Here is a 54,885-nt window from a genome sequence, read left to right as displayed (position 1 = left end):
TGTTTCACCCCCTATTGAGCAGGTTTAAGATAAGGGGACCGGCTATGCGCTGCCCGTTTTGCGGAAATATCGACACCCAAGTTAAAGACAGCCGCCCGGCCGAGGATCACGTTTCGATCCGCCGCCGTCGTTTCTGTCCCGCCTGCGGGGGCCGGTTTACCACCTACGAACGGGTGCAATTGCGCGATCTGGTTGTCGTCAAAACCTCGGGCAAGCGCGAGGATTTCGACCGTGACAAGCTGGAACGCTCCATCCGGATCTCGATGCAGAAACGCCCGATTGATCCCGAACGGATCGATCAGATGATCAGCGGCATCGTGCGCCGTTTGGAAAGCATGGGCGAAACCGATGTCGGATCGAAACAGATCGGCGAGATCGTGATGGAGGCACTGGCCCGCATCGACACCGTCGCCTACGTCCGCTTTGCCAGCGTCTACAAGAACTTTCAGGCAGCAGATGATTTCGATAAATTCGTGCAGGAACTGCGGCCCGATACCCCTGCGGACGAATAAGTATGTCTGACGACGCGCGCTTTATGGCGCTGGCCTTGTCGCTGGGCCGGCGCGGGCAGGGGGCTGTCTGGCCCAATCCCGCCGTGGGCTGCGTCATCGTGCAAAAAGGCCGCATTGTCGGGCGTGGCTGGACCCAGCCGGGCGGCAGGCCCCATGCGGAACCCCAAGCGCTGCGTCAGGCAGGGCCGGCGGCACAGGGGGCGACGGTCTATGTCACCCTCGAACCCTGCGCCCATACCGGCAAGACGCCGCCCTGTGCTGATGCGCTTGTCGCCGCCAAGCCTGCGCGCGTGGTGATCGCCTGCACCGACAGCGATCCACGCGTCAGCGGCAAGGGCATTGCGATCCTCCGTGCGGCGGGCATTATCGTTGACGTGGGCGTGCTCGAAGATGAAGCCCGCGCGGATCACTTGGGCTTTTTCCTGCGTGTCGACGAAGGCCGCCCGATGGTGACGCTCAAGCTCGCGAATAGCTTTGACGGTCGGATTGCGACCGCGTCGGGCGAAAGCCAATGGATCACAGCCGCGCCCGCCCGCCGCGTGGTCCATGCCATGCGCAGTCGCCATGACGCGGTCATGGTGGGCGGTGGCACGGCGCGGCAGGATGACCCCAGCCTGACCGTGCGCGACCTTGGCACCACGCGCCAGCCGACACGGATCGTTGTGTCGAACGGACTGGACATCCCCCTGAATGGCGCGCTCGCCAGAACCGCCAATGACATCCCCCTGATCCTTTGCCACGGCCCCAAGGCCCCGGCAGAGCTGATCGAGACGTGGGAAAGCCTTGGCGCGACGCTGATCTCTTGCACACCAAAGATGGGCCAGATCGACGCCGATGACATGCTCCAGCAGCTTGGCCGCCACGGTCTGACACGCATCTTCTGCGAGGGCGGCGGCGGACTGGCTGCGACGCTGCTAAAGGCGGATCTCGTGGATCAACTCGTCGGGTTTACGGCGGGTCTGGCCCTTGGCGCGGACGGCTTGCCCGCCATCGCGCCGCTGCAGCTTCAACGTCTGGCACAGGCCCCGCGCTTCACCCTGGCCGAAACTTCGCGCATCGGCCCCGACCTCCTCCACATCTGGGCCCGCGGCAACACGCCCGCCTAACCCCTTCCAAATGGCTTAAAATCCCGGGGGCGCGGGGGCTGGCCCCCGCATCTGACCGGCACATGGGCTGGCCCCGCTCTACTATCGCCGCCGCCACAAATGCGCCTGTGTGGCAAACACGCCCTGCAGCTTCGCCAGCACCCGGTTCGCCACCCCGCGCCGCGGCAGATCACCCGAGGCCAACCGCTCTACCACAACCTCGACCGGGCAGGCGGTACCGCTGCGCGGATCAAAGTAGCGCGGATAATCGATCAGGGCGGCATGCGCCAAACCTTCGATGCTCACCTCTGCCCTTCGCCGCGCCGGGATATCCCCGCGGTCTTCGGTCAGCCCCCAGCCCGCGTAGAAGGGGGCACCTAAGGTGGCGACCTTGACGCCGCGCAGCAGGGCCTCGAACCCCAGCAGCGATGTCATGGTCCAAACCTCATCCACATGCGCCAGCAGGGCGATGGGGTCGGCATCGGTCAGCACACGGTCCGCCAGCCCGCCTGCGTCAATCGCGCCGCGGCGCAGCCCGGCCTCTACATCGGGATGGGGCTTGTACAGGATCACGGCGTCGGGATGTGCGGTGCGCGCGGCTTGTAGCAGCGCCAGATTGGTGGATACCGCATCGGTGCCCGCACGGATGGAGGCGTCGTCCTCCACCTGACCCGGTACCAGAATGCGCCGTCCGGCGGGCAGGGCGTCCAGATCGCCACCGCCGCCAAGGTTATACTTGCTCAGCCCCGCGTCGCGCAGCACCGCAATCAACCGTGCCGCGCGGCGCGACTGGTCGGGGCGCATTTTGGCGCGCGACGTGATCAGCTGTTCCAACCGGCTGGGGCTGCGCGGGTCATAGTAGATACCCAGATCATCGCAGACCAGCGACAGGGGCGGCACCAGATCGGCCCCCAATCCGCGCGAGCGCAGGAAACCGTCTTCCACCCGCATGGCACCGGCATGGGCCTGCGTTGCTTTCGAGGCCCAGACCATCCAGGGCTTGCCTGTGGCGCGGGCGGCCTTTGGATCATTCTGGTAGGTCACCGGCGACCAGCGGCCAAAGAAACGCTGTAAGGGCTGACGTTTCCACAGGCGCATGTCAGAGGCGACCCAGCCCCGGTGGTCTTCGCGCCAGGCCCGGGTCTGCGCGGCCATCGCCTCTATCACCGTTTCCAGATCACACAGGCAGTCACGGTGCGGATCGTACCATTTGGGATAAAGGATCATCGCTCCTGCAAAAAGTTGCGCACGGGTCAGCACACGTTGGCGCCGCTGCACGGGGAATTCGTCTTCGGTCAGGCCCCATCCCGCATAGAAGGGCTGCCCGAAGACCCGGGGCTTGTGGCCTGCAAAGATCGCCTCGAACCCCATCTGTGACGACACGGTATAGACACGTACGGCACCTTCAAACAGGGTCCAGGGGCTGATGGGTGCGGTCAGCAGGGTGATGCGGTCGTTGGCGTCCTCAAGCCCGAAATGACCGCTGCGATAGCCCTTTGCGGTTTCCGGATGGGTCTTGATGATGATCCGCGCGCCGGGGTTCTCTTGCTGGGCAAAGACCAGCATCTCAAGGAACCGCGACCGGTCCGCGCCCGAGGCCGCGACCGACGCATCACCCAAGGTCTGGTCGATCACCAGCACATAGCCGGGATCCGGTGCGGGGTGCGCGGTGTCGAACCCGCTGTATTTGGTCAGATGCGCCTCGGTGATGCGCTGGATGGCACCGCGCGCACGGTCCAGCAAAGCCGTGTCATCCAGCGGGTGGCTGGTCAGGATGTCCTCAAGCTCGGAGGGCTGTGCCGGGTCGAAATGCAGCCCCTTGTGATCGACCAGCAGCCCCAGCGGCGGCTCGCCTGCGCGACCGGGAAACAGCGACCGCAGCATCGCGTCTTCGACGCGGACAACGGGCAGCCCTTTTTGGGATGCGACGGCCAGCCCACGATGCGCGGTGCCAGCATTGCCCCAGACAGCGATGGCATCCCCGTCGCGCGGCATGCCCAGATGCAGGCTATAGCCCGACAGCTGCAAGATGCGCCGCACCCGCCGGTTGGTGATGAAGCCGCCGTTAAACACAAAAAGCCGCCGGTCCCGTGGGGAACCGGCGGCGGGTGTGTCGTATATTTCAGGCCCTAAAGCCATCGGCCCAGATCAGTTGCTCGACGCGAGCGACGACAGGTTGTTGACCGAGCTGGCCGACCCCGTGATCGAGGAGATGACCTTGCTCCATTGGGTGAAGGGGGCTTCGGTGACGTAGAGCGTATCGCCATCACGGATCACGAAATCGCGGGCCATGAACATGCCGTTGGGCTTGGTCAGGTCAAGCACATAGACCATGCGCTGTGCGCCTTGCAGGTCATTGCGGCCCAGAACCTGTGCCACGACCGCTTCGGGTTCGTTGCGGAAGACGAAAACACCTGTCGGGTCAGCGGTGCCCGCGTTCAGCCCGCCCACCTGTGCGATGCCTTCAAGCGCCGACAGGTTCTTGGTCTCGAACGGGACTTTCTGCTGCGCGCCGGTGGCACCAAGGGCCACGAAGGACCGTGTGTCTTCCTCGATCAGGATGCGATCCCCGCCGCGCAGGGCGATGTCGAGCTCTGGGTGGCTGTAAAGATCTTCAAGCCAGATTTTGCCCCGCTGATTGCCACGCAGCACGGTGACCTGCGCGATCTGGGGGGTGATGGTCACACCACCGGCCCGCGCCAGCATGGTGGCAAGCGTGCGTGTCGGGCGTTCAATCGCATAGACACCCTGCGCACCGACAGAGCCGACAAGCGACACGGTCGCCCCGTCACCGGCCAGACGGCGCACCTGAACCTGCGGGTCCGGCGTTTGTTCGGACAGTTTGTTGGTGATGATGCGGCGGATCGCTTCGGGGGAATTGCCAGCGGCCTTGATCCGGCCCGCGTAGGGCACAAAGATGAACCCCGAACCGTCGACCTGCACTTCTTCCAGCACCGTGGCGTTGGCCCCTTGGGCGGCCAGCAAGCCATCATCGACGTTTTCCCAGATCGTCAGCCCCAGCGTATCACCGGGGTTGATCGTATCCGACCCAAGCTGACCGGCGTTGATGAACCCCGGGCTAAAGCCAAGCGCGGGGGCGACGGCGGTGGCGCGGGTCACACGGTCGTTGACGGCGACAACAAATGCGTCGCCTTCCTTCTGGACCGATCCGGCAAAGATCTGACGTTTGTTTGGGCCAACCTGCGGAAGGCCACATGAAGATACCACGGCCATAGCCGCAAGTAATGCGATGGGACGCGCCCACCGGAAGGGTACGGATTTCACTGCCCGGTCTCCTCGACCTGTTCTTGTTCTGCCTCGAATTCGCCGATTTTTTCGGCGTAATTATCATCGGCTTAGCGCAGATTGGATCGAAAAGCTACTGTCTGGGCGAAAAACGCTCAGGTGACGGCCCGCAACTGTTGCCTTGGTGCCGCGGTTCCCAGCTCTAGCGCGTCGTAGGGGTCTTCGGGGGCAAGCATCATATCGACCACTTGCCGCATCAACTGCGTGCGCGCGCGTGCCGCATAAAATCCGCCCGGTACCTGCGAAGTTTCCAGCAAATACCGGCGATAATCCTTGTAGGCCTTGTTATCGGGGCGCGAGGCGGCGGCAAAGAATTGCGCCAGCGGCTGGTCCGAGACGAATTCGGGTTTCGCATAGACGGCGCTGCCAAACACCTTGAGCGGAATTCCGCGCCACAGCACCTGCTGACCGGCGGTGGAGTTCACGGTAACGGCCGTGCGGGCATCGTTGAGCAGCTGCGCCAGCTTGCCGCCGCGCACGAAATGCACCCGGTCCGCGACACCCAGCTCTCGCGCCACCTGTTTGACCACGCGGCGCAGAGGTGCGCGGCCGTCTTCCAACGGATGGGCCTTCACAACAAGATGATGGTGGCGCGGCGCGCCCTTGGCGAAGCCTTCCAGCACCACGGTCAGGAAATCGGTCATCGTCTCGAAGGGGGAGTGTTCCTGGAACGAGCTGTCGTGCTCTAGTTGCAGCAGCGCCAGATGGTAGGGGAAGCCGCCGAGCCGGATACGCAGCGTTGCGATCAGCCGGTCCAGCGCCAGCGCGGGCATCAGCAGCAGCCGCTTGAGGTACAGCTTGAACTCCTTGGTCACCGGCAAGCTCCGATGCGGGCGGAAGTTGCGGTAGTCGCCGTTCCGGAAGAGCACAAACCAGTGATAGAGCGCGCCATAAAACACATGCTGGCGCATATCACCCCAATGACCGGGGGGGAGGGGGGCCTCCATATCCGAATTGGCCAGTGCGGCCTGCATCTGTTCGATGGACATGTCCATCAGCCGTGAATTGCCGTTGGACCCGCCGCGTTCATAGGTGACCCAATAGGGGCGCATGTAGCCTTCTTCAAAGACATGCACGGTCAGGCCGCGGGCCTTGGCCTCGGCCACGGCTTGGGCGTGGATCGGGCGGGTGTCGCCATAAAGCACGATATCTGTGACATCCTTGTCGGCGAGCAGCGCAACAAAGGTGTCTTTCCACGTGTCAGCTGTTCCGCGAAACGGGATATAGCTGCGCGGGTGGAACCAGAAGGCCCGATCGCCTGCGTTGAACCCCACACGCCAAACCTGCGCCCCCGCCAGACGAAGCATCTTGCCCAGACGGTTGAAGAAGGGGCCATGCGGCCCTTGCAGGAAAAGGAAGACCCGTTCACGGGGTGCTGCGGCGTTCATCGGTTACTTTCGGTTTATCTTGGTCATCGGGCAGACAAACACCGGATACCGGCGAAAATGTGGCGTGTCTGTGGACTTGTCATGCTGCGGGCAGAGGTCTACTTCGGTAGCGACCAGTATAGAAGAGGCAGGCGCATGTTTACAGGCATTATCACGGACATCGGAAAGATCACCAAGCTTGAACAGCAAGGCGACCTGCGCGCGCGGATCGAAACGGGCTATGATACCAGCGGCATCGACATGGGGGCCTCTATCGCCAGTGATGGCGTGTGCCTGACCGTGGTGGATCTGGGGGCCGATTGGTACGAGGTGCAGATCAGCGCCGAGACCGTGGACAAGACCAACCTTGGCGCATGGCAGGTCGGACGCCGTCTGAACCTTGAACGCGCGCTAAAGGTCGGGGACGAATTGGGCGGGCACATCGTGTCGGGCCATGTCGATGGCGTGGCCGAGGTGGTGGCGCTGCGCGACGAGGGCGACAGCACCCGCGTGACCCTGCGCGCGCCCGAGGATCTGGCGCGTTTCATTGCCCCCAAAGGCTCTGTCGCGCTGAACGGCACCTCGCTGACCGTGAACGAGGTCGACGGCTGCGATTTCGGCATCAACTTTATCCCCCACACCAAAGAGGTGACCACATGGGGTGATGTCGCTGTCGGGGACCGGATCAACCTGGAGATCGACACATTGGCCCGCTATGTTGCGCGGCTGGCAGAAATGTCGTGATCGCGGGGATCGGACATAATCAGGGCCCCAGCCTTGAGCGCGGCCAGAAGTGGCGCGCTTTCCAGTGGCAAAAAGCGCGCGAGGCGGCGATGCCTTCAGCGATCCCGCTGATGGTTGTCAAGATGCGCGTGGCGCGCGCCCGCGAGCTGGGGTTGGACTACAAGGCCTATGCCGCGATCCGTCAGGCCACCGGGCGCGATATTTTGGCGCTGCTGTTCTCGTCCAATGCGCTGCGGGTGGTGCGTGCGGGGGCACCGCATATCCCCCTGCGCGAGGCCGAGGTGCTGGACAAGGTGCAGCGCGCCCAAAAGCTGGCGCTGGTACATCGCCCGCTGCGGCCCGACAGTGTGGCACAGGCGAATTCCGTGCTGGATCACGTGGCCGAGGCCCCCAAGTTCACCGACAGCTGGAGCGCGATGCGCGATCATCTGGGGCAGGTGGTTCAAGGGCGCAAACTGGTCGGCGATCAGGTGCTGATCATCGGCGACACCGGATTGGAACGGGACTGGGCCACTGCGAGCAAGGCGGCGGGCTATGTGGAGGCCGCGCGCTATTTCGGGGCTTAACGCGGACCGCCGCGCGCGGTGACGGTGCGGAATTGAGTTTATTTGGCAAAATGAAGCAGGGAGGGGGGCGGCCCTGCTCTGGCAAAGGCGCGTGGGGTGGGGTATGTGCCAGAGCAGCAAAGAGTGAGGTGACCCCATGCAATTTGAAACGCCCGGACCGGTCGAGGCTGAATTGGCGGATGCCATCGCGCCCATCGAAGAGATCATCGAAGAGGCCCGGCAGGGTCGCATGTTCGTGCTGGTCGACCACGAAGACCGCGAGAACGAAGGCGATCTGGTAATCCCTGCGCAATTTGCGGATGCGGATGCGATCAATTTTATGGCCACCCACGGGCGCGGGCTGATCTGTCTGCCGATGACCGAGGAACGGGTCAACACGCTGGGTCTGCCGATGATGGCGGTGAATAACTCTGCCCGCCATGAAACAGCCTTTACCGTATCGATCGAAGCACGCGAGGGGGTGACCACCGGTATTTCCGCCGCCGACCGTGCGCTGACCGTCAAGGTCGCCATCGACGAGGATAAAGGTGCGGTGGATATCGCCACGCCGGGGCATGTGTTTCCGCTGCGCGCACGCGATGGCGGTGTCCTGGTCCGCGCGGGCCACACCGAGGCTGCCGTCGATATCTCGCGCCTTGCAGGGCTGCATCCGTCGGGTGTGATCTGCGAGATCATGAAGGAAGACGGGACCATGGCCCGTCTGCCGGATCTGGTTGCCTTCTGTCAGCAGCACGACATGAAGATCGGCACGATCAGCGATCTGATCGCCTATCGCCACAAGCATGACAATCTGCTGGTGGAGCGCGACAGCCGCACTGTGACCTCTGCCTATGGGGGTGACTGGAAGATGCAGATTTTCACCGACGAGATCAGCGGCACCGATCATGTGGTCCTGTCCAAGGGCGATATCACGACGGATGCGCCGGTTCTGGTTCGCACCCATGCGATCAACGCGCTTGAGGATATCCTCGGCCTCGGGCCAAGCCCCGCCGACGAATTGCCACGCGCGATGCAGATCATCGCGGACGAAGGCCGTGGCGCGGTGCTGTTGTTCCGCGATCCCGACCCGCGGTTGCGTTTCGAGGACGAAGAGGATGATCGCCCCCGTACCGTCAAACGCACCGGCCTTGGGTCGCAGATCATGGCGAGCCTTGGGTTGCACCAGCTGATCTTGCTGACGGATAACCCCGATACGCGCTATCTGGGGCTGGACGCCTATGACCTTAGCATCGTGGGCACGCGCCCCATCACGCAGGAGTAAATGCAATGGCTGCTGGAAATCATACGACGCTGACCACGCCGCGCTTTGACACGCCGGTTAAGGTTCTGATCGTCATTTCGCCCTATTACTCGGACATCGCCGAGGGCTTGCTGAAAGGCACCAAGGCAGAGCTCGAGGCCGCCGGGGCTGAATGGGACGTGGTGGAAATGCCCGGAGCGCTGGAAATCCCGACCGCCATCGGTATCTCTGACCGCAAGAACAATTTTGACGGCTACGTGGCGCTTGGCTGTGTCATCCGCGGCGAGACGACGCATTACGAGACCGTGTGCAACGACAGCAGCCGCGCCTTGCAGCTGATGGGGTTGCAGGGCATCTGTATCGGCAACGGCATCCTGACCGTCGAGAACCACGAACAGGCCGCCGTGCGCGCCGATCCGGAGGGGCAAAACAAGGGCGGCGGTGCGGCAGCTGCGGCCTTGCATCTGATCGCGCTGAGCCGTAAGTGGGGCGACATTCGCAAAGACATCGGTTTCAAGCCGCGCTCGGATGAATATCTGATGGCGGGCGACAATGACGGACCCAAGACAGCATGACATCCTCCGCCGGCCTTTCGGGCAATCAAAAACGCAAGATGAAATCAGCTTCGCGGCTTTATGCCGTGCAGGCCCTGTTCCAGATGGAGCATTCCTCGCAAAGCTTTGACACCGTGCGCAAGGAGTTCCTTGAGCACCGCTTTGGCGCCAGTTACGACGGTCAGGAAATGATCGATGGTGACATCCGGCATTTTGCAGACCTGCTTGAGACGGCGGTGAACTATCAGGCGGCGATTGACCAGATGACCGACCGTGCGCTGGTGGCTAAATGGGCCATCGCGCGGATCGACCCTACTTTGCGTGCCTTGTTCCGCGCTGCCGGTGCCGAGCTGCGCGCGCAGGAAACGCCGCCGCGGGTTGTGATCAACGAATATGTCGACGTGGCCCGTGCATTCTTTGAGGGGGGCGACGAGCCGAAGTTCGTGAATGCCGTTCTGGATCATATGGCCCGCGAAGCCCGTCCGGAAGAGTTCTGAGCCGGACAGGCTCAGATCATCGTCTTTGGTCGACAGCGACGGACCAGCGAACAACGTGATATTTTCGGGCTGATATTTTCGGGAAAGTGTGACGGGACCACCGCTGCCGTTCTGTTCTATATTCCCGAGGACCTGTATGTACAGGTGGGCGCCAGATAAACGAACCAGGGCTCGAACAGAGCCAGCTCCCTCGGATTTGCTTAAGGCCACTGGAATGTAACTTTTACAAACAGGGCAGAACCCGTCACCCCCGTTAAGTAGGCGCGACCATCGCCTGCGACAAGGGGTATTCTAGCTTGGCTCGGTGTTTTCGACAAAGCGGTAGCGGGTCAGCTCTTCGGGCAGCAGCAGATAGATTTCATCGGGCGGCGTGACCAGCGCGTGCTGCATGACCAGCGGGTCGATGCCCATCTGATCCAGATAGGTCATGACCTCGCCTTGGCCGCGCTGGATGTCCTCCACCGCGACAAAGGCGGGGAGCAGGGTGCTTTCACCGAAAAAATGCTGGTGCACCCCGACAGAGGCATCCTCAGGCACGTCGCGGCTGGTGCCTGCGGCCAATAGATAGGGGCAGGCGGAATAGCAGATATCGCCACTGCGCAAGGCGGTCGTGAGCTCAGCATCCCGCAGATACCGCCCCAGACGCAGCGCGTCGCTGACCGACCCACCAGGCGAATTCAGGATCACGCCCTCGGGTTGGGGATCAAGTGCGGAGATCTGTTTCTCGATGCGTTCGGCATCACCCGCCATAATGCCCCCTTCCAGCAGCACGCGCGCGCCGCCTTCGATCACGGTCAGGGTCAGCCGTTCGGGCAGGGGCGTGTCCGGCATGGGACGGCCGCCGGGGCGGGCGCGGTCGGGTTGAAACCGGCGGGTCTGGTCGCCGGGTCGCGTGGGTTCGGTCAGCCCCGGGGCACGCGGGCCAAAGCCGGGCAGGCGCAGCCCCTCGTCCAGATCACCCCAAAAAAGCAGCCCCGCCAATCCCAGCTGAAAGATCAGAACGCCGCCCAGAACCCGTGCCACGGGAGGGCGTTTGGAGGGATCACGTCGCAGTTTCATGTGGTTTTCGAAGGCGTGCTAAGGGCAGGATTCTCGGTCACGATATCATGGGGCGCGCTTTCATCGCGGTCTTCACGCGCGTCCTCATCAACAGATGTGCCCTTCATCGCCGCATCCATGTCACGCATTGCCAGCACCGCGGCCCGCAGTTCGGCAAGGGTGAGTGTTTCCTCGATCGCGCTGCCCTCGCGACCTTCGCGGATCGCCCCTTGGGTGATGGCGAGAATGAAGACCAGCACGGCGGGCAACAGATCAATGGCAATCGCGCCGGCCCAGGAGGGCACGAAGTTGCGCGCGTATTTGATCACCGCGTCGGCGCTGGAAATCGGGGTGTAGGTCGTCTCTGTTGGCGGGGCCATGGCCAGCACGTCTTGGGCCGCACGCTCCAGTGTGGCGGCACGTTGGGCCAGAACCTCAAGCACGGCACTGATGGTCGAGGCCTGATTGCCCCGCACCTCGACACTGCTGCCATCCAGTTCTGGCAGCACGACCGAGGCCGACAGATCCTGCGCGGCGCGTTCGACCAGCGGGGCGACTGACAGTTGCCGCAAGCGCGTGATCAACCCGGCAAGCCGCACGGCCTGTTCGGAAAATTCGACCGATCGCGCTTCCACCGGACCTGGTTCGACCGTCAGCGCGCGCATCCGGCTAAGGATCTGGTTGCCCTCGACAAAGGCGTCATTGACCAGCGGGGTCTGGGTGGCGATCTGCGCCTCCAGCCCCGACAGCTCTGCCGATTTCTGACGCAGCACGCGGAACACGGCACCACGCCCCGCCAAGCCCGACAGCCCGCCCGTGGCCTCCTGTTCGCTCAGATCCTCGAAGCTTTGACGAACACGGGCAACGTCCCGCTCCAGCCCTTGGGCGGAAAGGGTGATCTCATGCGCGCGCTCCAGTGAGCCTTGGTAATCCTGCACGGTCTCGGCCAGATGCTGTTCCACCGCAGCGGATCCGGCAAGGGCGGCGGCGTTCAGCCAGCTCGACATGGCGATGATCGCGACGCTTCCCAGCGACATGGCCCCCAACAGCCCGACCCGCGCACGGGCGCTGCGCACCGCCGGAAACAGGCGCAGCATATAGGACCAGAACACAAAGATGCCCACGGAAACAGCAGCGGAATAGGCGATCGCGGCAAAGGCCGACATCGCCCCGTTGTCATCCAGCAAGGACGACACCCCAAGATAGGTGTAGATGCCCGACGCCACCGCCAGCACCCCAAGCGCTGTGCCCGAAAACGTATCGAGCCAGCCCAGATGCCCTTCGAGTTCGCGCGCATAGCGGATGCCGCGCTGTTGATGTGTCGAGTTTTCGCCGTCGCGCGCCATATGCCCACCCTGTTTTCTTTTGAACTAGATAGGTTGCGCGCTGCGGATTACCAAGCGCTTGCCTGATGTTCATGAATTGTTCATATTGCTCCCATGACCCAGACCGACCTGATGACCGCCCCGACCTTGCAACCCGGACAGTTGATTGCCCGTGGTGTGACCCGCCAGCTTGCCGCACTCGGTTTCGCGAGCGTGGAAGAGTTGGTGCCCACGCGCGGCCTGCGGGTGGATGTGATGGCGCTTGGCCCCAAGGGGGAGATCTGGATCGTCGAATGCAAATCCAGCCGCGCCGATTTCATGTCCGACAGCAAGTGGGACGGGTACCTCGAATGGGCCGACAGGTTCTTTTGGGCGGTGGATGCGGATTTCGACGTCGACCTGCTGCCCGAGGACACCGGCCTGTTTATCGGCGACAGCTACGGGGCAGAGCTCGTGCGCATGGGACCGGAAACCCGACTGGCTGCCGCGCGCCGCAAAAAGATGACCCATCTCTTTGCCACCCATGCCGCGCGCAGGCTGCATATGTTGCGCGACCCGCATGCCATGCCGCAGTGGGGCTAGGGTACATCAATATTCCAAATGGAAAATATCCCGGGGGTGCCGCGCAAAGGCGCGGCGGGGGCTGGCCCCCATCCCGACCGGGCAACGTGCTTTATCGCTTGTTCTTGCCAGCTTTGCCCGCACGATGGGCTGCGGCCATAATCTCTTCCGCGATTTCAACGGCTTCATCCGTGGTGAAATCCATCGGGATCTCGATCCCGCCTTCCGCTTCGATGAACAGCCGGACCATGCCCTTATCGGTTGGCCCGATTTGCAGGTTGGCTTCAATGTCGCGTTCTGTGTCGATGCCCATGAGGTTTCTCCGAAACTGTGTCAGGTCCCGTACCCTGCGGCGCTGGAAATGGCAAGTTTTGCCATTCTCACCTGCGACAGGACAAATCGAAGTTTGCGACGGATATGTGCTTGCATTCCTTTTTCATGAACGCTAGATCGACCGCAGTGCCGCCTTAGCTCAGTTGGTTAGAGCGCCTGATTGTGGATCAGGAGGTCCCTGGTTCGAGACCAGGAGGTGGTACCACTCCCCCCTCAATAAAATTAGACTACATGTCTGTTCGGCGTGATGTTTTCGTGCGCCTTGCCTCGGCACTGTGGTGCATAGGCTGCGCGCGTTACTCGATCGTGACGCTCTGACGCAACTCGCCTGTCATCCGGTCAAAGATCAGAATCACATCTTCCTGTGTCACCACAGCATACCAGTCGGGGCCTTGGGTGAAGGTCACCGCTTTTTCGCCGTCGGGCAGGGTGATAGAGGCCGGTAAATCGGGGCTCTTGTTCGAGAAGCGGATGACAAGTAGCCCGATCACGACTAGAAGGCCGAAAATCATTGTGGCGGTCAGCACCGTCACCAGCCGCCGCAGGAATTTGATGTTCGGGGGCTCGGAAGGATCAGTCATGTCGCACCGTCAAATTACGTTTACCATCGCGGACAGCCCGCCATCTCGCCTTGATAAGGCGCTTGCGCGCGATGTGCCAGAGGATGCGAACCTGTCGCGCACACGGCTGGGGCGTTTGCTGGAACAAGGGGCCGTGCGGGTTGACGGAACAGTGGTAACCGACCCGCGCAGCCGTGCCGAAGCGGGGCAGCAGATCACCGTCGATGTGGAAGAGGCCGAAGACAGTCATATCCTCGCCGAGAAAATCCCGTTGGAGGTCGTCTTTGAAGACGCGGATCTGATCGTGATCAACAAGCCCGCAGGCATGGTGGTTCACCCCGCGCCGGGCAGCCCGTCGGGGACGTTGGTCAATGCGCTGCTGGCCCATTGCGGCGATGACCTGTCGGGGGTGGGCGGCATGAAACGCCCAGGGATCGTGCACCGGATCGACAAGGATACCTCGGGTCTGCTGGTTGTCGCCAAGTCTGACGCAGCCCACCACGGGCTTGCCAAACAGTTCGAGAAACACACCGTTGAACGCTATTATCAGGCCTTGGTCTACGGCGTTCCGGATGCCAACGATCCGCGCTTACGGGGGGTGAAGGGGGCCAGCTTCGAGCCGGGCAATATCCTCAAGCTCACCACGCAGCTGGCGCGTCACCGTACCGACCGCCAGCGTCAGGCCGTGTTCTTTCAGGGCGGCCGCCACGCCGTGACCCGTGCGCGCACCGTTGCGCGGCTTGGCAATCCAGAGGTTCTGGCGCTGATGGAATGCTGGCTTGAAACCGGCCGTACCCATCAGATCAGGGTGCATATGGCCCATGCCGGTCACGCATTGGTGGGCGACCCGACCTACGGTGGCAAACGTAAACTAGCAAAAGGCGCGGTCTCGGACGCCGCCGCCGAAGCGGTGCGCAGCTTTCCGCGCCAGGCCCTGCATGCGGCGGTACTGGGGTTCGATCATCCGGTCACGGGCGACTACGTTCGCTTCGAAGCGCCGCTGCCCGGTGACATGACCAACCTGCTCGAGGCCGTAGGCTACGACCTGGCCTAATGCACAGTTGTGTGATCGACCTGTAGTAAAACGGTTTTTTAAGGATTATTGGGCCCAATTCACCGTCCCATGCGTTAGGCTGGACACTTGAAACGGAGCGGGGCCCTCTCCATATCTATGTTAATCCAAATAACATGGGCCCCGGAAATTGGGGAAAGGGACAAAGATGGCTAATTACGCAAATCTGCCAGCGCCAACACCGGAAGGCGGATTGAACCGCTATATGCAGGAAATCCGCAAGTTTCCCCTGTTGGAGCCGGAAGAAGAATACATGCTCGCCAAACGGTGGGTCGAAGAGCAAGACACCGAAGCCGCGCATCGCATGGTTACCTCGCACCTGCGTTTGGCGGCCAAGATCGCCATGGGCTACCGCGGTTATGGTCTGCCGCAGGCAGAGGTGATTTCAGAAGCCAACGTCGGCCTGATGCAGGCGGTCAAACGCTTCGACCCCGAAAAAGGCTTCCGTCTGGCGACCTACGCCATGTGGTGGATCCGCGCCTCGATCCAGGAATACATCCTGCGGTCCTGGTCGCTGGTGAAACTGGGCACGACCTCGGGCCAGAAGAAATTGTTCTTCAATCTGCGCAAGGCCAAGAACCGAATCGGCGCGCTGGAAGAAGGCGATCTGCACCCCGATAACGTCAAACGTATCGCGACGGACCTTGGCGTGACCGAAACCGAAGTCATCTCTATGAACCGCCGTATGTCGGGCGGTGATGCGTCCTTGAACGCCACTGTCGGCTCCGAAGGCGAGGGGACGATGCAGTGGCAGGACTGGCTGGAAGACGAAGACGCCGACCAGGCCACCGACTACGAGGAACGGGACGAGTTGGAAACCCGCCGCGAGATGCTGGCCGAGGCGCTGGATGTGCTGAACGACCGCGAGAAAGACATCCTGACTCAACGTCGCCTGTCGGATCAAACGGTCACGCTCGAAGATCTGAGCAGCCAGTATGACGTCAGCCGCGAGCGTATCCGCCAGATCGAGGTGCGCGCCTTTGAAAAACTGCAAAAACGCATGCGTGATCTGGCCCGTGAAAAAGGTCTGATGGGCACCGCCTGATCGCCAGCCACGGTTTTGAATATTGATCCCCGCAAAGCGCGTGGCTTTGCGGGGATTTTTTATGCGCCCCTTGATGATCCGCCGCGGCTCCCCCTACAGTCGAGCGACACCAAACATCAGGGGATCACGATGAAAACGCTACGCTGGGGCATCCTCGGGGCTGCCCAATTCGCACAAGAACAGATGGCCCCGGCCATCCACGCGGCGAAAGGGGCCGAACTGGTTGCCCTCGCCACATCTCACCCTGACAAAGCCGCGCCCTTTCAGGCCTTTGCCCCGCAGCTTGCAACGCACAGCAGCTACGAGGCGCTGCTCGCCGATCCGGATATCGACGCGGTCTATATCCCGCTGCCCAACCATTTGCATGTGGAATGGACGCTCAAGGCGCTGAAGGCGGGCAAACATGTCTTATGTGAAAAGCCGATGGCGATGCAGGCGCAAGACTATGAGCGGTTGATCTCCGCACGCGATACCACGGGCCTGCTCGCGGCCGAAGCGTTCATGATCGTCCATCACCCCCAATGGATACGCGCCCGAGAGATCGTGCAATCGGGCAGCCTGGGGCGTCTGCGCCACGTGGCGGTCAACTTTTCGTTCTTTAACGACGATACCGGCAACATCCGCAACGACCCCAAGGCCGGCGGGGGCGTGCTGCCGGACATCGGTACCTATGCCTTCGGCTGCACCCGTTTCGTCACGGGGCAAGAGCCGACCGCGATCTCCCATGCCAAGATCGACTACGAAAACGATGTCGATGTCTTCGCGCAGGTCGCGGCCCGCTTCGACGGGTTTGACCTATCCGCAACCGTGTCCATGCGTATGTTCCCGTTTCAGCAGGTCGTTATTCACGGCGAAAAAGGTATCCTGCGTCTGACCTGCCCGTTCAACCCGACGGTCTATTCCCAAGCCGAGCTGTATCTTGAGACCACACAGAACAGCACCACCGTCGAACGCTTTCCCGGCGTGAACCACTATGTGCAGCAGGTCGAAAACTTTGGCGCGTCAGTGACCGAGGGCAAGGCCTATCCCTGTCCGCTTGAATTCAGCCGCGGCACGCAACGCATGACGGATATGGCCTTTGCCGCCGGGGGTTGAGCCTTGGCACTTGCGACCTACCTATAAGGGGTAACACTCAAGGGGGATGATCATGGCCGGAGGATGGGCGAAAGACGGCGCTGTCAGTGAACAGATCGAAGCGTCGATCAACGATGAACTGGCCCGCCTCAAGGCGCGCAAGGCCCCTCAGGGCGAAAGCCGCACCCATTGCGCCGAATGCGAAGAACCGATCCCCGAGGCGCGCCGGCAAGCCTTGCCGGGCGTAAAGCTCTGCATTGATTGCGTGCGCGAACGGGACGGTCTGGCGCAGGCCCGCGGTGGCATCAACCGGCGCGGCAGCAAAGATAGCCAGCTGAAATAGCCAAAAGCAAAACGGGGCGCTGCATCTGCACCGCCCCGACCAATTTCCAAATGGTGTTAAATCCTCGCCGAAGGCATTAAACTCTTACGCCTTCACGCCGGATCAATCCTCCATCGCTTCCAGCTCATCAATGAAGCCCGAAATCATCGACAGGCCCTTATCCCAGAACGCGGGGTCAGAGGCATCAAGGCCGAAGGGGGCCAGAAGCTCCTTGTGGTGCTTCGATCCGCCCGCTTTCAGCATATCGAAATACTTGTCCTCAAAACCCGGCTCGCCTTCCTCGTAGACCGCATACAGCGCGTTTACCAAGCCGTCGCCGAAGGCGTAGGCATAGACATAAAAGGGCGAATGGACGAAGTGGGGGATATAGGCCCAGAAGGTCTCGTAGCCGTCCATGAATTCAAACGCTGGCCCAAGGCTCTCGCCCTGCACCGACATCCACAGCGCGTTAATATCGTCTGGTGTCAGCTCTCCACCACGGCGGGCGTCGTGCAGTTTGCATTCGAAATCATAAAAGGCGATCTGGCGCACGACCGTGTTGATCATATCCTCGACCTTGCCGGCCAACAGCACTTTGCGCTCGGCATTAGTTTTGGCCCCGTCCAGCATCTTCCGGAAGGTCAGCATCTCGCCAAAGACAGAGGCGGTTTCGGCCAAGGTCAGCGGTGTGGAGGATAGCATCTCGCCCTGACCCGCGGCCAGCACCTGATGAACGCCGTGGCCCAGCTCATGTGCCAGTGTCATCACGTCGCGCGGTTTGCCCAAGTAGTTAAGCATCACATAAGGGTGCACGTCGGTCACGGTGGGGTGGGCAAAGGCACCGGGGGCTTTACCCGGTTTGACGCCTGCATCGATCCAACCTTCGGTAAAGAAGGGGGCCGCGATTTCGCCCATACGGGGATCGAAGGCGTTATAGGCGTCCATGACGGTCTTCTCGGCCTGTTCCCAGCTGACGGTTTTGGGATCTTCCATCGGTAGGGGGGCGTTGCGGTCCCAGACCTGCATGGTGTCGAGGCCCAGCCATTTGCGTTTCAGCTCGTAGTAGCGGTGGCTGAGCTTGGGGTAGGCGTTGACCACGGCATCGCGCAATGCTTCGACCACCTCGGGCTCAACGTGGTTTGACAGGTGGCGGCCGGTTTGCGGTGTGGGCATCCCGCGCCAGCGGTCGATGACCTCTTTTTCCTTGGCTTGCGTGTTATGCACGCGGGCAAAGGTCCGGATATTGGCCTGAAACACATCTGCCAATTCGCGCGCCGCGGCTTCGCGCAGATCACGCGACGGGTCGGTCAGCAGGTTCAGCACGCCTTCGATGTTCAGCGGCTCGTCGTTTACCTCGAATTCCAGGCCGGCGATGGTCTCGTCAAACAGACGTTCCCATGCGTCGCCGACGACGCCCAGATCATGCAGGAACTTTTCCATCTCGTCGGAAAGCTGGTAATCTTTCATCGCGCGGATACGGTCGAACACCGGCTTATACCGCGCCAGATCCGCTTTTTGGCTCAGCAGGTTGGCAAGGTGATCATCCTCCAGCCGGTTCAGCTCCAGCGTGAAGAACACCAGCGGCGTGGTAAAGTTGGTGATCTTCTCCTGCGCGTCCGACATGAATTTTGCACGGCCGGAATCGGTGGTCAGCTGGTAATAGCGCAGCCCCGCGTAAGACATGATGCGCCCGGCGATCTGGTTGATCTTCTCATTGCGCAGCACACAGTCCAGCAATTCGTTCGCATCCAGTTCGGCCAGTTTGCCTTCGTAATCTTCGGCAAAGCTGCGGCAGGCCTCTTCAAGCCAGTCCAGATCGCGCTTGAGCTCGGGGGCGTCTTCACCGGTGTACAGATCGTCAAGATTCCACTCAGGCAGCTTGCCGAAGGCAGAGGCCCCGGAACCGGCGTTGGCATCAAGGACGGGGACGGGCAGTTGAAACATGAAAAACCTCTTTTTGACGTTAAATCTACCTAAGCACGGGTCCGCGGCAAAGCAAGGCGATGGCAGCGCGGATTAGCCGTAAATCCGCAGCATTTCTTCAAGATCGGCCAATGTGTTGGCGTCTTGCAGGGGCTTGTCCTGCCGCCAGCGCAGCATCCGCGGAAAGCGCAAGGCGACGCCTGATTTATGCCGCGTGCTGCGCTGGATGCCTTCGAAGGCGATCTCGAACACATGATGCGGGGTGACCTTGCGCACGGGACCAAACCGTTCGAGCGTATTCTTACGCACCCAAGCCGTGATCTTGCGAAACTCGGCATCCGTCAGGCCGCTATAGGCTTTGGTAAAGGGCACCAGATCATTGCCGTTCCAGACCGCAAAGGTGAAGTCTGTGAACAGGTTGGCGCGTCGTCCTGATCCGGATTGGGCATAGATCATCACCGCATCGATGGTCAGCGGGTCCAGCTTCCATTTCCACCAATCGCCCTTCTTACGCCCCGCCAGATAGGGGCTGTCGGCACGTTTCAGCATGACCCCTTCGGCTTGCGCGTCGCGTGCCGTGGCGCGTTGGTCGGCCAGCGCATCCCATGTGGGGAAGGTCAGTTGCGGCGACAGGCGGATCGGCGCATCGTCGGGCAGGGCGGCGCAGGCCTGTTCCAGCAGCGCACGGCGCTCGGCGAAGGGGCGGGAGCGAATATCTTCGCCCTGCCATTCCAGCAGGTCGTAGGCGTGCAGCACCACCGGGGCTTCGGCCAGCAGTTTCTTCGGCACGGTCTTGCGGCCAATGCGGGCTTGCAGCGCATTGAAGGAGGATGGCGCAGGCTGTCCGTCAGGCCAGACCAGCAGCTCGCCGTCCAGAACTGTGCCGTCGGGCATGAAGTCCACTGCACGGGCGAGCTCGGGGAAGCGGTCGGTCATCAACTCTTCACCGCGCGACCAGACGAAATAGGCACCGTCCCGCAGGATCAACTGGCCGCGGATGCCGTCCCATTTCCATTCGGCACGCCAGTCTTGCGGATCCCCCAGCTCTTGCGGCCCGGCTTCCAGCCCATAGGCCAGATAGAAGGGATAGGGGCGCGATGCGTCGGCAGAGGCATCCTCTGCCTCTACCAGCCCATGCCATGTGGTATCGTCGGGGTGCCAGTTGCCCATGAGGCGATGCGCAAGCTCGGGTTCGGGTTTGCCCGTGGCACGAGACAGGGCGCGGGTCATCAGCTTTTGGCTGACGCCCACCCGAAACCCGCCGGTGATCAGCTTGTTGAAGATAAATCGTTCGGTCCCGCCAAGCGTCGCCCACGCGTCAAGGACAAAGGCTTTTCGGGCCTCTTCATCCTGCGTGTAAATCTCGCGCAGTGCCGCGATCCACGCGGCAAGCGGTTGATCATCCTGCGTCGGGTTGGGGGGCAGAACCAGCGTGATCGTCTCGGCCAGATCGCCAACGATGCTGTAGCTTTCCTCGAACAGCCACAGGGGGATGCCCGCGCGCTCGGCGGCCCATTCGCGCAGCTTGGTGGTGGTGACGGCGCGTTTGGGGCGGCGGCCGGAAAAGAGGGCGATGGTCCATAGCCGGTCGTCATCCGGTGCCGCGCTGAAATAATCGGCCAGTGCGGCGACTTTCACTGTCGTCTTGGTGCTTTGGTCGATGGCGTTGAACAGCGCGGCAAACCGTTTCATTCGCTTGCGTCCTTATCCAGGGACTCACCTTCGAACTGGGTCGGCACAACCTGCGCTTGCCAGCCGCTATCGGCCAGAAACCGGCTGAAGACATCGGTGTAACCATGTGTCACATATATGTTTTCGGCTTCGGTTGCTCTGATCGCGGACAGCAGCCCATCCCAGTCCGCATGGTCCGAGATGATAAAGCCGCGATCACCCGCACGGCGTCGACGTACACCTCGCACGGCCATCCATCCGCTGGCAAAGGCGGTTTCCTGCGGGCCGAACTTCTTGGACCACGCACTGCCCAAGGCTCCGGGTGGGGCCAGCACAATCGCGTCGGGGTGGTCCTTGGGGTTCAAATCCGCATCGGCGAGGATCGTGTCGGGCAGGGTGATCCCCTGATCGCGCATGACGCGGTTGGTGTTCTCGGTCGCGGTGTGGGTCAGGATCGGGCCGATGTCGGGGTCGAGCATCGATAGCAAACGTTGTGCCTTACCCAAGGCATAGGCCCCCAGAAACGCCGTTTTGCCCTGTGCCGCGCAGCCTGCCCACCATGCGTTGATCTCTGCCGCCACGGCGGCTTGCTCGGCCCAGCGAAACACCGGCAGGCCAAAGGTGCTTTCGGTGATGAAGTGATGACATCTCACCGGCTCGAACGGGTGGGACAGCCCGTCATCGACCACCTTGTAATCGCCCGAGGCAACCCAGACCTCGCCGTCGACCTCAACGCGTATCTGGGCAGAGCCGGGGACGTGGCCGGCGGGGTGAAACGATACCTGCGCCCCGCCGATCTGCCGCACCTCGCCATATGCGATGCCGTCAGCGGTGATATCGCCCAAACGGTGGCGCATGACGGGCAGGGCGATGTCGGTGGCAAGATAACGGTTCATGCCCCAGCGGGCGTGATCGGAATGCCCGTGGGTGATCAGGGCACGGTCCACAGGCCGCCACGGGTCGATATAGAAATCACCCGCGGGGCAATAAATGCCGTTTTCGTTGAACGTCAGAACAGGTTGCTTGGCCATGCGCATAAGCTAGCGGGGCGCGCGCGTTTGAACAGGGTGGGCAAGAAAATCCTCGCGGATGCCAGGTTTTACGCTTAAATAACAGCAGGTTGTACGCGGAAGTTCATCTCGCGATCCGCGCTACTTTTTGGCGTTTCCAAAGAACAGGGCCGCCATCTCATCCACAGCTTTGTCGCGGGTGGCGGGGATTTCCATCAGCACTTCGTGCTCTGCGCCGTCAATGATATGCAGCTTACCGCCTTTCCAAGTCTCCATACGGGCGTGGATGCGGCCCTTGTGCACGATACGTTCGTTGGACCCGAGGAATGTGGCGCAGGGCAGGCTGGGGGCGGCGCGCAGGGACAGATGCTTGGTTTCGGACAAAGCCTCGCGCAGCCAGATAAAGCTGGGCCCGCCCAAAGACAGTTCGGGATGGGCCGCCAGTTGCGTGCGCATCATCTCGTACATCTCGGGGTCGGTGGTGAGTATGTTGTTCTCGAACGGCGCGGTCGAGATATAGGATGCCGCCTGCGTGCCCATGGGCAGCTTGTAGCCCTGACCGATGCGCGGCATCAGGTTGGACAGCCCCGCGGCCACCAGACGCATATGCGGCGCGATATGGATCCCCCACATCGGCGCGGTAAAGGCGGCGGCCTGCACCGACAGACCCTCCATACAGGCGCGCAGGCCGATGGCCCCGCCCATGGAGTGCGCCAGCAGGAAATACGGGCGCGGCAGCTGCAAGGCGCGGGCTGTCCGCATCATGGCCGCCACGTCTTTTTGATAGTCAGAGAAGACATCGACATGGCCGATGTTACGGTCGGGGATCAACCGGTCCGACAGACCTTGCCCCCGCCAATCGATCGCCATGACCGCCAGCCCCTTTTTCGCAAAGGCGCTTGCGGTCATCGCATATTTTTCCACGTATTCGGTGCGGCCGGGGAAAAGCAGCACGGTGCCCTTTGCCCCGTCCAGCGGCCAATGCGCGACGCGCAGCTTTTTACCATCCGATGTCTCGGCCCAATGCGCCTGACCCGTTTCGGGCAGTGGCGCAATGTCGGTGAAAAAGGGCGCGGTTTCCAGCATATTAGGAGAGGACGGACGCCAGCTTCATCGCCATGCCCATGTCGCCGTCAATCTTGAGCTTGCCGCTCATGAAGGCACCGGTCGGGTTGGTGTCGCCGGACAGGATCGCCTGGAAAGTTTCTGCGTCAGCAGAAAGGGTTACATCCGCTTCTTCATCCGCGGCGCGTGCGCCGGTCGAATCCATCATGACAGTGCCTTCGTCTTCGATGTCGAACTTGGCTGTGCCGTCAAAGTCGGCCCCCGCCAGTTTTTCGTTCAGCACTGTTACAGCTTGGTTCACAATATCGCTCATCATAGGCCCTTTTCTTGGCAAATGGTGCCGACACGTCTGGAATTGTGGCGGCAGCCTGTTACATTCACTCTTGTTATGGGCAACCGCATCGTCAACCTCAAACATACCGTCGCGGCACTTGGTCTCTGGGTGTTGCTTGGGGGTATAAGTTTCGCGCAAATGTCGCCCCCCGCGGCGGCGGAATTGCTGCAGGATTTACGCGATGCCCCCGCGGCTGAGGCGGCGCGAATCGAACGTGATGTGCAGCGCGCTTGGGCGCGGTCCGGCTCGGCCGCGATGGATTTGCTGTATTCCCGTGGTCGCGATGCCATGTCAGAGGGGGACACCACCTTGGCGATCGCCCATCTGACAGCTCTGACGGATCACGCCCCTGATTTCGCCGAAGGCTATCATGCCCGTGCACAGGCCTATTTCGCCGCAGGTCTCTATGGCCCTGCAATCGATGATCTGGAAACGACGCTTGCCTTGAACCCGCAGCAGTATAACGCCATCTTCGGTCTGGGGGCGATCCTGCAGGAGTTTGGCAATCTGCGGGCGGCTGCCGATCTCTATCGCCGAGTGTTAAGCATTAACCCTCACCATGATAACGCGCAAAGGGCGCTCGACGGGCTGCGGCGCGACGGCATCGGGCGCACGCTTTAACGATCTAAGGAATTTCTGGTGGCAGGTGACAGCAGGGTCGTGGCCGTTTTGGGCCCGACCAATACAGGCAAGACGACCTATGCAATCGAACGGATGTTGGCGCATCGCACGGGGGTGATCGGGCTGCCGCTGCGTTTGCTCGCGCGCGAGGTCTATGACCGCATCGTTGCCCTGCGTGGCCCGTCCATCGTGGCACTGGTCACAGGCGAAGAACGGATCGTGCCGCCGCGCACCCAATATTGGGTCTGCACCGTCGAGGCGATGCCCGAAGGCATGGGCGCTGATCTGGTTGCGGTCGATGAAATCCAGCTTTGTGCGGATCCAGAGAGGGGGCATGTCTTTACCGACCGTCTTTTGCGTGCGCGCGGTCAACACGAGACGCTTTTCATGGGGTCCGACACCATGCGCGGCTCAATCGCGGCGCTGGTGCCAGAGGCGCAGTTCATCCGGCGCGAGAGAATGTCCGAATTGATCTATTCTGGTCAGAAAAAGATAAGCCGTATGCGTCCGCGCAGTGCGATCGTCGGGTTTTCGGTTGAGAATGTATATGCGATTGCAGAGCTGATCCGGCGTCAAAAGGGCGGTGCGGCGGTGGTTATGGGCGCGCTCAGCCCGCGCACACGCAACGCGCAGGTCGCCATGTATCAAAATGGCGAGGTCGACTATCTGGTGGCCACGGATGCCATCGGGATGGGGCTGAACCTTGATGTGGACCACGTCGCTTTCTCGGCACTCAGCAAGTTTGACGGACGGCGGATGCGACCCTTGGCCCCGAACGAACTGGCGCAGATTGCCGGACGGGCAGGGCGCGGGTTCAAGAGCGGTACATTCGGTGTCACGGGCGATGCGTCCCCGCTTGATGATGGTGTCGCGCGGGCCATTATGGATCATCAGTTCACACCGCAGAACAAGCTCAACTGGCGCAACCCCGCGCTGCAGTTCGGGTCCATTGACCGGCTGATCCAGACGCTTGAAATGCCGCCGGACAATGAACGCTTGTTCAAAGCGCGCGAGGCCGATGATCTGCGCGCGCTCAAGAATCTCGCCGTGGATGCAGAGATCGCGGCGCGCTGTACCGATGGGCCGTCAGTACGTCTGTTGTGGGATGTCTGCCGGATTCCCGACTTTCGTGGTATAAGCCATGCAGAGCACGCCAGCCTGCTGGAGCAGATTTTCAACTTTTTGCATCAACGCGGTTCCATCCCCGACGACTGGCTGGCGCGGCAAATTAAACGCATAGATCGAACCGATGGCGACATTGATGCGTTATCCAAAAGATTGGCGTTTATTCGCACCTGGACCTACGTGACACAGCGCAAAGGCTGGACAGGTGACGAAAGCCATTGGCGACACGAGGCGCGTGTCGTAGAAGACAGACTGTCGGATGCGCTGCACGAGCGTCTGACCCAAAGATTTGTAGATCGGCGCACATCCGTGCTTTTGCGCCGGCTAGGACAGAAGGAAGCCATGGTGGCCGAAGTAAACGAGACCGGTGAAGTAACCGTTGAAGGCGAATTTGTTGGCAAGCTGGACGGGTTCCGCTTTCGCCAAGACAAAGGCGCAGGCGTTGCCGAAGATAAAACGATCAAAGCTGCATCGTTGCAGGCGCTGGCTCCTCAGTTCCATTTGCGGGCGGATCGTTTCTACAACGCACCTGATACAGAGATTGATTTCACAGAGCAGGGCGGCCTCATGTGGGGCAGCTCTGCCGTGGGCAAACTGGTTGCGGGCTCCGATCCGCTGAAGCCCGGTGTCGAGGTCTTCGTCGATGACGTTGCGGGCCCCGAGGTCGCGCAAAAAGTGCAGCGCCGCTTGCAGCATTTCATCGACCGCAAGGTCGCAGCCCTGTTCGAGCCATTGATCGCCCTGTCAAAGGATGAGGCGCTGACTGGTCTGGCCCGTGGCTTTGCCTTCCGCATGGTTGAAAACCTTGGTATTCTGCCACGCGCTGATGTGGCGGACGAGGTGAAAGCCCTGGATCAGGACGCCCGTGGCGCGCTGCGCAAGCATGGTTTGCGCTTTGGTCAGTTCACCATCTTTATGCCTTTGTTGCTGAAGCCTGCGCCGACCCGTTTGCGTCTGGTGCTGTGGTCGATTTCCAAGGGGCTGAACGAATTCCCTGAATCGCCGCCCCCGGGGCTAGTCACCATCCCCGTAGATACAAGCGCGCCTGAAGGCGCTGCGACGATGGCTGGGTACCGCAACGCGGGTGAACGCGCGATCCGTATCGATATGCTGGAACGTCTGGCCGATATGCTGCGCTCCGAAGATTCGCGCGGCGGGTTCGAGGCGAAGGCCGATATGCTGTCGATCACGGGCATGACGCTTGAACAATTCGCCACGCTGATGGAAGGTCTGGGCTATAAGTCCGAAAAGGCTGAGCGCACGAAGGTGAAAGCCGTTGATACTGTCGTGCCTCATGACGGTGCACCGATGGCTGCCGACAAAGGCGCAGATGCCGAGACGCCCGTGATGGATGTCGCGGACGAGCAACCTGCCGGTGGTATCGTCGAAGATCCGGCGGCTGCTCAGGCGGATGACATCGTGCCCGCAACTGCCGATATGCCCGATGACGGGATCGCCCCGATGGTCGAGGAACTGGCTGAGACACCAGAGGTGGACGACCACATCCCCGACACCCCTGCCGAGGAAAACCCCCAAGGCACAGCGCCTGACGCCGATATCGCAGGTGCCGAGCTTGAGACATATTATGTCTTCACCTGGGGGCGAACGCCCCGTGGCAATGCCCAAGGCCAGCGTCGCGGCGGTGGGGATCGCCCACAAGGGAAGGGGAAACCCGGACCGCGTGGCAAAAAGGGTGCACCACGCGGGGACAAGGGCGGCAAAGCCCAGAAGTTCAGCAGCAAGCCCGCCCGTGCGGAAAAGCCGATCGACCCCGACAACCCATTCGCCGCTGCGCTGATGGGGCTGAAAGACAACAAGTAATTGTCCGAAGCGCCGACAAAGCTGCGGCTTGATAAATGGCTGTGGCATGCGCGGTTTTATAAAACGCGTTCTCTGGCGGCTGCCCGCGTGCAAGCGGGAGCCGTCAGGGTCAACGGCAGCGTCGCGCAAAAGCGTGCGACGCTGGTTGTGGTTGGCGACGTGCTGACCTTTGCTATGGGCGACGATGTGCGGGTGATCCAGATAGATGGCATCGGCACCCGCCGTGGTCCGGCCCCCGAGGCGCAAACGCTTTACACCGATCTGTCCCCGCCGGTCCCCCGATCCGAGAAAAAACAACCTGAAAATCCGGCATTTGAGGGAAAAGGGCGCCCCAGTAAGCGTGATCGCCGCGTGCTTGATCTTTCTCGGGCGCGCCACCTTGAATGATACGCTGTGCTGACGTATCTCCTGCGTTAAACCTGCCATAAAAGATGATGTTATGACCTATATCGTTAACGATGCCTGTATCGCCTGCAAATACACTGACTGCGTTGAAGTATGTCCAGTGGATTGCTTCTATGAGGGCGAAAACATGTTGGTCATTCATCCCGATGAATGCATTGACTGCGGCGTTTGCGAACCTGAATGCCCCGCCGACGCGATCCGCCCCGATACAGAGCCGGACATGGAGAAGTGGGTTGAATTCAACCGCAAGTACTCCGAACTGTGGCCCGTGATCATCACCAAGAAAGACCCGCTGCCCGAGGCAGAGGAACGCGATGGTGAAGAGGGCAAGCTTGAGAAGTATTTCTCTGAAGCACCCGGCGAAGGCGGCTAAGCGATTCGCACTTGGGTGCATGGGGTGATCGCTGCGTGTGACGCCACCTGATCCCCTTTATTTATTCGATTAACACGTATTTGATCGAATCTATGCGCCCCCCCGCTTTCGGGGGGGCTAATTTTGTGATATACGTTGTCGCAAATGATGATACCTACGCGCCAAATCTCAACCGTTTTGCACAGGTTGAACCAGAACATCTGAAGTTATGAAATGAGGCTGACGGCTCTTTGGGCCGGTCGGCCTTTGTCGTTGTGACAGCATATTTACCCATGCGGGCCGTCCCCGCGCCCAAGGAGCCACTGTATGAGCAAGTCGAAGAAGCTAGATTTCCGCCCGAATGAATTCGTTGTTTATCCGGCGCATGGCGTTGGTCAGATCATCTCGGTCGAAGAGCAGGAAGTCGCGGGCATCTCGCTGGAGCTGTTCGTGATCGCGTTCGAAAAGGACAAGATGACGCTGCGGGTGCCCACCCATAAGGCGACAGAAATTGGCATGCGCGCGCTCAGCAGCCCTGACGTGATCAGCCATGCGATGAAAACCCTGAAGGGTAAGGCCAAGGTCAAACGCGCGATGTGGTCGCGCCGTGCGCAGGAATATGAGCAAAAGATCAACTCCGGTGATCTGATCGCCATCGCCGAAGTCGTGCGCGACCTGCACCGCACCGACGACCAGCGCGAGCAAAGCTATTCCGAGCGTCAGCTGTATGAAGCCGCGCTTGAGCGTCTGACCCGTGAAGTTGCCGCCGTCGCCGGTGGGGACGAACTGGCGGCCTCCAAGCAGGTCGGTGATGTGTTGGAAAGCCGCGTCGCCGCCGCCTGATCGCAACCGTTAAATTTAGAAAAGCCGCGCCTGATATCATATCGGGCGCGGCTTTTTGGTGTCTGAAGGGCGAGGGGGGCTACTACCCTTGTGTCTTATCCTCTTGGTCGATCCGGTTCAGGAACGCGGTTTCCAGATCTTTTTGTAGCTCTTTCGCGCGCGCCACATAGGCTTTGTTCTCGCTTGGCGGGATGTCAGGGCGCCATAGGGCCGCCAGCTCGCGCACAGACGCACGGTCGTGCGAATAGAACATCCGCTGCGCCTCTGCCGCCTCGTAATCGGAGAGCCCGAGGTTTTCCAACACATAGCGTCCCGCCCGAAGCGAGCTGTCGAACATCTCGCGCACGATGTCATTCGCGCCGGCCTGGTATTGTTGGTACACATCCGTCCGGTCATGGGCACGGGTTACAATATGCAGGTCGGGCCGTTCCTTGCGGGCATAGGCGATAAGCTGCAAGGCCGACTTGGGATCATCCAGCGCGACAACCAGAACCTTGGCATCGCGCAGACCGGCCTTGCGCAGAATATCAGCGCGGGTCGGATCGCCCAGAAACGCCTTGAAGCCAAAGCGGCGCATGACGGCGATGGTTTCGGGGTTGTGGTCCAGAACGACGGTGCGAAAGCCGCTGGCTTGCACCAGACGGTTCACAATCTGCCCGAACCGCCCGACACCCGCGATGATCACGGTGCCCTGCTCGTCAATCTCGTCCGCAACGATGGGGCCGGATTTCGTATCCATCCGTTTGCTGATCTGGTCATAGGTGATGAACAGCAGCGGTGTGATCAGCATCGATAGGGCGACGACCAGCAACAATGTCTCGGCCACGTCATTGGGCATGACCCCCGTGGCGACCGAGAAGCTGACCAGCACAAAGCCGAATTCACCCGCCTGCGCCAGACCAAGCGCAAAGAGCCAGCGGTCGCGCCCTTGCAGCTTGAACAGGGTGCCAAGCCCGTAAAGGATCAGGCCCTTCACCAGAATAACCAGCAGCGCCATCCCGACGATGATGATCGTATCGGCGAACAGCAGGTCAAAGTTGATACCCGCCCCCACGGTGATGAAGAACAGCCCCAGCAGCAGCCCTTTGAACGGCTCGAGGTCGGTTTCCAGTTCGTGCCGGAATTCGCTGCTGGCCAGCACCACTCCCGCAAGGAAGGCCCCAAGTGCGGGCGACAGGCCCACCAGCATCATCAGGAAGGAAATCCCGACGACGATCAGCAGGGCCAAAGCGGTATACATCTCGCGCAGCTTGGCGGCGTGGATAAACCGGAAAACGGGGCGGGTGAAAAACACGCCGGTGATGATGATCCCGGCAATGGCACCCAAGGTGACCAGCGTGATGGCCCAACCCGGCAGCCCCTGCACCAGTGAAATTGCCGCCTGCGCGGTTTCCGCACCATGACCCGCCGCCGCAGGACCATGCCCCGAGGCTGCCTCTGCCCCATGGGCGGCATCCTCGGGGTTCACCGAGATCGATCCGTCCGGCCGCATTTGCGCGGGCAGCTGCGCCACAAGCAGCGGCAGGAACGCGAGGATCGGGATCACCGCGATATCTTGCGTCAGCAGCACCGAAAAGACGGACCGTCCGCCCGCTGTTTGCATCAAACCCTTTTCTGAAAGGGTTTGCAGCACGATCGCGGTTGACGACAGCGACAGCGTGAGACCGATCGCAATCGCCACACCCATCGGCTGGTCATAGGCCATCGCAATGCCCATCAGCGCCGCAGCGCTGAGCACGACCTGCATCCCGCCAAGCCCCAGCAGCCGGTGGCGCATATTCCACAGGGCGCGGGGTTCAAGCTCTAGCCCGATGAGGAACAGCATCATCACGACACCAAATTCGGCGAAGTGCTGCAAATCCTTGGTTTCCGATCCGACCAGCCCGAAGGCCGGCCCGATCAGGATCCCCGCCGCGAGATATCCCAGCACCGACCCCAGCCCCAGACGTGATGCGATGGGAACCGCAATCACCGCCGCAGCGAGATAGATCGAGGCTTGAAACAGGAAACCTTCCATAAGGGGCATACTTTCTTTGTGTCGGGCAGGCCCCGAGCGGGTCAATCAGGTGGGCAAGGGCCCGTCTCGTTTAAGCTGATCCATAACGATCTGGCTATGCACTTTTGCGACAGCACCATGGGGGAGCAGCACATCATGGATGAGGCGGTTCAGGCTGGGCAGGTCTGCACAATAGACGCGCAGCAAATAATCCGCATCCCCCGTCATCGTCCACGCGCTAACGATTTCGGGGCGGGTGGCCAAAAGCCGCGCAAAGCTGGCGGAATGTTCGGGCCCGTGGGTGCCCAGATGGACCTGCACAAACCCCTGTACCGTCAGCCCCAACCGTTCGGGGTTGAGCCGGGCCGTGTAGCCTTGGATATATCCTTCGGTTTCAAGCCGTTGCCGCCGCCGACCTGCTTGGGACGGGGATAGGTGCAGCTTCTCTCCCAGCTCTTGAGCCGTGAGATGCGCGTTCTTTTGCAGTGCCGCCAGCAGGCGTTTATCGATATCATCTAATGTCATGCGGTATTCTCACATAGAATGATAAAACCATGCGTCAACCCCGCGCGAATAGCCAGTCACACTTGTATGTTTGCGCAAAGATAGCGTGGTTCCGGCGATAGACTGCGCACGAACGCTATTTAAGGAGCATCTCATGGGCCCGTTTCCGCATGACGCCGAAAAATCCAAAATCACCGATGAAAACCCGGCCGGCACTGACGGGTTCGAATTCGTCGAGTTCGCCAGCGCCGACCCGCAGGAGCTTCGCGATCTATTTACCCGTATGGGCTATGCCCATGTGGCGAACCACAATACGCAGAAAATCGAACTCTGGCAGCAGGGGGACATCACATATGTGCTGAACGCTGACCCTGACAGCTTTGCCGCAGGCTTTGTGGCCGAGCATGGCCCCTGTGCGCCGTCGATGGGCTGGCGGGTTGTGGATGCGCAAAAGGCGCTGGATCACGCTGTTGCCAAAGGGGCGGAGGAATATACAGGCGCAGGCAAGGTGCTGGATGTGCCCGCGATCAAGGGGATCGGCGGGTCGTTAATCTACTTTGTGGATCAGTATTACGATACGTCGCCCTATAACGAGGAATACGACTGGATCGCGCAATCCAAACCCGCTGGTGTCGGTTTCTACTATCTCGATCACCTGACGCACAATGTCTTTAAGGGAAACATGGACGTCTGGTTCAAGTTCTACGGCGACCTGTTCAATTTTCGCGAGATCCGGTTTTTCGATATTGAAGGCAAGTTTACCGGCCTTACCTCGCGCGCGCTGACATCTCCCTGCGGCCGCATCCGTATCCCGATCAACGAGGATCGCGACGAGAAGGGGCAGATCGTGGCCTATCTCAAGAAATACAACGGCGAGGGGATCCAGCACATCGCCGTGGGCGCGCGGAATATCTATGATGCGACGGATGCCATTGCGGACAACGGGCTGAAATTCATGCCCGGCCCGCCCGAGACCTACTATAAGATGAGCAAGGATCGCGTCACCGGCCACCAAGAGCCGCTTGATCGGATGAAAAAACACGGCATCCTTATTGACGGGGAAGGGGTCGTGGATGGCGGCGAAACCCGTATTTTGCTGCAGATATTCTCGAAAACTGTCATCGGGCCGATCTTCTTCGAGTTTATCGAGCGTAAAGGGGACGACGGTTTTGGCGAAGGGAACTTCAAGGCGCTGTTCGAGAGCATCGAGCAAGAACAAATCGACAGTGGCGAGCTGAGCGAAGCCTGAAACGACAGAAAGCCGCATCTTCGGATGCGGCTTTTTCATGTAGCGAGCAGTCAGATCTTGCGTGGTTTAGCCGCGCGGCATCTTAAGCACGACATCGCGCCCGCGGCGGTTATACCGCAATTCGGCCTCGCCAATCGCGGAGACGCGGCCGCCATCCAGACGATCCCCGACGGCAACCTTTTGGTACCGCCCGTTGCTCAGCCGGATCAAGGCGCGGCGGCTTGAGGGTTTGCCGTAGACCCCGATCAGATTGATTTGACGCAGTTTGATCGCATTTTTCACAGTTGCCTGCTTCGATACGGAGGCTTTCGACGGCACCGAAGGCTGTACCACCTGCGGCGTGACCGCAGCCGGCGCACTGGCGACCGTCACAGGCGCAGGCTGCGCCCGTTCGGCCCGACGTACGATGCGCGAAAAGTTACCGGGGCGCGTGTCTGGTCGCTTGGACACTTCTGTCGCGTATTGCGTCGCGTTGTTCACGGGCTCTTGCGGCAAGGCGGCTTTGATCGCGGCGGCTGCGGCCTCTGCTGCGGCGTCAACCTCGGCTTGTTTGGCTGCAGCGGCAGCCTTGATGACATCGGCGCTGCGCAGGGTTGGGCGGAATGCGGCAAGTTCGTTGCGGGTCACCCCACCCAGATTAGCGCGCTCGTTCTGTTCGGGCAGATCCTCGGGGCGCAGCTTGGGGCGAAAGCCGAGCAGGGCGGCAACAACCGTATCCTCAACCTCTTCCTCTTCGACCGCACCGGGGCGGGCGAGGGTCGCCGGGGGCACACGGGCCGGTTGCCCGGCGAAAACCAAAACCCCATCCGCGTTCAACGTGCCATTCGGACTTGGAACAACCAGACCACGATCATCCAGCGTGAACGACGTGCCCGCCGCCGCCGGAGGGGCCGAGCTGATATCGACTGTATCCCCGCCAAAGGACGCAAGCGTCGGCAGTGCAACAGCGTCATTCGAGGTGCTGACGGGATCGATGCTGGTCATGAACAGATCATCCAGCGTCACCATCGACGGCGCTTTTGGTGTCTTTGGCGCGATGGCCCAAATGCCGGTTGTCGCGTATTTCGCTTCGATTTCCTGCGCGGTCAGCTCGCGTGGTTGCAGCTGCTGTGGCACGCGCATCGCGTCCAAAACCGCACCGTCCTCATCGCTGAGCGTGGGATCAAGCGCGGCGACAGTGGTGTCAGCCGTCGTCTCGGGCGGGGCCTGCGGTACGATGGGGTCCTCGCGGCTTTCCACCTGCTGTTTGACCACTGGCTCCGGTGGGGCAGAGGCGGTCTGCGTGGTGTCACGACTGCCAAAGAGCCGCGAAAGCGCTAACCCATCATCAAGGAAGACAGACGCCCAAGCTGCGACGCCCGCAAGGAACACCAGCAAAGCTGCGGTCAGGACCAGCCCCAAAAAGCGCGGCTTGCCTCCGATGGACTGCTCTTTGCGGGCCCCGAAAACGGTCATCTGGTCGACTTCGCTGGCCCCCGTGGCAAGGGCCTTGCCAGGAATGGGGGCCGCTTTTGCGGCAATTGGTTTGGGCGGAGGTGGTGTCGCGCGGGGCTTGCGGCGTTTCAGAAAGCCGAAAGGCGACGACTTGGCAGGCTGTGTGGGTTTGCCACCGGTTAACGAACTGCTATCGGGGACCGGCCCGCCCGTGTGCGACAAAGGCTGCACGCTACCGCGCGCGGCGGCACCCGTGACGATGGGTGCGCTGCGTCGGCTGGAAAAATCCGCGGGGGCTTTCGGTGCGGCAGGTGCCGCGGGCGGGGCTTTGGAGACGGCGGGCGCGGGCTTGGGTGTCGCTGCCACATTTTTTTCAACAGATGGGGCGGCTGGTTTCTGTACCGCGGGTGCCGATGCCTTGCCAGCTGACGCTTCGGGCGTTTTGGCGTGGGCCGACGCCTTGCTTGGCGGGGGCGTCACCGATGGGGACGCGGGTGCAACGCGAGGCGCGTCAAGCTTTACCGCTTTGGGCGCGGGGACGTCTGCTGGTTTCTGACTCGCAGGCTGAGGAGCATCAGCCGTCTTTGCTTCCGGCTTTGCGACATCAGCCGCCGGAGCATCCGACGTGCTGTCACCCTCCTGCGACGCATCCGCCGTCACATCATCGGCCTTACCGGGGTTTTCCGCCTTAGCAGCCGCATCACCTTTCGGCGGCGAAGTATCCGCCGGCGGCAGCTCCACATCGCCCAGGATAACGAATGGCCCTTTGTCACACTCCACAGAATCGCCCTGTTCCAACCACTTGGGGGCGGAGTCTGTTGGGCCGAAAAACGCCTCGCCGGTAAAATCATGATCGTCGGACTGCGCGGCAAAGCTGACGGGGTGAAAACGATGCTCGGTCGCGAAGGCTTCGGCCTCGGCCAGTGTTTCGCGGGCGACGGCGGCGATATGCGTGCGGGGGCCGTCATTGCTGATGTCAAAGACCAAATCTTCGACGGCATAGGGCGTCGCGCCATCAAGGGCCACTTCGGCCTGTTCGCGCCGCGCCTGATCGCTAAGCCCTGCGGTGTCGATTGTCATGTATTTGATTTGATCGTTCGGAATCAGCAGCTTACTGCGCAGGCCGCTCGGCTCTAGCGCGGTGGCGGTGCTTCGCAAGGCGGCCAGTTGGGCGGCCATATCCTCCGCGTCGACGGACACTTCGCCCACCTGCCGCCATCCATCAGAGGCGCGGTGCAGTAGGCGAATACCTTCGAAGGAGAGAGACAGTGCAAAATTGGGCTTCATTGGAACGCTTTTGACTAGAGGCATTGGGACGGTGGGACATTCGGACGGCAGCAGATTGCCAATACCATGCGGATCGCCTGCAAAACAGAGCGCCCGTTCACAGCAAAAGAATAGAGCAGTAGTTTGCTCATGAAAAGAGCGGAGCGCAGAGGAGGCTTGCGGCAACTTAGGCGGGAGGCCACATATGTTGCCAAGGGATATCACAGTAAAAAAAGGTCATGAATATGCGAATGTTGAAAATTGCTGCGATCGTCTGTGCCGGTTTTGCGTCAGGGGCGTTGGCGCAACAAGCGCCCCAGGGGATCACCGTGAATGGCGAGGGTATTGTATCGCTTGCCCCTGATACCGCGACGATCCGCTTGGGCGTGAGCGAGCGGGCGGCCTCTGCTTCGGACGCAATGGCGCAGACTTCGGAAAAAGTGCGCGGCATTCTAGACCAATTGGACACATTGAAGATCGCGGGCCTCGACCGTCAGACCAGCGGGCTTTATCTGCGGCCCGTCTATGACAACCGCCCCCGCGAAGATGCGTCCCCGGTGGAAGTATCGGGCTATGAGGCGGGCAACACCGTCAGCGTGACGGTGCGCGATCTAAGCAAACTTGGGCAACTTCTGGACGCGGTCGTGGCCGAGGGCGCGAATGATTTCAACGGCTTGCAATTCGGATTGCAGGATAATGCAGCGGCGCTGGCCAAGGCCCGAGCGAGGGCCGTTGAGGATGCGATGGCGCGTGCGCAGCAGCTTGCAGATGCCGCTGGCGTTAAGCTTGGTAAACTCACCAGCATGTCCGAGTCGAGCCAGGGTTTCCGCCCGATGGAGATGCGGGGTGCCCAGATGAAAAGTATGGATATGCCCATAGAGACCGGAGAGATCGACATCAGCGCGCAAGTCACGCTGCAGTTCGAAATCGCCGAGGCTGACTAACCCTCTGCTGCCTCGCGGCATTTGAAGGTTTGAATGGGTAAACATACCCCCGCCGAAGGGTTGCTTTGGCGGGGGTCTTTTATTGGTCGTAACCTAAGCCGTCGCTTTGGCCAGCGCTTGATCAAGATCGGCGATCAGGTCGGCGGCATCCTCTGTCCCGATGGAAACGCGCACAACATTCGCGCCGGCACCCGCGGCTTCTTGCTGCTCGGGGCTAAGCTGTCGGTGCGTGGTGGAGGCAGAGTGGATGATCAGCGACCGGGTGTCGCCAAGATTTGCGACATGGCTGAAAATCTCCAACGCATTTACCAATTTGACGCAGGCGTCGTATCCGCCCTTCACCGCAAAGGTGAACAACCCGCCGGCCCCTTTGGGGCAAACGCTTTTCGCACGTTCGAAATAGGGCGAGGATTCCAGCCCCGCATAGGTGACATAGTCGACGCGGTCATCATTCTCGAGCCAAGTCGCGATTTTCTGAGCGTTTTCTACATGGCGTTCCATGCGCAGCGAAAGTGTCTCTGTCCCCATCAGGGTGTAATGCGCGGCCTGCGGGTTCATTGTCATGCCAAGATCCCGCAAACCGATGGCGATGCCGTGGAAGGTAAAGGCCAAGCCGCCAAAGGTCTCGTGAAAGTTAAGACCGTGGTAAGCAGGTTCCGGTTGGCTCAGCGACGGGAATTTATCATTTGCGGACCAATCGAACTTGCCTGAATCCACAATACAGCCGCCTGTTACCGTGCCGTTGCCGGTCAGGTATTTCGTCGTCGAATGTACCACCAGAGTCGCGCCAAGTTCGATCGGGCGGCACAGGTAGGGTGTCGCGGTTGTGTTGTCGATGATCAGCGGAACGCCTGCCGCATCCGCCACGTCGGCAATGGTACGTACGTCCATGATGTAGCCGCCAGGATTGGCAATGGCTTCGCCAAAGATCGCACGGGTATCGTCGTCAACCGCTGCTTTCACGGCATCAACGTCGTCAAAGTCGACAAACTTGCAAGACCAACCGAAACGTTTGATCGTTTGGCTGAACTGCGTCACCGTGCCCCCATATAGACGGGTGGAGGCGATAATGTTTTTGCCCGGCCCCATCAGCGGGAACAATGCCATAATCTGTGCCGCGTGCCCGGAAGAGCAACACACGGCACCAACGCCCCCCTCAAGCGTGGCGATGCGTTCCTGCAAGACAGCAACGGTCGGGTTCGTCAGGCGGGAATAGATGAACCCCACCTCTTGCAGGTTGAACAACGCCGCCGCGTGGTCCGCATCGCGAAACACATAGGCCGTGGTCTGGTAGATCGGCGTCTGCCGCGCACCGGTCGCCGGATCAGGTTTGGCCCCTGCGTGTATCTGCAGGGTATCAAAACCATAGTTGGGGCTATCTGTCATCGTCGTTCTCCCTAAAATTGTCTTCAATATGGTTAGGTGAACCGATGTGAACGCACAAGCTGTAGGTCGCTTCTGTCACGCTTAGGAGGTTGTTTACCGACTCGGATGAAATGCGGTCGACGCTACCGCATCCAGTAGCCGTTTGATTTCAAACGATTCCGAATAGCCTGCTCTTTGCGCGGCAAGTTGTCCTGATCAAAGAGAGCCCGCGCCTTGCGACCGCGGCCTTGATAGACCATCCGCTTGATCGGCTCCGAACCCTTGAAAACTTTCTTCAGTTTATTTGGTGCTGCAATCGTTTCTAAAGTCTCAACGACGTGGTCCGGTTCGCGTGCGTAAAGCAAGGGCAGCAGGCGATAGTGGCAGCTAACAGACCCGTCGATCAGCCCGTCAGGCAAGGTATCGCGCGCCCCACCAAGCGCGTGAATCACCAGCGGCAACGCGACTTGGTCAAGCCAAGGGTCAAAAGACTGCGCGCACAGCTCTTCCGGCGCGTCATCGCGGATCGCCAGGGCATAGTGCAAAAACTTTTCACCAAATTCGTGAGGGCAGCGATAGAAAAAGAAGCCTGCGTTGAAATACAGATACCGTTGCCAATAGTCGTCGGGCTGAGACAGGTCGAGGCTGCTGTCAAAATCTAGGTCAAACTTGTCGTAAAGGGATTTCCACAGACCGGCGTATTGTGGTCCGTACAGCTGGGGAACAGGCCATGTGTTTGTGCGCCGCATGGATGCCATCGGGCGGTCAAAGTCGAAGGGGACCGACATCAGGTCGCCAGTGATCAACGTGTCCGTATCGAAGAAAACGAAGGGCTCAGCTTTTGGAAGCGCATTGAGCATTTCGATTTTATTTCCATATGGATAGCTCTCGCCGAAGTACTTTGTGTCAAACGGGATCACCTCTGCGCCAAGATTGTGGAGCGCGCTGATAACATCGGGGTTCTTGATTCGTGGATCTCCCGACCAAAGCGGGCCGGGCTGCGGCTCCATCACATAGAGGTTGCCCGAAAAATGGGGGCTGTGGTGGCGCAGTGATGCGGCAAACAACAGAGCCTCATAAGCCAGCCGCCCGTGTTGCCCGACGATCGCGATGTTGAAAGCCTGATCCGGCCGGGAAGCATGGGACACGGGTCACCCCTATCATTTCGTATGCGTTCTAAATGCATAAGATGTGTCACAAATTCACATCGGAACACAATGTATCAAACGGCTGTGCCGCTATACTTGAGGATAGTCGAAAAGGGGAAAGTGGTGGGCGACCCTGGAATCGAACCAGGCGTGCGTCTCCGCGAGGGAGTTACAGTCCCCTGCCACACCTTGCGGCCTGTCGCCCACTTTCACCCTGTGCATTGCACCGGATGTGAAGGCGTGATTACAAGCGGGCAGTATAGGCGTCAAGGCGAAAACCGGCGCGAAATGCAGGGAATTTTACCTTGCGATGAAAGATAGAAGGTTCGGCGATGAAAAAACCTAAGTGGGTTGTGCAAAAAGAGCAGGAAAAGAAGGCGGATGCGAACCAAACAGTTTGGTTGTTTGGCCTTCATGCGGTGCGCGACGCGCTGGAAAATCCCGCGCGTGAAAAGATTAAGCTGATGGTGACGCCGAATGCTCAGATCAAGCTGGAAGAGGCGATTGCCAAAGCCGGCATTGAACCAGAGGTCGTTGATCCGCGAAAATTCCGCCCGCCGCTGGACCCCGGGTCGGTGCATCAAGGAGCCGTACTAGAGGTCAAACCTCTGAGTTGGGGGGCGCTCAAGGATGTCTGCATCGGGGCTGAAGCACCACGCGTGTTGCTGCTGGATCGGGTGACAGACCCCCATAACGTTGGTGCAATTCTGCGGTCCGCAGAGGTATTAGGCGCATCGGCGGTTGTGGGCATGCGTCATCACGCTGCGCCCGAGACCGGGGCGCTTGCGAAAACAGCGAGCGGCGCGCTGGAGCGGCAGCCGTATTTGCGTGTCCGGAACCTAGCCGACGCGATCAAGGAGCTGCAATCGATGGGGTATCTTGTTCTTGGTCTGGACGGCGAAGCCGATATGACCGTCGAATCTGCACTGGAGGGGAAGCGCGACCGTCCGGTGGCGCTTGTGCTGGGGGCCGAAGGGCCAGGTCTGCGTGAAAAAACCAAAGAAACCGTCGATGCGCTGGTCCGAATCGACGCAGGGGGTGGGTTCGGTTCGCTAAACGTGTCAAATGCAGCGGCAATCGCGCTATATGCGTCGCGGGATCACAGCTGAGCATAATTGCATGAATTACCCGACAAAAATCGCGACATGCTGTTTTTGCGGCAGCAAGGCAGCGCTGACATTGGGGGCAGGGCGGCACGAGCTGGCTTGCGCACAATGCGGCGCACCATTGCATGATCTGAAACAAATTCCGCTCCCTCGCGATTCTGAAAAGCCCAATACCAGCGGCAGGCCTGCGGCGGGGCTGCGGAAATTTGCACATGCCCAAGCGACAGCTGCTATTCGCAAGCCTAAGCATCGAAAAGTGAAGAAAAAGAAAACCTGGATCACAAAGATCGCGAGTGAGGTCGCGGATGTGATCGACGATATATTTGACTAGTTTACGCTGTCAGAAGCGAGATTCGGCGGAAAATGGCTGGCGCATTCATCGTTTCTTCACGGATTTGTCACATGCTCTTTGAATGGAGCAAATCGTTCCTACCTATCGTGTATGACGGCGAGTTTGGAACTCTCGCCGATCACCTAACTGTCCCTCGTTCCATACCTTTGCGCCCTCACGTTTATCGTCGAGGGCGCTTTTTTTTGAACCGTTAGAGGTTTAGTAAGAAGCATGACCTACACCGATACCCAATTGAAAAATATTCTGACGCAGACGAAGCGGATCGCGGTCGTGGGGGCTTCGTTGAACCCGGTTCGGCCAAGCTATTACGTCACGCGATATTTGAAGACCAAGGGCTACGATATTGTTCCGGTAAATCCGGTGCATGCGGGGAAGACGCTATTGGGGGTAACGGTGGTTTCGCAGCTGTCAGACATCGAAGGTGGCATTGACATGGTCGATATTTTTAGACGGTCAGAGACTGTGCCAGAAATCGTTGACGAGGCATTACAGGTGTTTCCTGATCTGGCGACGATCTGGATGCAAATCGGGGTGCAGCATCTTGAAGCTGCCGAAAAAGCGGAAGCAAAGGGCGTGACCGTTATTCAAAACAGATGCCCAAAGATTGAATATCAGCGCCTTTTCGGCGAATTGCGCATGGGAGGCTTTGCAACGGGAATAATCTCTAGCAAGCTTTGACCCCAGTTTGCTACGCATCACGAAATATACTGTGGTAAACGCGCCCCATGTTAGCGGGCGGCTTTTTCAGCGAGGCCACTTTGCGCCTGTCGGCGGCTCAGTTCATCCAGTACATCTGACAGCGCGACGTCGCGGGATGCGAGCATGACAAGCAGGTGGTACAGCACATCTGCGGCTTCCGATGTAAGACCAGCTTTATCGTCCTTCACGGCCTCAATGATCGCTTCGACCGCTTCTTCACCGAATTTTTCGGCGCATTTTTCGGGACCTTTTGCCAAAAGCTGCGCCGTCCAACTGCTTGATGGATCGGCATTTTTTCTTGATTGGATTGTTTCAAATAGATCGTCGAGCGTCATGAGAGCCTCATTGGGATACCGGCATCAGCCATGTGTTGTTTCGCCTGAGCGACCGTAAATTCGCCGAAGTGAAAGATCGAGGCTGCGAGCACCGCTGAAGCGCCGCCCTGAACGACGCCATCGACAAGATGATCCAGCGTTCCGACACCGCCAGAGGCGATGACAGGCACAGAAACCGCGTCGGAAATCGCGCGCGTTAGCGGAATGTTAAACCCTTGCTTGGTACCGTCACGATCCATGGAGGTAAGCAGAATCTCTCCCGCGCCTTTCTCTGTCACCGTCTTTGCGAATTCGACGGCATCTATGCCCGTGGGTTTGCGGCCACCGTGGGTAAAAATCTCCCATTTCCCGGGGGCGACGGTTTTCGCATCGATGGCACAGACGATGCACTGGCTGCCGAATTGGTCTGCTGCCTGCGCAATAATGTCCGGATTTGCCACCGCGGCAGAGTTGAAGCTGACCTTATCGGCGCCAGCCAAAAGCAGGGCGCGAACATCTGCAACGGTGCGTACACCGCCACCAACAGTAAGCGGGATATAGCAGTGTTCGGCTGTGCGTGTGACCAGGTCGAACATGGTACCACGGTTTTCGTGTGTGGCGTGGATATCAAGAAAACAAAGCTCGTCCGCCCCTGCAGCGTCATATGCGATCGCTGCGTCAACCGGGTCACCGGCATCGCGCAAGCCAACAAAATTAACGCCTTTGACAACGCGACCATCGGCGACATCGAGGCAAGGAATAATACGGGTCTTAAGCATGTCTTCTTTCTCGCGACGGGGCAGCGGAAAAAACCGTTGGAGGGCTGTCTGCCCTCCAAACCACCCGAGGATTTGAAACCATATGGAAACTCAGGCGAGGGCCTTCAAAGCTTCGCTCAGGTCGATCGCGCCATCATAAAGCGCCCGGCCGGAAATGGCACCGGATATCACGCCAGTTTCTTTCAACGCCTCGAGGTCAGCAAGGGAGCTGACGCCCCCGGAGGCGATGACAGGAATATTGACGGCACGCGCCAAAGCGGCGGTGGCGTCAATGTTTGGGCCGCCCATGGCCCCGTCTCGCATGATATCGGTGTAGATCAGCGCCGCGACACCTGCATCTTCGAAAGATTTAGCGAGATCTGTAACCATTACGTCGGTTTCCTCAGCCCATCCCTTGGTTGCCACGCGACCATTTCTGGCGTCAATGCCGACCGCGACCTTGCCAGGAAAAGCTCGCGCTGCTTCACGCACCAAAGCGGGATTTTCGACCGCGACAGTGCCCAGAATGACGCGTGCCAGACCCTTGTCCAGCCAAGCTTCGATCGTCGCCATATCGCGAATGCCGCCTCCCAACTGGGCGGGGACGTTGCAAGACTTCAAAATCGCTTCCACCGGGGCGGCATTGACCGGCGTCCCTGCGAAGGCACCGTTCAAGTCCACCAAGTGAAGCCAAGTGCAGCCCGCATCCACAAACTCACGGGCCTGCGCCGCGGGGTCATCGTTGAAAACAGTGGATTTTTCCATGTCGCCGTGCACAAGACGAACGGCTTGGCCGTCTTTAAGGTCAATAGCGGGGTAGAGGATCATAGTGTTGCCCTTGGCATTGGGGGAGTTGGTTTCAATTGCCACGGCGGGCGGGTTTTTGCAACGCGGCAGAGGTGTCCCCTACGTCAAGCTTGCCTGAATCGTCGTATTCGCTTCAATCTGAGAGCATATCGGGAGGATATATCATGAAAAGAACGATTATTGCGGCCATCGTTGGCATTGGTTTTGCAGGAACAGCCATGGCTGCCGACCCGGCGGTTGGCGTTTGGAAAACGCAACCGGATGACGGGGCTTATGCGCATGTCAAAATGACCCCCTGTGGTGGGGCGATCTGCGGTACGATTCAGCGGACGTTCAACGCGTCGGGCGAATATAAGTCCGAAAATATCGGAAAGCAGTTGGTCATCGACATGAAACCTGACGGGAGCGGCAAATATGCAGGTAAGGTTTGGCGACCTTCAAACAACAAAATCTACATCGGCAAGATGACCGTTGCCGGTAACAGCCTGAAACTGTCGGGCTGTGTCGCGGGCGGGTTGCTGTGTTCAAAGCAGGACTGGCAGCGGGTCCAGTAAGCTTCATTTCCATCCCAAATGAGTGGGATTTGCGCGAATCGGGACGCGGGTGTAGAATATGCCCGCGCCTTGGTTTTTTGGTGCGTTGCTAAAAAGCTGTAAGGCATGTGTCGCTTGGGGGAGTGATACGATGTTTTTAACAAAATATATTTTCTATGCTGCTATTTTTGCAGCTTCTTCGACGACTGTATTTGCTGATGTAGTTGAAGGTGTCTGGAAATCTGCGCCGGATGTTAACGGATTGGTTGTTCACGTACGGGCGAAGCCCTGCGGGCCTGCGTTATGCGGCACCGTCGAGCGTGCCAAGGATCGGCGTGGATATGACAAACGCTCTACAGCGGTTGGCAAACGGGTCTTCTGGGATATGAAGCCGCAACCTGACGGGAGCTATGTCGGCACGTTGCTGGAGCCTTCTGCGTCAAAAAAGCATAAGGCGAAGATGTTGGTCGACGGAAATGCGATGCGGTTACAGACCTGCACAGGAAATGCTTGCGACGAAATGATCTGGACCCGCCTTCGGTAGAAGGCGGTGCCCGGTTCAGGGGCGCCAGTTCAGAAAGTTCGCAATCATACGAAGGCCGGTTGTCTGGCTTTTTTCCGGGTGGAATTGCATGCCGATCATGGTGTCACGGCCGATAACAGCAGTGACGTCACCAGCATAATCGACATGCGCCAACCGCTCGGTCTCATCGTGTACATCCATATGGTAACTATGGACAAAATACGTGTGATCCCCGGTTTCGATTCCGTCAAAAACGGGGTGAGGGTGGTCTAAGACAAGGTCGTTCCATCCCATATGCGGTACTTTTAAGGATGGGTCGCGTGGCGTGATCTTGGTCACGTCGCCGCTGATCCAGCCCAGGCCCGCTGTATCTTCATACTCGCGCCCCATGGATGCCATCAACTGCATGCCCACACAGATCCCGAGGAAGGGGCGGCCCTTGTCGACGGCGGATTCAACCATTGCGGCATATATGCCGCTTTGACCTTTCAGCGCGGCCATGCAGGAGGGGAATGCGCCGTCGCCGGGCAGGACAAGGCGGTCGGCGCGCGCCACGACATCGGCGTCAGCGGTGACCACCACATCGCCAGCATTACACTCACGCGCCATCCGTTCGAACGCCTTATGCGCCGAATGAAGGTTGCCCGATTCGTAATCGATAATCGCAGTTAACATCGTTACAGCGCACCCTTGGTCGAGGGGATATCAGAAGATTTCCGAGGGTCGGTTTCTACCGCTTCGCGCAGGGCGCGGGCGACAGACTTAAAGACGGCCTCGGCGATGTGGTGGCTGTTCAGGCCATGCAGCATATCAATGTGCAAGGTGATCCCGCCATGCGTGCTGAGCGCCTGGAAAAACTCCCGTACCAATTCGCTGTCGAAATTCCCGATTTTTGCAGTCGGTAGGTTCACATTCCAGATCAAGAAAGGCCGCGCCGAAAGATCAAGCGCGGTACGCACCAAGGCATCGTCCATTGGGAGCAGGCACGCGCCGTATCGGCGAATGCCGCGTTTGTCGCCCAATGCGGTGCTTAGCGCTTGGCCCAGCGTGATCCCAACGTCCTCGACGGTGTGGTGATCATCAATGTGAAGGTCGCCGTTTGCGCTGATTTTCATATCGATCAGCGAATGACGCGCCAATTGATCCAGCATGTGATCGAAGAACCCGATGCCCGTGTGGTTGGCGTAGGACCCTGTCCCGTCGAGGTTGATTTCGACGCTGATCTCGGTCTCTGCGGTCGAACGATTGATGGTGGTCTGGCGCATATGAATATCTCCGTCTTTCGGGCTCTTATAGCAGGGCAGGCCGTCGCGCCAAGACAAAGCGTTTCGCTGCCGATCGGTCCCAATCAGCGATTGCGGCTGTTGCCCCCTTATGTCAGCTTGGACGTGTTGTAACCAGCCTAAGGCCTGTCCATGTCTACCTGCGTTTTTATCCAGATCCGGTGCCGGCCCGGCAGTACGTATCGCGTTGCCGAAGAGGTCGCGCTGCGGGAAATACACTCCGAGCTGTATTCAACCTCTGGTGATTACGATCTTTTGATGAAGCTCTATATTCCTTCGGGAAAAGATATTGGCGTTTACATCAACGATAACCTTCTGGACATCGAAGGGATTGAACGTTCGCTTACAACGATGACGTTCAAAGCGTTTTGAGGCTCCTGCTTTCTGCGCTTCTTTGCGGATCTGTTCTTTGGGGGCCAGCGCATGCGCTTACCTATGAAGGGGAAGAGGCCGCGGCGCTGCGCTGCGCCAATATGATCGCCTATACGGCGATAACACTGGCGCGTGCGGACATGATCGGTGAGGATGAAAAGACCATCATGCTGGGCGTAACGGTCCTGATCCTAGAACGCCACGTGAGCGGCACGCGGGCGCAAAAGAAATCGGCCATGGGTAAAATGCGCGACCGCCGCTCGATCGATCAGACGCTAGAGGATTACCGCAAACATGCGGCGCAGTGTCTGGTGCAATTCCCGATCAACTAGGATCAGGCGGCGGCGCATTTGCTCGCATAGCGCATTTCAGCCCGCGATAGCGCCCTTTCAAAGGTCTTTTTCACCCGTTGGGTCCGGTTCGCATTCGGCGCTATGGGCGTGCCGACTGACAGGCTGATGCTCTCTTGCTTCAGATCATCGCTTAGCAAGTTCAGCGCATCCAGCTTGGCCTGTAGGCCAGCCTCCATCCGGTCCCATTCGGGCAGGTTCGGGTCGCGCGTGATACACAGGAAGGCACCGTTGCCTTCGTAGGACATCAGCAGATGGGGGCAAGTGATGAGGTCGGTCAGGGTTTCTGCCACGCTGGTAAGGAGGTGAAGAAAACCCTGTTGTGACGTTTGTTCGAAAATACGTTCCGCATCATCAATCGACACGCCGAAAACCTGATAGTTGTCCAGTTCGCTCCGATCGAGCTGCGTGATGTAGTTTCCAAGGGAGAATGACAGGATCAGCCTGCCGACATTCGCCAAAAAGACCTTATCGGTCAGTGTGATATCTTCAGCTACCTGTGTGCCTTCTTTGGACAGGTCGCTCGCGTCGATGCGTTTGATGGTCTTGGACGACACCAACAGGCGTTCGGCCACGCGAATGCGGTTGTAGATGTCCTTCAGGTTAAATGGCTTGGCGATGTAGTCATTCGCACCGGCGGCAAACGCTTTCTCGATAGAGATCGAATCTGTCTTCGCCGTCAGCATCAATATCGGTTTGTCCTCATACCCGTGGACAGTGCGAATTCTTCGGCAAAGCTCGATCCCGTCCATCTCCGGCATATCGACGTCCAGCAGCATGCAATCGAATGGCACCTTCTGAGCTTTGATCATGTCGAGAGCAGCCGGACCCGAAGGGGCAGTGTGCAGATCGTTCAGGTCTGCCTGTTCAAACATCGCGGGAAGGAGTTCTAGAATGAATGGATCATCGTCGACTGCTAGAATTTTCAATGTGGTCTCCTTCCAAGATTTGCTTCGGGGCTCCGAGGCAACCTATGTCGAACTCCCTAAACGATAGTGAACAAAACCGGCAACAATATGACTTTTTAAAAAATTCACCCTGTGCGGGAACTATGGGCATTTGTGGCACGAAGGTGAATAGATAAACGTTAACGTCGGAAAACTTCATGGCGCTGATGCCGTAAAATCGGCATAATTTTCGTCTATTCGTCGCGAATACGCCTAGCTCAACGGATCCATGTAATGAAAACCACTGTTCTAACGATTTCCCTCGCCGCTGCCGTTCTTGTTTCAGGATGTGCTGTGCCCACTGCCGATCGCGTTGCCCAATTCGGCCCTTCGTCCGGCACGCTAAGCTTCAAAGAAAACCGTGAGAACGACGCCGGTATGGTGGAGCAAACCGCCGCGCTTGACGCGTTGATGCGCGATATTGTCCGCAACTCCACAATCAAGCATGCCGCGGTTGGTGCCGCGGTGGGGTGCGGTATCTCGGTGCTTGCCGCATCCGATGCCTCGGGCTGCCTGCGAGCCGCTGCGGCCGGTGGCGTTGTTGGTGCGGTGAGTGGGAATCTCGCTGGAAAACGAGAAGTCGCCCAACGGATGGAGCTGGTTTCCGCGAATGACCTCGTGCGCAGTATCCGCAAGTCCAATGACCAGCTGGATGATATCACGACACATCTTCCCCAGATGCTCGCACAGCAGCAAGAAGATGTGGCGACGTTGAATCAGCTCAAGGCCTCAGGGGCGATTTCGGAGGATGCTTATGACGCGCAGCTTGCCGATATACGCACCAGCCGCGCAGAGGTCGCCGAGGCGTTGGTTCTGTCGGCCGACCAGGCGAAGCTGGCGCAGAACAACTTGGCCGAAGCGGCCGATCAGGGTCAAACCGGTTTGGAGTGGCACATTCGCGCCATCGAACAGATGGAACGTGAAACCCTATCAGCACGATCGACGATATCTCTTCTTTGAGCAGACAATAATTGCGTCACCGGCGTTTGCTGTATGGCGGTCGTGTTCATAGTGCCATCATTCGAACAGGTATAAGCCGACGCAGGCGGGTGCTTTCAGCGCCCGCTTTTTTTCTTTTGATCACAGCGGTATTTGACTGACGTTAGGCGTCGGCAATCACGCATTGGGCGCCATATAGAAACGTGGTCTGTGTTTGGCTCTGACGCACGCGGCTGGGGCGTATGATCCAACTCCTCAGCGATGATCCACAAGGACAGGCAGAGCGCGTAGAGCCTCGCGAATATCCACTTGCCCCAGCTTCGTTGGTGCAGGCCTGAGACACCTCAGGTGCTCTCGTAGCAACGGGGGAGGGGAATCGGGCCTGTTGTGCAGCTGCCCTCAGAGAGAGGCCTAGGGGACCCTTGTAGGCCGCAGAGTGAGGGCATTCAGCGGTGAAAGCTTTGTCACGTGCCGCTTGGGCGTATCATTGTGGCGACAGTATATTTTGCGCCGCAGCCGTGCCTGCTTCATCCCTGATCAGAGTGCTAGACTGGGCATAAACGCACGGATCGTTGTCCGAACTGGTAAGTGTGCTGGTCCTTTGCAGGCCTGTGAACAGCTGCATTGTTACAGGAGCCCGGAACAGCAAAAGGCCACCCGAAGGTGGCCTTGCTGTCCTGCTGGGTAAGCAGAGAACCAGTTGGAGCGGGCGAGGCGATTCGAACGCCCGACCCTAACCTTGGCAAGGTTATGCTCTACCCCTGAGCTACGCCCGCATCCTCTGGTAGGGCGTGGAATACCCATAGCGGCGGTGAGCCGCAAGAGGAAAAATAACATTTTTCGAAATTAATTTCAGACAATTTTGGGAAGCCCTTATTTTACGGGGGGACGCGGTAAGATTTTGGCTAACCGCCGATAAACATTCGTCTTTATGAAACTGTACCGAGAGCCCGGTTAGAACGAAAAAAGGCCCCAACCGCCGTTGGAGCCTCTCATTTCAATGGTGTGCTAGCTTAGTGGCTAGGCTGTTTGTCCCATTCTTCCTGCTTGGGAAGAATTTCGAACGTATGCTCTGGTGGGGGGCTTGCCAGCGTCCATTCCAGAGTGTCCGCATATTCGTTCCAAGGGTTCGCAGCTGGGCTGCGGGCCCCACGTGTCAACGTGTAGAACATAACACCGAAGAAGAAGATAAAGGACGCAAAGCTGAGGAACGCGCCGATCGACGACCACAGGTTCCAATATGCAAACGCATCAGGGTAATCGATATAGCGACGTGGCATGCCCTGACGGCCCAGGAAGTGCTGTGGAAAGAACGTCAGGTTCGCGCCAATGAACATCGCCCAGAAGTGCAGCTTGCCAGCCCATTCGGGATACATGCGGCCCGTGAACTTTGGCAGGTAGAAATAGATACCGGCGAAGATCGCGAAGACGGCACCAAGGCTCATCACATAGTGGAAGTGCGCAACCACATAGTATGTGTCGTGGTAGTAGCGGTCCACAGCTGCCTGCGAGAGAACGATACCTGTCACACCGCCAACGGTGAAAAGAAACAGGAAGCCGAAGGCCCACAGCATAGGTGTTTTGAATTCAACCGAACCACCCCACATGGTCGCAATCCAGCTGAATACCTTAACGCCCGTCGGCACCGCGATTACCATGGTGGCCAACATGAAGTAAGCTTGTTGGTTCAGAGACATACCAACGGTGTACATGTGGTGCGCCCAAACGACGAAGCCCAATGCGCCAATCGCGATGATCGCCCAAACCATCGGAAGATACCCGAAGATAGGTTTGCGGCTGAAGGTCGCGATGACGTGGCTGATGATGCCGAAGCCTGGAAGAATAATGATATACACTTCGGGGTGACCAAAAAACCACAGAATGTGCTGATACAGAACCGGATCACCACCGCCTGCTGGGTCAAAGAATGCGAATCCGAAGTTGCGATCCATCAAAAGCATGGTGATGGCACCGGCCAAAACGGGCAGGGAAAGAAGGATCAACCAGCTTGTAACAAAGATGGACCAGCTGAACAGCGGCACTTTGAACAACGTCATGCCAGGGGCGCGCATGTTGAGGAATGTTGTGATCATGTTGATCGCACCTAGGATCGACGATGCGCCGGAGACGTGCACAGCGAAAATCGCGAAATCCATCGACATACCGCCTTCACGAACAGAGAGCGGCGGATAGAGAACCCAGCCCACACCTGACCCAAGCTGGCCGCTGCCGCCGGGTGTCAGCACGGAGCAGACTGCAAGCGTTGTGCCGCCGACATACAGCCAGAAAGAGAGGTTGTTCATCCGCGGGAACGCCATGTCAGGCGCGCCAATTTGCAATGGCATCAGATAGTTGCCGAAACCACCGAACAAAGCGGGGATAACCACGAAGAACATCATCAAGATGCCGTGCGCGGTAATCAGAACGTTCCAAAGGTGGCCGTTTGGCGTACAGGTCGCTGCGCTATCAGCGATAAACCGCGCGCCTTCCATACACATATATTGCACGCCTGGGTGCATAAGCTCCAAGCGCATATATATGGTGAAACATACAGAGATGAAGCCAACGAGGGCCGAAACGATCAGGTACAATAGCCCGATGTCTTTGTGGTTTGTGGACATGAACCAGCGCGTGAAAAATCCGCGCTCGTCGTGATGGTCTTGCCCGTGAATGGCTGCGTCTGCCATGCGGTGCCTCCTGAGATTGGGTTGTCAACTCACGCCCCGACAGGGGGCGCGCATTGAATTAAGGTTCGTTCTAGTGCGGCTTGCCAATATGGGCAATGGCCGCCTTTGACGCAGGGCACGAAAAAAGACAGATCATTTATCAAACTGTGTCGGATGCGCACAGCCTTGTAGTCACGGGGGTAGGAGGTGTCAGAAGTGCTCATCATGCTGGATGACATACGCCTCTAGCGATGAAGAAACCGTAAAGCCGCGGCGGAAATAGCACAGGCGCAGTGAAACGTTTGAGCGGCGAGGTACATTATCCGTCTTTGGGCGCGTATTCAGACAGCGGAGGGAAAACCGTGTCGAACTGCGCTTTCAGGGCGATATCAACGTCTTCCATCGTAACTGGCAGGCCAAGGTCTACCAAAGACGTAACGCCATGTTCTTGGATCCCACAGGGGACGATCCCGGAAAAATGCTCAAGATTTGGATCAACATTTATGCTGATTCCGTGAAAGCTGACCCATTTTCTAAGCCGGATACCGATCGCCGCGATTTTATCTTCGCGAATGCCGCCCTGCGCCGTGAGAGGTTTCTCGGGACGTTCCACCCAGACGCCGACGCGCCCCTCCTTGATCTCGCCTTTGATGGTAAAGCATGCAAGTGTCGCGATCACCCAATGTTCAAGGTCTTGAACAAAACGTCTGACATCCCGGCCGCGTTTACCGACGTCCAGCATCACATAAACAACCCGCTGCCCCGGCCCATGGTATGTGTACTGTCCGCCGCGGCGCGTTTCATATACCGGAAACCGCGTGGGGTCGGTCAAATCTTCCGACTTTGCTGAGGTGCCGGCAGAATATAGCGGAGCATGCTCTACAAGCCAGACGCATTCATCGGCATTTCCCGCGGCGATAAGGGCCGCGCGTTCCTCCATCCATGCTTCGGCTTCCCGGTAATCGACAAGCCCCTTGGAGGTGATCCATTCAACCATTCTGTGCGCACCGTTGAGCCGAGGTAAACGAAACAGTCATTCCGCGGCGCTTACCTCTTGAATTACTTTTTGGATAATTTGCACATAATTATCGACACCCTGCGCACCGGTCACAAGGTATTTGCCCGCGAAGATCATTGAAGGCACGCCAGAAATTCCCTGCGATGTCCAAACCGACTGGCGTTCGCGAACACGTTCTACATGGCTGCCGCTGTCGAGAACGCCCTGCGCAGAACTACGATCCAATCCGACATCTGCAGCGACATCAACGAGGACACTATGGTCTGAAACATCCAATCCCTTCGTAAAATGTGCTTCAAACAACGCAAGCTTAAGTGGGTGCTGCAGGTTCTGATCTTGAGCCCAGTCCAGCAATTGGTGTGCAGCAAAGCTGTTGACGATGCGGCTATCGGCGTTGAAATTGAAGTCGATTCCAAGTTCGGTGCCAAGCTGCACAAGATGCGCACGGTTTTGCGCCGATTGCTCAGGCGATGCACCATATTTTTCGGCAATATGTTCGGTCAGGTTCTGTCCTTCGGGGCCCATTTGGGGGTTGAGCTCGAAAGGGTGCCAGCGGATGAACGCGCCGATATTCAAGGCGGCTAACGCCTGCTCTAGCTGGCGGTACCCGACAATACACCAAGGGCACATCACGTCAGAAACGATGTCGATCTGCACGGCAGGGGGATCTATGGGCGCTTGGGTCATATTGTTCCTCGATTCATATCCTCCTTTAAGTTTACGTCTTCGCACTGTTTTTCAAGCCACCCCGCCCGATTGAATGATAAATCACACGAATCTGAACAACGACTTAATCTGCGCAATTTTGCTCTTCACTTTGTGAAAGAGTTTGTCTAAACGACCCTCACCAACCATGGCGTGCGGTCGTGGCGGAATGGTAGACGCGCAGCGTTGAGGTCGCTGTGGGGTAACACCCGTGAGAGTTCGAGTCTCTCCGACCGCACCACTTGTTGTATCCTTCAAATCATCTTCGAAAGACATGAGGTCCCGGGGCGCGAGCGCCCCGAAGTATCTTTATGCATCAAGCGCTTGGCTCAAGTCGCGTTTTAGATCTTCGATATCTTCAATCCCCACAGATAAACGCAGCAACCCTTCGGGAATTCCGGTGTGGGGTTCGATCGTGTGGCGGTGTTCAACAAGGCTTTCGACCCCGCCCAAAGACGTTGCGCGATGGAAAACTTCCAGCTTACCGACAACCTCCAGCGCCGCTGCGCCGCCACCCTTTACAATGCAAGACAAAAGCGACCCAAATCCTCCTGACATTTGCCGCGTCGCCAAATCGTGGCCCGTATGTGACGCAAGACCCGGATAGAGAACCTCTTCGATTTTCGGGTGATTTTGCAAAAACTTTGCTAATTCCATGGCGTTGAACGACATTTGCTTGGCGCGCAGGGGCAGGGTGCGCATCCCGCGGACCAGTAACCATGCTTCAAACGGGCCGATAACCGCGCCTGCATCATGCCGGTCCGCTTTGATATCTTCCCACACGCGGCCCGTGACGTCATTGGTCGCCAGAACGCCCGCCAATACATCCGAATGTCCATTAATGCCCTTTGTGGCAGAATGCATTACAACGTCGGCACCGTGTTTAAGCGGCTGTTGCAGAATCGGCGTCGCGGCCGTGCTATCCACCACAAGCAGCCCACCCGCGCTATGCACCGCATCAGCCGCAGCTTGGATATCGACCACGCGAAGCCACGGGTTTGATGGCGTTTCGATGAGCGCCAAGGTTGGTCTAAAGCTCTCGCAGGCGGCGGCAAACGCCGCCATGTCAGAGGCTTCGACCTCTCGCAGCTCAATGTCACGCCGGGTGCAGAAATCCCGAATCCACTTGGTGGTGCCCCAGTAAATCTGGCTTTGCACCAGCACGCGCCCGCCATTTGGGACGGTACGGAAGACGGCGGCAAGCGCTGCCATGCCTGACGGGAACAGCAGCGATTCTTTCGCCCCCTCCAGTTGAGAGAGCACTTTTTCTGCAACGCGTACAATATCGCTCTGATCGCGCAGATAGATGTTGTCTGCACGCAGCGGTTGGTATGCTTCATCCCGCAGATAGGTCGTGGCCATAGGCAGCGCCGGGACCACCCCGCCGGTTTGCGCATCAACCGCTCCCGCTGCTTGGGCAGCAATCGTAGCGGGGCTTAAGCGAGACGTATCAGACATTTCTTAGCGATTCCCTAATGGCGTAATATATTCAATTTGCGGCACCTTTGCCTGTCCGAAGGTAAACTGCCAGACCAGAATGGGACAAACCCGCCCCTTCTTCATTTTGCTCTGAAAACTCCCGCCGGAGGCGCCTATGGGCGAGGCAGCAAGCGTCCCTGCCTTGGTGGCGCAAGGGTTCAGACTTGTTCTTTACCCCCCCGCGGTCTATCCCGCGCGTACATCAAAACACCCCAAAACAAAGGTATCACCACATGATTCCCCGTTATTCCCGCCCCGAGATGGTTGCGATCTGGTCCCCCGAAACCAAGTTCCGCATCTGGTACGAGATCGAGGCGCATGCCTGTGACGCCATGGCCGACCTTGGGGTGATCCCGCGCGAGAATGCGGAGGCGGTTTGGAAAGCCAAAGATGTCGAGTTTGATGTCGCGCGGATTGACGAGATTGAAGCCGTTACAAAACATGACGTTATCGCGTTTTTGACCCATTTGGCCGAACATGTAGGGAGCGACGAGGCGCGTTTTGTGCATCAGGGGATGACCTCTTCTGACGTATTGGACACCTGCTTTAACGTGCAATTAACCCGCGCAGCTGATATTCTGATCGAAGACATGGGCTTGCTGCTGGCCGCGCTGAAACGCCGTGCCATGGAACATAAAAATACTGTGCGCGTCGGGCGCAGCCACGGGATCCACGCTGAACCCACAACAATGGGCCTTACCTTTGCGCGCTTTTATGCAGAGATGGACCGCAACCTGACGCGGCTGAAGACAGCACGCTCCGAGATTGCTACGGGTGCGATTTCCGGTGCCGTGGGGACATTTGCGAATATCGATCCGCGGGTCGAGGAACATGTCTGCGAAAAGCTGGGCCTGTCGCCCGAACCCGTGAGCACGCAGATCATCCCCCGAGACCGTCACGCGGCATTCTTCGCAGCGCTTGGTGTGATTGCCAGCTCTATCGAGAACGTTGCGACCGAAGTGCGGCACATGCAACGGACCGAAGTCTTGGAAGGGGCGGAGTTTTTCTCGGCGGGTCAGAAGGGGTCTTCGGCGATGCCGCACAAGAAAAACCCTGTGCTGACCGAGAACCTGACCGGCTTGGCCCGTACAATTCGCATGGCTGTGATTCCAGCGATGGAAAACGTCACCATGTGGCATGAACGCGATATCTCCCACTCCAGCGTTGAGCGTGCGATCGGCCCCGACACCACCATCACCCTTGACTTCGCGCTGCACCGTTTGACCGGCGTCATCGACAATATGCTGATTTATCCTGACAACATGCTCGCAAATATGAACAAGTTTAGCGGTCTTGTGATGTCGCAACGTGTCTTGCTCGCGCTCACTCAGGCCGGCGTGAGCCGCGAAGACAGCTACAAGCTGGTTCAGCGCAACGCCATGAAGGTCTGGGAAGACGGCAAGGATTTCAAGACCGAGCTGCTGGCTGACGAAGAGGTTCTGGCCGCACTAAGTGCAGAAGAGATCGAAGAAAAATTCGATCTGGGCTACCACACCAAACATGTTGATACGATCTTTAAGCGCGTCTTCAAGGACTGATACACGCGCAGGTATTTGGGCTGCATCGCTTGACGGCGGTGCAGCCTTTTTGATTCAAAAACTACGTATTAATGCCCTATCTCGCGCTACATCGAGACGGTAGGTTTGAACCTAGTGCTTTACCTATGGCGTGGATCGTCTAACATCAGCCGTGTATTTAGTTCAGGAGTGTTTGAGTATGCGTGTTGTGTTTGCGTCCATCCTGTCATTGGCTATTCC

56 protein-coding genes, 4 tRNA genes and 1 other RNA gene (1 of these 61 only partly in view) are annotated in these 54,885 nt (G+C 59.1%); 31 read left to right on the top strand and 30 right to left on the bottom strand.

Translation table 11 applies throughout. The features are described 5' to 3' along the window. Positions 1 to 44 precede the first annotated feature (44 nt). On the top strand, positions 45 to 512 hold the full coding sequence (nrdR, locus tag ACTRWK_RS01555; protein ID WP_005849229.1) for a transcriptional regulator NrdR: 468 nt from the start codon (positions 45 to 47) through the stop codon (positions 510 to 512). Between the two features lie 2 nt (positions 513 to 514). Continuing rightward, positions 515 to 1,618, top strand: coding sequence for a bifunctional diaminohydroxyphosphoribosylaminopyrimidine deaminase/5-amino-6-(5-phosphoribosylamino)uracil reductase RibD (gene ribD, locus ACTRWK_RS01550; protein WP_289081233.1), 1,104 nt, complete (start codon positions 515 to 517; stop codon positions 1,616 to 1,618). Between the two features lie 81 nt (positions 1,619 to 1,699). Here the strand turns inward: ribD and ACTRWK_RS01545 are convergent, their stop codons facing one another. The 3 genes from ACTRWK_RS01545 to ACTRWK_RS01535 all read right to left on the bottom strand — a co-directional run bounded on the left by ACTRWK_RS01545 (position 1,700) and on the right by ACTRWK_RS01535 (position 6,291). Beyond that, complete coding sequence (locus tag ACTRWK_RS01545; protein ID WP_289081234.1) at positions 1,700 to 3,736, bottom strand: capsular polysaccharide biosynthesis protein; 2,037 nt, start codon at positions 3,734 to 3,736, stop codon at positions 1,700 to 1,702. A 9-nt stretch (positions 3,737 to 3,745) separates the two neighbouring features. Beyond that, entirely contained in the window at positions 3,746 to 4,882 is a 1,137-nt protein-coding gene (locus ACTRWK_RS01540) for a polysaccharide biosynthesis/export family protein (protein ID WP_456028256.1), read from the bottom strand. Positions 4,883 to 4,998: 116 nt separating this feature from the next. Continuing rightward, the gene (locus ACTRWK_RS01535; protein ID WP_037944615.1) at positions 4,999 to 6,291 is read right to left on the bottom strand and encodes a capsule biosynthesis protein; all 1,293 of its coding nucleotides are present in this window, start codon (positions 6,289 to 6,291) and stop codon (positions 4,999 to 5,001) included. 135 nt (positions 6,292 to 6,426) lie between these two features. On the opposite strand from ACTRWK_RS01535, the gene ACTRWK_RS01530 reads away from it, so the two are divergent. The 5 genes from ACTRWK_RS01530 (at position 6,427) to nusB (ending at position 9,871) form a co-directional block, all read left to right on the top strand. Beyond that, on the top strand, positions 6,427 to 7,014 hold the full coding sequence (locus tag ACTRWK_RS01530) for a riboflavin synthase (RefSeq protein WP_289081235.1): 588 nt from the start codon (positions 6,427 to 6,429) through the stop codon (positions 7,012 to 7,014). Continuing rightward, on the top strand, positions 7,011 to 7,580 hold the full coding sequence (locus ACTRWK_RS01525; RefSeq protein ID WP_462843763.1) for a hypothetical protein: 570 nt from the start codon (positions 7,011 to 7,013) through the stop codon (positions 7,578 to 7,580). Before ACTRWK_RS01530 ends, ACTRWK_RS01525 begins: the two co-directional genes overlap by 4 nt. A 136-nt stretch (positions 7,581 to 7,716) precedes the next feature. Beyond that, positions 7,717 to 8,841, top strand: coding sequence for a 3,4-dihydroxy-2-butanone-4-phosphate synthase (gene ribB, locus ACTRWK_RS01520; protein WP_289081237.1), 1,125 nt, complete (start codon positions 7,717 to 7,719; stop codon positions 8,839 to 8,841). A 5-nt stretch (positions 8,842 to 8,846) separates the two neighbouring features. Continuing rightward, a complete protein-coding gene (locus ACTRWK_RS01515) occupies positions 8,847 to 9,395 on the top strand; it encodes a 6,7-dimethyl-8-ribityllumazine synthase (RefSeq protein WP_340269578.1) in 549 nt (182 codons plus the stop codon). Further along, positions 9,392 to 9,871, top strand: a complete 480-nt coding sequence (nusB, locus tag ACTRWK_RS01510; protein WP_005849213.1) for a transcription antitermination factor NusB — start codon at positions 9,392 to 9,394, stop codon at positions 9,869 to 9,871. The genes ACTRWK_RS01515 and nusB overlap by 4 nt, the downstream gene beginning before the upstream one ends. Before the next feature lie 90 nt (positions 9,872 to 9,961). On the opposite strand, the gene ssrS is transcribed toward nusB, so the two are convergent. From ssrS to ACTRWK_RS01495, 3 genes are all read right to left on the bottom strand, one after another. Beyond that, positions 9,962 to 10,115, bottom strand: a non-coding RNA gene (gene ssrS / locus ACTRWK_RS01505) — 6S RNA. Positions 10,116 to 10,162: 47 nt separating this feature from the next. After that, the gene (locus tag ACTRWK_RS01500) at positions 10,163 to 10,930 is read right to left on the bottom strand and encodes a COG3904 family protein (RefSeq protein ID WP_037944610.1); all 768 of its coding nucleotides are present in this window, start codon (positions 10,928 to 10,930) and stop codon (positions 10,163 to 10,165) included. Next, positions 10,927 to 12,255: a hypothetical protein gene (locus ACTRWK_RS01495; protein ID WP_037944609.1), complete on the bottom strand. Its 1,329-nt coding sequence runs from the start codon at positions 12,253 to 12,255 to the stop codon at positions 10,927 to 10,929. Before ACTRWK_RS01495 ends, ACTRWK_RS01500 begins: the two co-directional genes overlap by 4 nt. Positions 12,256 to 12,348: 93 nt before the next feature. Between ACTRWK_RS01495 and ACTRWK_RS01490 the strand changes: the two genes are divergently transcribed. Beyond that, positions 12,349 to 12,816, top strand: a complete 468-nt coding sequence (locus ACTRWK_RS01490; protein WP_009825034.1) for an MmcB family DNA repair protein — start codon at positions 12,349 to 12,351, stop codon at positions 12,814 to 12,816. 91 nt (positions 12,817 to 12,907) lie between these two features. Here ACTRWK_RS01490 and ACTRWK_RS01485 read toward each other — a convergent pair whose 3' ends face one another. Next, positions 12,908 to 13,108, bottom strand: a complete 201-nt coding sequence (locus ACTRWK_RS01485; RefSeq protein WP_005849205.1) for a DUF6324 family protein — start codon at positions 13,106 to 13,108, stop codon at positions 12,908 to 12,910. A gap of 148 nt (positions 13,109 to 13,256) precedes the next feature. On the opposite strand from ACTRWK_RS01485, the gene ACTRWK_RS01480 reads away from it, so the two are divergent. Further along, a tRNA-His gene (locus tag ACTRWK_RS01480) sits at positions 13,257 to 13,333 on the top strand. A gap of 91 nt (positions 13,334 to 13,424) precedes the next feature. On the opposite strand, the gene ACTRWK_RS01475 is transcribed toward ACTRWK_RS01480, so the two are convergent. Then, positions 13,425 to 13,709 (bottom strand): DUF6476 family protein, encoded by a 285-nt coding sequence (locus tag ACTRWK_RS01475; RefSeq protein WP_132997378.1) that lies wholly within the window; start codon positions 13,707 to 13,709, stop codon positions 13,425 to 13,427. Here ACTRWK_RS01475 and ACTRWK_RS01470 point away from each other — a divergent pair. The 4 genes from ACTRWK_RS01470 to ACTRWK_RS01455 all read left to right on the top strand — a co-directional run bounded on the left by ACTRWK_RS01470 (position 13,708) and on the right by ACTRWK_RS01455 (position 17,222). Beyond that, complete coding sequence (locus ACTRWK_RS01470; RefSeq protein WP_289081239.1) at positions 13,708 to 14,742, top strand: RluA family pseudouridine synthase; 1,035 nt, start codon at positions 13,708 to 13,710, stop codon at positions 14,740 to 14,742. The genes ACTRWK_RS01475 and ACTRWK_RS01470 overlap by 2 nt on opposite strands. A 166-nt stretch (positions 14,743 to 14,908) precedes the next feature. Beyond that, entirely contained in the window at positions 14,909 to 15,805 is an 897-nt protein-coding gene (gene rpoH / locus ACTRWK_RS01465) for an RNA polymerase sigma factor RpoH (RefSeq protein WP_005849199.1), read from the top strand. Between the two features lie 129 nt (positions 15,806 to 15,934). Continuing rightward, positions 15,935 to 16,900 carry a Gfo/Idh/MocA family protein gene (locus ACTRWK_RS01460; RefSeq protein WP_289081240.1) on the top strand — a complete coding sequence of 322 codons (966 nt, stop codon included), beginning with the start codon at positions 15,935 to 15,937 and terminating at the stop codon, positions 16,898 to 16,900. Positions 16,901 to 16,952: 52 nt separating this feature from the next. Next, the gene (locus tag ACTRWK_RS01455; protein WP_005849195.1) at positions 16,953 to 17,222 is read left to right on the top strand and encodes a DksA/TraR family C4-type zinc finger protein; all 270 of its coding nucleotides are present in this window, start codon (positions 16,953 to 16,955) and stop codon (positions 17,220 to 17,222) included. Between the two features lie 102 nt (positions 17,223 to 17,324). Here the strand turns inward: ACTRWK_RS01455 and ACTRWK_RS01450 are convergent, their stop codons facing one another. From ACTRWK_RS01450 to ACTRWK_RS01430, 5 genes are all read right to left on the bottom strand, one after another. Then, positions 17,325 to 19,145, bottom strand: a complete 1,821-nt coding sequence (locus tag ACTRWK_RS01450) for a M3 family oligoendopeptidase (protein ID WP_005849193.1) — start codon at positions 19,143 to 19,145, stop codon at positions 17,325 to 17,327. Between the two features lie 72 nt (positions 19,146 to 19,217). Continuing rightward, on the bottom strand, positions 19,218 to 20,816 hold the full coding sequence (locus tag ACTRWK_RS01445) for an ATP-dependent DNA ligase (protein ID WP_462843762.1): 1,599 nt from the start codon (positions 20,814 to 20,816) through the stop codon (positions 19,218 to 19,220). Continuing rightward, positions 20,813 to 21,832 carry a ligase-associated DNA damage response exonuclease gene (locus ACTRWK_RS01440; protein WP_037944604.1) on the bottom strand — a complete coding sequence of 340 codons (1,020 nt, stop codon included), beginning with the start codon at positions 21,830 to 21,832 and terminating at the stop codon, positions 20,813 to 20,815. Before ACTRWK_RS01440 ends, ACTRWK_RS01445 begins: the two co-directional genes overlap by 4 nt. 114 nt (positions 21,833 to 21,946) lie before the next feature. Next, positions 21,947 to 22,891, bottom strand: a complete 945-nt coding sequence (locus tag ACTRWK_RS01435; RefSeq protein ID WP_289081242.1) for an alpha/beta fold hydrolase — start codon at positions 22,889 to 22,891, stop codon at positions 21,947 to 21,949. Position 22,892: 1 nt separating this feature from the next. After that, positions 22,893 to 23,183, bottom strand: coding sequence for an SCP2 sterol-binding domain-containing protein (locus tag ACTRWK_RS01430; protein WP_037944601.1), 291 nt, complete (start codon positions 23,181 to 23,183; stop codon positions 22,893 to 22,895). 75 nt (positions 23,184 to 23,258) lie between these two features. Here ACTRWK_RS01430 and ACTRWK_RS01425 point away from each other — a divergent pair, with 75 nt between their 5' ends. The 5 genes from ACTRWK_RS01425 to ACTRWK_RS01405 all read left to right on the top strand — a co-directional run bounded on the left by ACTRWK_RS01425 (position 23,259) and on the right by ACTRWK_RS01405 (position 28,371). Beyond that, positions 23,259 to 23,825, top strand: a complete 567-nt coding sequence (locus ACTRWK_RS01425; protein WP_037945069.1) for a tetratricopeptide repeat protein — start codon at positions 23,259 to 23,261, stop codon at positions 23,823 to 23,825. 18 nt (positions 23,826 to 23,843) lie between these two features. Further along, positions 23,844 to 26,771 (top strand): helicase-related protein, encoded by a 2,928-nt coding sequence (locus tag ACTRWK_RS01420; RefSeq protein ID WP_289081243.1) that lies wholly within the window; start codon positions 23,844 to 23,846, stop codon positions 26,769 to 26,771. Then, positions 26,772 to 27,158, top strand: coding sequence for an RNA-binding S4 domain-containing protein (locus ACTRWK_RS01415; protein ID WP_168593057.1), 387 nt, complete (start codon positions 26,772 to 26,774; stop codon positions 27,156 to 27,158). A 52-nt stretch (positions 27,159 to 27,210) separates the two neighbouring features. Further along, complete coding sequence (gene fdxA, locus ACTRWK_RS01410; protein ID WP_005849180.1) at positions 27,211 to 27,549, top strand: ferredoxin FdxA; 339 nt, start codon at positions 27,211 to 27,213, stop codon at positions 27,547 to 27,549. Positions 27,550 to 27,855: 306 nt separating this feature from the next. Continuing rightward, positions 27,856 to 28,371 (top strand): CarD family transcriptional regulator, encoded by a 516-nt coding sequence (locus tag ACTRWK_RS01405; RefSeq protein ID WP_009825020.1) that lies wholly within the window; start codon positions 27,856 to 27,858, stop codon positions 28,369 to 28,371. An 82-nt stretch (positions 28,372 to 28,453) separates the two neighbouring features. Here ACTRWK_RS01405 and ACTRWK_RS01400 read toward each other — a convergent pair whose 3' ends face one another. Next, entirely contained in the window at positions 28,454 to 30,388 is a 1,935-nt protein-coding gene (locus tag ACTRWK_RS01400) for a cation:proton antiporter domain-containing protein (protein WP_037944597.1), read from the bottom strand. Positions 30,389 to 30,433: 45 nt separating this feature from the next. After that, the gene (locus tag ACTRWK_RS01395) at positions 30,434 to 30,892 is read right to left on the bottom strand and encodes an Lrp/AsnC family transcriptional regulator (RefSeq protein WP_005854326.1); all 459 of its coding nucleotides are present in this window, start codon (positions 30,890 to 30,892) and stop codon (positions 30,434 to 30,436) included. A gap of 133 nt (positions 30,893 to 31,025) precedes the next feature. Between ACTRWK_RS01395 and hppD the strand changes: the two genes are divergently transcribed. Then, complete coding sequence (hppD, locus tag ACTRWK_RS01390; protein WP_180827921.1) at positions 31,026 to 32,120, top strand: 4-hydroxyphenylpyruvate dioxygenase; 1,095 nt, start codon at positions 31,026 to 31,028, stop codon at positions 32,118 to 32,120. A gap of 66 nt (positions 32,121 to 32,186) precedes the next feature. On the opposite strand, the gene ACTRWK_RS01385 is transcribed toward hppD, so the two are convergent. After that, positions 32,187 to 34,841: a hypothetical protein gene (locus ACTRWK_RS01385; protein ID WP_289081244.1), complete on the bottom strand. Its 2,655-nt coding sequence runs from the start codon at positions 34,839 to 34,841 to the stop codon at positions 32,187 to 32,189. A 224-nt stretch (positions 34,842 to 35,065) separates the two neighbouring features. Here ACTRWK_RS01385 and ACTRWK_RS01380 point away from each other — a divergent pair, with 224 nt between their 5' ends. After that, positions 35,066 to 35,764: an SIMPL domain-containing protein gene (locus ACTRWK_RS01380; protein WP_340269597.1), complete on the top strand. Its 699-nt coding sequence runs from the start codon at positions 35,066 to 35,068 to the stop codon at positions 35,762 to 35,764. 93 nt (positions 35,765 to 35,857) lie between these two features. Here ACTRWK_RS01380 and ACTRWK_RS01375 read toward each other — a convergent pair whose 3' ends face one another. From ACTRWK_RS01375 to ACTRWK_RS01365, 3 genes are all read right to left on the bottom strand, one after another. Then, positions 35,858 to 37,150, bottom strand: a complete 1,293-nt coding sequence (locus tag ACTRWK_RS01375; RefSeq protein WP_037944593.1) for an O-acetylhomoserine aminocarboxypropyltransferase/cysteine synthase family protein — start codon at positions 37,148 to 37,150, stop codon at positions 35,858 to 35,860. 122 nt (positions 37,151 to 37,272) lie between these two features. Beyond that, positions 37,273 to 38,277, bottom strand: a complete 1,005-nt coding sequence (locus ACTRWK_RS01370; RefSeq protein WP_037944592.1) for a hypothetical protein — start codon at positions 38,275 to 38,277, stop codon at positions 37,273 to 37,275. A gap of 121 nt (positions 38,278 to 38,398) precedes the next feature. Continuing rightward, positions 38,399 to 38,482 (bottom strand) — tRNA-Tyr (locus ACTRWK_RS01365). Between the two features lie 127 nt (positions 38,483 to 38,609). On the opposite strand from ACTRWK_RS01365, the gene rlmB reads away from it, so the two are divergent. The 3 genes from rlmB (at position 38,610) to ACTRWK_RS01350 (ending at position 40,413) form a co-directional block, all read left to right on the top strand. Next, on the top strand, positions 38,610 to 39,386 hold the full coding sequence (rlmB, locus tag ACTRWK_RS01360) for a 23S rRNA (guanosine(2251)-2'-O)-methyltransferase RlmB (protein WP_037944591.1): 777 nt from the start codon (positions 38,610 to 38,612) through the stop codon (positions 39,384 to 39,386). 10 nt (positions 39,387 to 39,396) lie between these two features. Further along, entirely contained in the window at positions 39,397 to 39,714 is a 318-nt protein-coding gene (locus ACTRWK_RS01355; RefSeq protein WP_132997370.1) for a hypothetical protein, read from the top strand. A gap of 231 nt (positions 39,715 to 39,945) precedes the next feature. Further along, positions 39,946 to 40,413, top strand: coding sequence for a CoA-binding protein (locus tag ACTRWK_RS01350; protein WP_132997369.1), 468 nt, complete (start codon positions 39,946 to 39,948; stop codon positions 40,411 to 40,413). A gap of 50 nt (positions 40,414 to 40,463) precedes the next feature. On the opposite strand, the gene ACTRWK_RS01345 is transcribed toward ACTRWK_RS01350, so the two are convergent. The 3 genes from ACTRWK_RS01345 to hisA all read right to left on the bottom strand — a co-directional run bounded on the left by ACTRWK_RS01345 (position 40,464) and on the right by hisA (position 42,334). After that, a complete protein-coding gene (locus ACTRWK_RS01345; RefSeq protein WP_005854305.1) occupies positions 40,464 to 40,769 on the bottom strand; it encodes a phosphoribosyl-ATP diphosphatase in 306 nt (101 codons plus the stop codon). After that, a complete protein-coding gene (hisF, locus tag ACTRWK_RS01340) occupies positions 40,766 to 41,527 on the bottom strand; it encodes an imidazole glycerol phosphate synthase subunit HisF (RefSeq protein WP_064215639.1) in 762 nt (253 codons plus the stop codon). The genes ACTRWK_RS01345 and hisF overlap by 4 nt, the downstream gene beginning before the upstream one ends. 90 nt (positions 41,528 to 41,617) lie before the next feature. Further along, positions 41,618 to 42,334 (bottom strand): 1-(5-phosphoribosyl)-5-[(5-phosphoribosylamino)methylideneamino]imidazole-4-carboxamide isomerase, encoded by a 717-nt coding sequence (gene hisA, locus ACTRWK_RS01335; RefSeq protein ID WP_037963903.1) that lies wholly within the window; start codon positions 42,332 to 42,334, stop codon positions 41,618 to 41,620. 143 nt (positions 42,335 to 42,477) lie between these two features. Here hisA and ACTRWK_RS01330 point away from each other — a divergent pair, with 143 nt between their 5' ends. Both ACTRWK_RS01330 and ACTRWK_RS01325 read left to right on the top strand, forming a co-directional pair. After that, a complete protein-coding gene (locus ACTRWK_RS01330) occupies positions 42,478 to 42,867 on the top strand; it encodes a DUF2147 domain-containing protein (protein WP_005854302.1) in 390 nt (129 codons plus the stop codon). A 130-nt stretch (positions 42,868 to 42,997) separates the two neighbouring features. Next, entirely contained in the window at positions 42,998 to 43,390 is a 393-nt protein-coding gene (locus ACTRWK_RS01325) for a DUF2147 domain-containing protein (protein ID WP_005854300.1), read from the top strand. A gap of 15 nt (positions 43,391 to 43,405) precedes the next feature. Here ACTRWK_RS01325 and hisH read toward each other — a convergent pair whose 3' ends face one another. Then, entirely contained in the window at positions 43,406 to 44,044 is a 639-nt protein-coding gene (hisH, locus tag ACTRWK_RS01320; protein ID WP_168593051.1) for an imidazole glycerol phosphate synthase subunit HisH, read from the bottom strand. 2 nt (positions 44,045 to 44,046) lie between these two features. Continuing rightward, a complete protein-coding gene (gene hisB / locus ACTRWK_RS01315; protein ID WP_037944584.1) occupies positions 44,047 to 44,634 on the bottom strand; it encodes an imidazoleglycerol-phosphate dehydratase HisB in 588 nt (195 codons plus the stop codon). 150 nt (positions 44,635 to 44,784) lie between these two features. Here hisB and ACTRWK_RS01310 point away from each other — a divergent pair, with 150 nt between their 5' ends. Further along, positions 44,785 to 45,024, top strand: a complete 240-nt coding sequence (locus tag ACTRWK_RS01310) for an Lrp/AsnC ligand binding domain-containing protein (RefSeq protein WP_005854294.1) — start codon at positions 44,785 to 44,787, stop codon at positions 45,022 to 45,024. A gap of 101 nt (positions 45,025 to 45,125) precedes the next feature. Next, positions 45,126 to 45,356 carry a hypothetical protein gene (locus ACTRWK_RS01305; RefSeq protein WP_289081246.1) on the top strand — a complete coding sequence of 77 codons (231 nt, stop codon included), beginning with the start codon at positions 45,126 to 45,128 and terminating at the stop codon, positions 45,354 to 45,356. Positions 45,357 to 45,358: 2 nt separating this feature from the next. Here the strand turns inward: ACTRWK_RS01305 and ACTRWK_RS01300 are convergent, their stop codons facing one another. Then, positions 45,359 to 46,303: a response regulator gene (locus ACTRWK_RS01300; protein ID WP_289081247.1), complete on the bottom strand. Its 945-nt coding sequence runs from the start codon at positions 46,301 to 46,303 to the stop codon at positions 45,359 to 45,361. 252 nt (positions 46,304 to 46,555) lie between these two features. Between ACTRWK_RS01300 and ACTRWK_RS01295 the strand changes: the two genes are divergently transcribed. After that, positions 46,556 to 47,281 (top strand): hypothetical protein, encoded by a 726-nt coding sequence (locus tag ACTRWK_RS01295; protein ID WP_289081248.1) that lies wholly within the window; start codon positions 46,556 to 46,558, stop codon positions 47,279 to 47,281. 680 nt (positions 47,282 to 47,961) lie between these two features. Here ACTRWK_RS01295 and ACTRWK_RS01290 read toward each other — a convergent pair. The 4 genes from ACTRWK_RS01290 to ACTRWK_RS01275 all read right to left on the bottom strand — a co-directional run bounded on the left by ACTRWK_RS01290 (position 47,962) and on the right by ACTRWK_RS01275 (position 51,631). Further along, a tRNA-Gly gene (locus tag ACTRWK_RS01290) sits at positions 47,962 to 48,036 on the bottom strand. Positions 48,037 to 48,273: 237 nt separating this feature from the next. Next, positions 48,274 to 49,947: a cytochrome c oxidase subunit I gene (gene ctaD / locus ACTRWK_RS01285; protein ID WP_005854284.1), complete on the bottom strand. Its 1,674-nt coding sequence runs from the start codon at positions 49,945 to 49,947 to the stop codon at positions 48,274 to 48,276. A gap of 298 nt (positions 49,948 to 50,245) precedes the next feature. Continuing rightward, entirely contained in the window at positions 50,246 to 50,923 is a 678-nt protein-coding gene (lipB, locus tag ACTRWK_RS01280; RefSeq protein ID WP_289081249.1) for a lipoyl(octanoyl) transferase LipB, read from the bottom strand. A gap of 36 nt (positions 50,924 to 50,959) precedes the next feature. Next, positions 50,960 to 51,631, bottom strand: coding sequence for a DsbA family oxidoreductase (locus ACTRWK_RS01275; RefSeq protein ID WP_289081250.1), 672 nt, complete (start codon positions 51,629 to 51,631; stop codon positions 50,960 to 50,962). Positions 51,632 to 51,804: 173 nt separating this feature from the next. Here ACTRWK_RS01275 and ACTRWK_RS01270 point away from each other — a divergent pair. Next, positions 51,805 to 51,890, top strand: a tRNA-Leu gene (locus ACTRWK_RS01270). A 68-nt stretch (positions 51,891 to 51,958) separates the two neighbouring features. On the opposite strand, the gene ACTRWK_RS01265 is transcribed toward ACTRWK_RS01270, so the two are convergent. Continuing rightward, entirely contained in the window at positions 51,959 to 53,107 is a 1,149-nt protein-coding gene (locus tag ACTRWK_RS01265) for a trans-sulfuration enzyme family protein (protein WP_289081251.1), read from the bottom strand. A 254-nt stretch (positions 53,108 to 53,361) separates the two neighbouring features. Here ACTRWK_RS01265 and purB point away from each other — a divergent pair, with 254 nt between their 5' ends. Continuing rightward, positions 53,362 to 54,666 (top strand): adenylosuccinate lyase, encoded by a 1,305-nt coding sequence (gene purB / locus ACTRWK_RS01260; protein ID WP_005854277.1) that lies wholly within the window; start codon positions 53,362 to 53,364, stop codon positions 54,664 to 54,666. A 178-nt stretch (positions 54,667 to 54,844) separates the two neighbouring features. Further along, positions 54,845 to 54,885 carry the start of a tetratricopeptide repeat protein gene (locus tag ACTRWK_RS01255; RefSeq protein ID WP_074634533.1) on the top strand. It continues 484 nt past the right edge of the window, so 41 of the gene's 525 nt are visible here — the first part of the coding sequence; the start codon lies at positions 54,845 to 54,847; the stop codon falls past the right edge of the window.

Source organism: Sulfitobacter sp. G5_S2_6_S6 (assembly GCF_054968505.1).
This window is presented reverse-complemented; position numbering and strand designations above follow the sequence as displayed.

Coding starts and splice junctions, on each gene's coding strand:
- nrdR (WP_005849229.1), top strand. CDS start 45: ATGCGCTGCCCGTTTTGCGGAAATATCGACACCCAAGTTAAAGACAGC.
- ribD (WP_289081233.1), top strand. CDS start 515: ATGTCTGACGACGCGCGCTTTATGGCGCTGGCCTTGTCGCTGGGCCGG.
- ACTRWK_RS01545 (WP_289081234.1), bottom strand. CDS start 3,736: ATGGCTTTAGGGCCTGAAATATACGACACACCCGCCGCCGGTTCCCCA.
- ACTRWK_RS01535 (WP_037944615.1), bottom strand. CDS start 6,291: ATGAACGCCGCAGCACCCCGTGAACGGGTCTTCCTTTTCCTGCAAGGG.
- ACTRWK_RS01530 (WP_289081235.1), top strand. CDS start 6,427: ATGTTTACAGGCATTATCACGGACATCGGAAAGATCACCAAGCTTGAA.
- ribB (WP_289081237.1), top strand. CDS start 7,717: ATGCAATTTGAAACGCCCGGACCGGTCGAGGCTGAATTGGCGGATGCC.
- ACTRWK_RS01515 (WP_340269578.1), top strand. CDS start 8,847: ATGGCTGCTGGAAATCATACGACGCTGACCACGCCGCGCTTTGACACG.
- nusB (WP_005849213.1), top strand. CDS start 9,392: ATGACATCCTCCGCCGGCCTTTCGGGCAATCAAAAACGCAAGATGAAA.
- ACTRWK_RS01500 (WP_037944610.1), bottom strand. CDS start 10,930: ATGAAACTGCGACGTGATCCCTCCAAACGCCCTCCCGTGGCACGGGTT.
- ACTRWK_RS01495 (WP_037944609.1), bottom strand. CDS start 12,255: ATGGCGCGCGACGGCGAAAACTCGACACATCAACAGCGCGGCATCCGC.
- ACTRWK_RS01490 (WP_009825034.1), top strand. CDS start 12,349: ATGACCCAGACCGACCTGATGACCGCCCCGACCTTGCAACCCGGACAG.
- ACTRWK_RS01485 (WP_005849205.1), bottom strand. CDS start 13,108: ATGGGCATCGACACAGAACGCGACATTGAAGCCAACCTGCAAATCGGG.
- ACTRWK_RS01470 (WP_289081239.1), top strand. CDS start 13,708: ATGTCGCACCGTCAAATTACGTTTACCATCGCGGACAGCCCGCCATCT.
- ACTRWK_RS01475 (WP_132997378.1), bottom strand. CDS start 13,709: ATGACTGATCCTTCCGAGCCCCCGAACATCAAATTCCTGCGGCGGCTG.
- rpoH (WP_005849199.1), top strand. CDS start 14,909: ATGGCTAATTACGCAAATCTGCCAGCGCCAACACCGGAAGGCGGATTG.
- ACTRWK_RS01460 (WP_289081240.1), top strand. CDS start 15,935: ATGAAAACGCTACGCTGGGGCATCCTCGGGGCTGCCCAATTCGCACAA.
- ACTRWK_RS01455 (WP_005849195.1), top strand. CDS start 16,953: ATGGCCGGAGGATGGGCGAAAGACGGCGCTGTCAGTGAACAGATCGAA.
- ACTRWK_RS01450 (WP_005849193.1), bottom strand. CDS start 19,145: ATGTTTCAACTGCCCGTCCCCGTCCTTGATGCCAACGCCGGTTCCGGG.
- ACTRWK_RS01445 (WP_462843762.1), bottom strand. CDS start 20,816: ATGAAACGGTTTGCCGCGCTGTTCAACGCCATCGACCAAAGCACCAAG.
- ACTRWK_RS01440 (WP_037944604.1), bottom strand. CDS start 21,832: ATGCGCATGGCCAAGCAACCTGTTCTGACGTTCAACGAAAACGGCATT.
- ACTRWK_RS01435 (WP_289081242.1), bottom strand. CDS start 22,891: ATGCTGGAAACCGCGCCCTTTTTCACCGACATTGCGCCACTGCCCGAA.
- ACTRWK_RS01430 (WP_037944601.1), bottom strand. CDS start 23,183: ATGAGCGATATTGTGAACCAAGCTGTAACAGTGCTGAACGAAAAACTG.
- ACTRWK_RS01425 (WP_037945069.1), top strand. CDS start 23,259: ATGGGCAACCGCATCGTCAACCTCAAACATACCGTCGCGGCACTTGGT.
- fdxA (WP_005849180.1), top strand. CDS start 27,211: ATGACCTATATCGTTAACGATGCCTGTATCGCCTGCAAATACACTGAC.
- ACTRWK_RS01405 (WP_009825020.1), top strand. CDS start 27,856: ATGAGCAAGTCGAAGAAGCTAGATTTCCGCCCGAATGAATTCGTTGTT.
- ACTRWK_RS01400 (WP_037944597.1), bottom strand. CDS start 30,388: ATGGAAGGTTTCCTGTTTCAAGCCTCGATCTATCTCGCTGCGGCGGTG.
- ACTRWK_RS01395 (WP_005854326.1), bottom strand. CDS start 30,892: ATGACATTAGATGATATCGATAAACGCCTGCTGGCGGCACTGCAAAAG.
- hppD (WP_180827921.1), top strand. CDS start 31,026: ATGGGCCCGTTTCCGCATGACGCCGAAAAATCCAAAATCACCGATGAA.
- ACTRWK_RS01385 (WP_289081244.1), bottom strand. CDS start 34,841: ATGAAGCCCAATTTTGCACTGTCTCTCTCCTTCGAAGGTATTCGCCTA.
- ACTRWK_RS01380 (WP_340269597.1), top strand. CDS start 35,066: ATGCGAATGTTGAAAATTGCTGCGATCGTCTGTGCCGGTTTTGCGTCA.
- ACTRWK_RS01375 (WP_037944593.1), bottom strand. CDS start 37,150: ATGACAGATAGCCCCAACTATGGTTTTGATACCCTGCAGATACACGCA.
- rlmB (WP_037944591.1), top strand. CDS start 38,610: ATGAAAAAACCTAAGTGGGTTGTGCAAAAAGAGCAGGAAAAGAAGGCG.
- ACTRWK_RS01355 (WP_132997370.1), top strand. CDS start 39,397: ATGAATTACCCGACAAAAATCGCGACATGCTGTTTTTGCGGCAGCAAG.
- ACTRWK_RS01350 (WP_132997369.1), top strand. CDS start 39,946: ATGACCTACACCGATACCCAATTGAAAAATATTCTGACGCAGACGAAG.
- ACTRWK_RS01345 (WP_005854305.1), bottom strand. CDS start 40,769: ATGACGCTCGACGATCTATTTGAAACAATCCAATCAAGAAAAAATGCC.
- hisF (WP_064215639.1), bottom strand. CDS start 41,527: ATGCTTAAGACCCGTATTATTCCTTGCCTCGATGTCGCCGATGGTCGC.
- hisA (WP_037963903.1), bottom strand. CDS start 42,334: ATGATCCTCTACCCCGCTATTGACCTTAAAGACGGCCAAGCCGTTCGT.
- ACTRWK_RS01330 (WP_005854302.1), top strand. CDS start 42,478: ATGAAAAGAACGATTATTGCGGCCATCGTTGGCATTGGTTTTGCAGGA.
- ACTRWK_RS01325 (WP_005854300.1), top strand. CDS start 42,998: ATGTTTTTAACAAAATATATTTTCTATGCTGCTATTTTTGCAGCTTCT.
- hisH (WP_168593051.1), bottom strand. CDS start 44,044: ATGTTAACTGCGATTATCGATTACGAATCGGGCAACCTTCATTCGGCG.
- hisB (WP_037944584.1), bottom strand. CDS start 44,634: ATGCGCCAGACCACCATCAATCGTTCGACCGCAGAGACCGAGATCAGC.
- ACTRWK_RS01310 (WP_005854294.1), top strand. CDS start 44,785: ATGTCTACCTGCGTTTTTATCCAGATCCGGTGCCGGCCCGGCAGTACG.
- ACTRWK_RS01305 (WP_289081246.1), top strand. CDS start 45,126: ATGATCGCCTATACGGCGATAACACTGGCGCGTGCGGACATGATCGGT.
- ACTRWK_RS01295 (WP_289081248.1), top strand. CDS start 46,556: ATGAAAACCACTGTTCTAACGATTTCCCTCGCCGCTGCCGTTCTTGTT.
- ctaD (WP_005854284.1), bottom strand. CDS start 49,947: ATGGCAGACGCAGCCATTCACGGGCAAGACCATCACGACGAGCGCGGA.
- lipB (WP_289081249.1), bottom strand. CDS start 50,923: ATGGTTGAATGGATCACCTCCAAGGGGCTTGTCGATTACCGGGAAGCC.
- ACTRWK_RS01275 (WP_289081250.1), bottom strand. CDS start 51,631: ATGACCCAAGCGCCCATAGATCCCCCTGCCGTGCAGATCGACATCGTT.
- ACTRWK_RS01265 (WP_289081251.1), bottom strand. CDS start 53,107: ATGTCTGATACGTCTCGCTTAAGCCCCGCTACGATTGCTGCCCAAGCA.
- purB (WP_005854277.1), top strand. CDS start 53,362: ATGATTCCCCGTTATTCCCGCCCCGAGATGGTTGCGATCTGGTCCCCC.